The organism is Ferrovibrio sp. GW821-FHT12D07 (assembly GCF_058807275.1).
Genome location: NZ_JBXAQN010000002.1, coordinates 388,224 through 445,894 on the forward strand (window position 1 = coordinate 388,224; position 57,671 = coordinate 445,894).

Consider the following 57,671-nt stretch of genomic DNA (forward strand, 5'->3'; position numbering starts at 1 on the left):
TGGCTGCGGCCTTGATCAGCGCCTTGATCACGGCATCGGAGACCGCGCCCTTAGCGTAATCCGACAGCACCAGCACGGCGCAGTCCTTCAGCGCGGTGGTAGCGGCCTTGATCAGTGCATCAATGGCTTCGTCCGACGGCGCGGCCCGGCTTTCGCGGTCGACGCGCAAAAGCTGCTGGCGGCTGCCGATATAACGGGTCTTCTCGATGGTGCGACGGGTCTCGTCCACCACCAGCTGGGCAAGGATATTGGGTTCCAGCGCCAGCGCCTCGTTGAGCTGGTCGGCGGCGACGTCATCGCCCACCAGGCCGAACAGCGACACCTGCGCGCCGAGCGCGGCGATATTGCGGGCGACGTTGCCGGCGCCGCCAGGCATGGCGATCTCGCGCTCGGCCTGCATCACCGGGATCGGCGCTTCGGGCGAGATGCGCTCCACTCCGCCATAGACGAAGCGGTCGAGCATCACATCGCCCACCACCAGCACCCGGGCAGCAGAGAAATCGGCGAGATCGGCAGACAGGTCAGACATGGCTTTTTCGTACACCGGACAGGGGCTTAACGCCAGTCCCGTACTTCCGGAACAGGGCCTGTCAGGTCTGGAGCAGCCGCCGGTCCGGCCCTTCCAGCACCAGGGCGGTCAGGCGGCCGGTGGTATAGGCCCCGGTATCGACGCCAATGCGGTTCTCGCACCATTCCACCTCATGCACGATGGTATGGCCGTGCACCACGATCATGCCGTGGTCGATCACCGAATCGAGGAACAGGTCGCGGATCCAGATCATGTGTTCCCGGCTCTGGCGATCCAGCGGCAGGCCCGGCTTGATTCCGGCATGGACGAACAGGTAGTCGCCGAACTGCGCCTGCTCGGCCAGCCCCATCAGGAACTGCTTGTGGTGGCGCGGCATCGCCCCCATCAGGGCGCGCTGGGTGAACAGCAGCTCGTCGAAAGAGGCCGGAATCTTGACCTTGTAGCTCTGCAGGGTCGCGTCGCCGCCATTGGTCAGCCACAGCGAGGCACCATAGGGCGCATCGAGGAACTGCAGCAGCATGTCCTCGTGGTTGCCCAGCAGTGCGATGCTTTCGACATTGGGAAGGCGCTGTCGGCAGAGCCGCTCGATTACACCGGCGGAATCCGGCCCGCGATCGACATAATCGCCGAGATAGACGATGACGGATTTCTCTGGCGCCGTCCTGAGATCGGCTTCGATCAGGCCGTGCAGCTGGTCCAACAGGTCAGCGCGGCCATGGATGTCGCCGATGGCATAGACGCGCAAGCCCGGCGGAAGGCTGGCTTGCCCGATGAACATGGGAGCCGCCTATTGCGGCGAGCGTTTGGCGAGGATGCGCTGCAGGGTGCGGCGATGCATCTTCAGCCGGCGCGCGGTTTCCGAGACGTTGCGGTCGCAGAGCTCGAAGACACGCTGGATATGCTCCCAGCGCACACGCTCGGCCGACATCGGTTCGTCCGGCGGCGGCGGATGCGCGGCATTGCCGACGCGCAGCGCGCGGTCGACATCGTCGGCATCGGCCGGCTTGGGCAGATAATCGGCCGCACCCGCCTTCACGGCAGCGACAGCGGTGGCGATGTTTCCATAGCCGGTCAGCATCACCACGCGGGCATCCTGACGCGCCAGACGGATGGCGCTGACCACATCAAGGCCATTGCCGTCACCCAGTTTCAGATCGACCACGGCATAGGCCGGCGGCTTGGCGCGCGCCATCTGGATGCCGGTCGCGACGCTGTCGGCGGTCTGCACCTGATAGCCGCGCTTTTCCATCGCGCGCGCCAGCCGCATCCGCAGCGGTTCATCGTCATCGACGATCAGAAGGGTCATCTCGGTCATGGCGACTCACTGTAGCCCGGCCGGCGTTTCAGGCAAAGCATTACGCCGGGCGGTTCACCGTCTCGCGTGGCCAGACAACCGTGACCTGGGTGCCGCCGCCGGGCCGGTTGGCAAAGGCCACCGACGCGCCGCTGCGGCGCAACAGGTTCATGGCGATGAATACACCCAGCCCCATGCCACCGCTGTCGGGCCGGCTTGTCACATAGGGTTCGCCCAGCGCCGACAGGATGTCGACATTCAAGCCCGGTCCGTCATCGAGAATCCGCAAGCGGATCGTTCTGTCGTCCCAGCCGATCTCGGCCGCGACACTGTGCCGCGCGAATTCCATCGCATTCTGCAGAAGGTTACTGAGGCCGTGGATGATCTCGGGCCGGCGTGGCAGGTTCGGTGCGCTACCCTCGCTGACCAGCGTTACCGAGAACTGGATCGCCTCGCGCCTCCAGGGCTGCGCCGCCATTTCGATCAGGTTGGCGATGCCCAGATCGGAGAAGGCTTCCGGATCGGAAGTATCCGACGGCCGGCGCGACAGCCGTGCCAGAATGTCGCGGCAGCGCTCGACCTGACTCTGAAGCAGTGCGACATCCTCGGTCAGCGGATTGTCGGGCGGCAGCTCGCGCGCCATCTCCTTTACCACCACGGCGATGGTGCCCAGCGGCGAACCCAGTTCATGCGCTGCCGCCGCAGCCAGACCGCCAAGTGCGGAAACCTGCTGCTCGCGCGCCAGCGCCATCTGTGTGGCGGCCAAAGCATCGGACATGCGGCGGGCTTCTTCCGCGACCTGCCAGGCATAGGCGGCGATGAACAGCGTGCCCAGTACGAGGGCGATGAGATTGCCCCATTGCAGCAGTTTGGGCTGCAGCACCTCATGCGGATCACCCCAGGGCAGCGGAAAGTGATGCACCGTCATGATCACGGTGATCACGAAGGCCAGCACGCCGAGAATGACGGTGGAGCGCAGCGTCAGGATGGTGGCCGAGACGGTGACTGGCACCAAGATCAGCACGGTGAAGGGATTGTCGATGCCGCCGGTGAGATAGAGCAGGATGCCGAGCTGCACCAGGTCGAAGGCGAGATAGCCGGCGGCGCCGGCGGCGCTCAGGCGCTTCGCGGTCGGATAGATAATGAAAAGAACGATATTGAGCAGCGCCGAGACGGCAACCACCGCCAGCGAGGCCAACAGCGGCAGTTTGAAGCCAAGACCGAAATGCACAAACAGGATGGCCAGCAGCTGGCCGATGATGGCGATCCAGCGCAGCAGCACGAGTGTCTGCAGGCGCACCCGGCCGGCAAACTCGTCCACCTGCCCCACATGCGGTCCCAGCCGGTCGCGCAGCGTCTCCAGCAGGGCCGCCATGGCTATCTCATATCCTCGTGCCAGGTGCGGCCATCACGCTCGATCAGGCCGCTGGCGGCCGAAGGCCCCCAACTGCCGGCGGTATAGCTTTTCGGCCGGTCTGCCTGCGCCTGCCAGCCGGCGAGCATCGGCTCGACCCAGCGCCAGGCGGCTTCGACCTCGTCGCTGCGCATGAACAGCATCGGGTTGCCGCGCACCACATCCATCAGCAGGCGCTCGTAGGCGTCGGGCTGCCGGCCGTGGAAGGCCTCGGCGAAACTCAGGTTCAGCGGCGCGGTGCGCAGCCGCATGCCGCCTGGCCCCGGCACCTTGGTCATCATATGCAGCGAGATGCCTTCATCGGGCTGCAGCCGGATCACCAGACGGTTTGGCGCGACGTCGCGCGTGGCGCCGGGGAAGATCAGATGCGGGACAGGGCGGAACTGCACGACGATTTCGGAATGCCGCACCGGCAGACGTTTGCCCGTGCGCAGGTAAAACGGCACGCCGGCCCAGCGCCAGGTCTCGACCTCGGCCTTCACCACGACGAAGGTTTCGGTGCCGCTCGCATGCCCGACCTCGTCGTCATAGGCCGGCACGGCGGCGCCATCGACGGCGCCGCGCGCATACTGGCCACGCACGGTCTTCTCGGCGATGTCGCGTTCGGCAATCGGGCGCAGCGCCTCCAGCACCTTCAGCTTCTCGTCGCGCACCGCATCAGCGTTGAAGGCATTCGGTGGCTCCATCGCCACCAGGCACAGAAGCTGCAGCAGATGGTTCTGCACCATGTCGCGCAGCGCGCCGGCATGGTCGTAGTAATCCGCCCGGCCCTCGACGCCGATCTTCTCGGCCACCGTCACCTGCACGTGGTCGATCACGCCGCGATGCCAGACCGGTTCGAACAGCGCATTGGCAAAGCGCAGCGCCATCAGGTTCTGCACCGTCTCCTTGCCGAGATAATGATCGATGCGGAAGACACGGTTCTCGGCAAAGACGGCGGCGACGGCAGAATTGATCGCGCGTGCCGAGGCGAGGTCCTGCCCGATCGGCTTTTCCAGAACCACACGGGCCTCGGGCCGGTTCAGCCCAGCCTTGGCCAGATGCGTGCAGATGGTGCCGAAGAAACGCGGCGCCATGGCGAGATAGAAGACCAGCACACGGTCACTGTCGCCGTTCAGCAGCTTTTTCAGCGACTGATAATCCTCAGCCCTGTCCGCATCCAGCGCCAGATAGCGGAAGCGCGCCAGGAAACGCTCGGCCAGCGCGACGTCGAAATCGTCGCCGGCGACATGCTGCTTCAGGCCGTCCAGCGCCGCCTTGCGGTAGTCGTCATCGCTCATGCCGGCGCGCGCCACGGCGATCAGCCGCACATCCTCGTTCAACTGCCCGGCCACATCGCGGTGATAAAGCGCCGGCAGCAGCTTGCGCAGCGCCAGATCGCCGGTGGCGCCGAAAATGACGAGATCGAAGGAAAAACTGCCGCTCGGATTCGGATTTGTCATGGGATTACCGTGACATCCCCGCTACGGGTAATCAATCCTGCCGGTTAGTCTTCGAGAAAATGCGGCTCGGGCTTCTCGCGCAGACCCTCGAAATGCACCACGGCCGGCTCCGGGCCCAGCGCCACCGGCTGGCCGTTGCGGAACGCCCATTCGCCGCGGTCGCAATCCGCAGCCGTGACGTAGCCGTTGATATAGAGGCGGCGATCCTGCCCGGAGACATTCGGGCCTGAACCATGCACCAGATAGGGTGACCACAGCGCCAGGTCGCCGGGCTCGAGCAGCAGATCGACCACGCTGGCCGGATCGAGGCCGGCAGCCAGCAGCGCGTCGTCCTGCAGGCTCTGCTGCAGGATCGGGCCGTCACCGCCCAGGCCGAGATCGCCGCGCGTATGGCTGCCCGGGATGATGCGCATGGCGCCGCTTTGGTTGGTATGCGCGTCGATGGCCAGCCCGGTCTGGATATAAGAAGTCGCCAGATTGCGGAAGGCGCTGGCCGGACGACGGAAGCGGCTGTCCTGGTGATAAGCGAAATCGGCTTTCACTGCGCCCGGCGGCTTCCAGTGCATCTGGTTGATGATCTGCTTGAGGTCGCGACCGATCAGCGGGTCCAGCACCGTGACGAAACGCGGGTCCAGCCGCACGGCGTCCAGCGCCACATCTTCCCAGCTCGGCCACTGCACCATGCGCAGGATGCGGCCCAGATTGGGATCTTCGCCCATCCGGTACATCAGGTTGCCATGACGCCAGCTGCGGCCCCGTTCCAGGCCGCGGGCCCGGATTCGGTCGAAAGCGGCGGCGATCTGCGCCACCTCCCCGGGGGTGAACAGGCCCCGGATGACCGCATAGCCCTTCCGGAGGTAGTCGTGACGCAAGATGGCGGCGTCCGGCACGGGAATGCCGCCCTGACTCTTAAGGATTATCGGCGGCTTTTCGGGTGCATTCATCTGTGGATAACTCCGATTCGGCCCCGTCTAGCTAAGGGCTTAGCACAGGCATTTCCATAGATTCTTGTGGATGATTGTAAGAGTCCGGTTGACCCCAAACCGATTTTGTCGCCTTTACTCCATCTAGCGGCCAATGCCAAGAACGGGGGCTAAATATGGTGTGGACAGACGAGAAGGTTAAGCTTCTGGTGCAACACTGGGAAGCTGGCCAGTCGATCACGCAGATCGGCAAGCAGCTCGGGATGACCCGCAATGCCGTGGTGGGCAAGGCCCATCGCATCGGTCTGGCCAAGCGGGCCTCGCCGATCATGCGCTCGGACAAGCCGGCCCAGCCGCGCCAGTCCTCCGGGAGCGGATCATCGGGTGGCGGTGGCGGCGAAGCCGTGCATCACCGGGTTTCAACCCCTCGCGCGCCGGCTCAGCCGCGCAGCGAAGACGGCTCGGGCCCTGCCCAGTCGTCCTCGGGCGGGCATGCCGGCCAACCGCAACTGACTGCCGCCCTGTTGGCAGCGTTGACGCCGTCGAGCGGTCCGCGCTGCAAGTGGCCGATCGGCGACCCGAAGACCACGGATTTCGATTTCTGCGCCCATGTGTCGCTGCCCGGTAAGCCTTACTGTGCTTCGCATTGCGCGCAGGCCTACACGAACTGGAACCCGGAGAGCGCCGTCGAAGCGGTGAAGGCGATCAACGCCGCCTGATCTGACAAAACGTCCCGGTTTTCTGAAAAGCCCGGTCGCGAAAGCGGCCGGGCTTTTTCCTTGTCTGCAGTTCGCTGACGCCGTCAGCTCAGCAGCGCCGTCAGCTTCTGCGCCAGGTCCTGCGAGCGGTAGGGCTTGCTCAGCATCGCATCCGGATCGTGATCCAGATTGTCGGGGAAGACTGCGCCCGGGAAGCCGGATGTGAACAGCACCTTCAGGCCGGGCCGGCGTTTGCGCGCCTCGCGGGCCAGATCGTAGCCGCTCATGCCGCCGGGCATGATGATGTCGGTGAACAGCAGGTCGATCGGCGTGCCCGCGTCTATATGGCGCATCGCCTCGCCGGCATTCATCGCCTCGATGGTCTTGTAGCCCAACTTTTTCAGATGCATCAGCGCGACATTGCGGATGCCGTCATTGTCTTCCACCACCAGGATGGTGTGGATTTTCTGTTCGGCCAGCCGGCGGCCGTGATCCTCGGCCACTGTCTGCTCGGCTTCCTTGACGCCGCCATAGCGCGGCAGATAGAGCCGCATGGTCGTGCCATGCCCCAACTCACTATAGACCTTGATATGGCCGCCCGACTGCTTGAGGAAGCCGAACACCATGCTGAGGCCCAGGCCGCTGCCGCGCCCCATCTCCTTGGTGGTGAAGAACGGCTCGAAGATGCGTTCGATCACGGCCGGCGGAATGCCAGACCCGGTATCGGTGATCGAGACCGCGACATAATCGCCGGGCTCGGTGCCGGGGTTAATTTGCGTATAGGCGTCATCCAGCGTCACATTGGCGGTTTCGATGATCAGACGGCCACCGCCTGGCATGGCGTCGCGCGCGTTCACGGCCAGATTGGCCACGGCCGATTCCAGATTGGCTGCATCGATAAAGACCGGCCAGACATCGGCGGCCGGCAGCAGCCGCACCTCGATATCCTGCCCCAGTGTCCGCTGTAGCAGCGGCGTGAAGCGCCGCAGCAGTTCATTCGCATCGACACGACGCGGTGCCAGCGGCTGCTGGCGCGCGAAAGCCAGCAGCCGCTTGGTTAGCTCGGCGCCGCTGTTGGCGGCATGCAGCGCGTCATGCACGAACTTGCGGCCCTCGGGATCCAGTCCCGGCTGGTCAGCCAGCAGGTCGAGGCAGCCGACCACGATGGCGAGGATGTTGTTGAAGTCATGCGCGATGCCGCCGGTGAGCTGGCCCACGGCATCCAGCCGCTGCAGGTGGCGGATGCGCTCCTCGATGGCCAGCCGCTCGGTCATGTCGCGGCCGATGAAGAAATGCTGCTCAGTCTCCTCCGACCAGACGCCGGTCCAGACCAGCAGGACCGGGTGGCCCTTCTTGTGAATGTAGCGACACTGGAAATTGCGCATCAGCTTGCCTTTGCGGGCGGCGCGCATTTCCTCGCGCGTGCTGTCGAGATCATCGGGATGGATGAAGCCGATGGCGCTCTGCCCCACCATATCCTCGGGGGCGCGATCCAGGATGGTCTGCACGCTGGGACTGACACGGACGAACTCGCCGACCTTGTTCACCACCAGGATGAGGTCGAGCGAGGTTTCGAACAGGCGTTGATTGATCGTGTTGATCCGCTCCGGATCAATTCCCGGCAGGCTGGCTGGCGCTGGTGCGACTGAGTGATCCGCCATAACGAGCGTCTCTCCGGCGCATGCCACAAGGCACACGGTTCTATGCACCCAGCCTCGCCTTCGGGGCCCTCAGGGTCAAGTGAATTTGACAGCAGGATTGCGCCTGCGTCTGCGAAAAAGTCTCAGAAACCGCGCCGTTTTGGCAGCGGCCACCGGCCCAGCAGCCCCGACACCGGCCCGGGCAGCAACAGCCACGGGATCGCCTCGCCCCAGACCGGCAACCCGCAATGCAAAAATGGCCGGGCAGTTTCCCAGCCCGGCCATTCAGAAGATTTAAGCGGCTGAGTAGTCAGTCGCCCTGGATCAGTCGCTGAGCGCTGCAAACCGGCGCTGATGGTGGTCAGCATTGCCAAACGTCGTATCGATCATCATCAGGCGCTTGAAGTAATGGCCGACATTCAGTTCGTCGGTCATGCCCATGCCGCCATGCACCTGCACAGCCTGCTGGCCCACCCATTTGCCCGAGCGGCCGATCTGCACCTTCGCCGCCGCAGCAGCCTTGGCGCGTTCCTTCGGCTCAGCATTGGCCTTCAGGCTGGCGAGCAGCGCCAGCGAGCGCGAGCTTTCCACCTGCATCATCATGTCGACCAGGCGATGCTGGATCACCTGGAACTCACCGATGGCGCGACCAAACTGCTTGCGCTGCTTCACATAGGCCAGCGTCGTCTCGTGCAGCGCAGCCATCGCGCCCACAGCCTCGGCCGCCATGTAAGAGATCGCCTGATCCATCACCGCTTCCACAGCCGCCAGAGCCTTGGCCGGATCGCCCAGCACGGCCTTGACCGGCGCATGATCGAAACGGATGTCGCTCGCGCGCTTGTTGTCCACCGTACGGTAATCCTGCCGCACCACGCCCGCGCCGCTCGCCTCTACGACAAAGAGCCCAAGGCCCTGCGCATCGTCGCGCTTCCCGGCGGTGCGCGCCAGCACGATGATGTAGTCAGCACTGGCGGCGTCCTGCACGACAATCTTCTTGCCATCCAGCGTCCAGCTATCGGCGCTTTTCCTGGCCTGGGTCTCGACCTCGTTCAGCGCGTAGCGCGCGCCATGCTCGGCAAAAGCAAAGGCCCACTTGGCCTTGCCTTCCACAATGGCCGGCAGCCAGTCGTTCTTCTGCTTGTCGTCGCCGGCCGCCTGGATCAGCCCGGCACCGAGGATCACGGTGGAGAAATACGGCTCGGCCACCAGATGCCGGCCGAAGCGCTCGGCCAGCAGCGCCACATCGACAGCCGTGCCGCCCATGCCGCCGAAGTCTTCACCCACCGGGATGGAGAGCCAGCCCAGTTCGGCCATGGTCTTCCAGTTGGTCTGGTCATAGCCCAGATCGGTCTTCACCAGCTTGCGCCAGCGCTCGAAGTCATACTTGTCCTGCAGCCAGCTTTCGACGCTGTCGGCCAGCAGGGTCTGTTCCTCGGACAATTGGAAATCCATGTGACGTTCTCTTCTTTCTTCTCTTCAGTCTGCGTGATCAGAGGCCCAGCACCATCTTGGCGATGATGTTGCGCTGAATTTCGTTGCTGCCGCCGTAAATCGTGGTGGCGCGGTAATACAGGTAACTTTCCATACGCCCTTGGGCGTAGTCGGGCCCGACCGGCGGCTGGTTCGAGCCGTCAGGGCGGTGCTCGTAGGGGGCTGCGTAATAGCCCAGCGCCTCACAGGCCAGCTCGGTGATGGTCTGCTGAATTTCCGAGCCGCGGATTTTCAGCATGCTCACTTCCGGCCCCACACCCTTGCCGGCATTCTCGGCGGCGAGTACGCGCAGATTGGAATATTCCAGCGCCAGCAGGTCGATCTCGATGGCGGCGACCTTGCTGCGGAAGCTTTCATCCTGCAGCAGCGGCGCGCCGTATGATTGCTCGGCGCGGGCGATGTCCTTCAGGCGCTTGAGTCGCTGCTTCGAGGTCGCGACCTCGGCGATGCCGGTACGCTCGTTACCCAGCAGGAATTTGGCATAGGTCCAGCCCTTGCCTTCCTTGCCGACGAGATTGGCCTTGGGCACGCGCACGTTGTCGAGGAACACCTCGTTGACGCTATGGCCCTCGTCGATGGAGATGATCGGTCGCACCTGCACGCCGGGATCGGTCATGTCGATCAGCAGGAAGGAAATACCTTCCTGCGCCTTGGCCTCGAAATCAGTGCGCACCAGGCAGAACATCATGTTGGCGTGATGCGCCTGAGTGGTCCAGATCTTATGGCCGTTGACGATATAGTGGTCGCCATCGCTCTCGGCCTTGGTGCGCAAGGATGCGAGGTCGGAACCCGAGCCCGGCTCGGAATACCCCTGGCACCACCAGTCTTCCATCGAGAGGATGCGCGGCAGATACTTTTTCTTCTGCTCGTCGGTGCCAAACGTGTAAATCACCGGCCCGACCATGGCATGGCCGAACGGCACCAGGGGCGGCGCATCGGCGGCAGCGCATTCTTCATCGAAGATGTAGCGCTGCACCGGCGACCAGCCTGGCCCGCCATGCTCTTTCGGCCAAAGCGGCGCCGACCAGCCGCGGGCAGCGAGAATCTTGTGCCAGGTGATGAAATCGTCCTTGGCCAGGTGAATCTGACGCCGCGCCTTCTCGGCCAGCGCCGGCGGCAGGTTGTCGCGAACAAAGCTGCGCACCTCCTCGCGGAATGCGCGCTCCGAAGCCGTGAATTCGAGATCCATGGCGGTTTCTCTCCCTTGTCGGACAAAGGGTAAGACCGCTGGAGGCGGCAGGCAAGCGCGTGACGCTAGGGAAGCCCGTCCGAAAGGATTGCAATCGTGTGATTCGCTTGCTCAATTCGCGGGGTAACGTAAAGGAACCGCGATTATGACTTTCGATCCCGCCTCCGAGGGCTGGAAGCAGCGCTCCGGCCAGGGCCCGTTCACCCGCGAGGTCGGCCCGATCTGGGTGCGGCGCGAGGCTGACAATTCCTCTGCTTACGGCCTGTTGGCCGAGGAGCGGCATACGAATTCCCGCGGCGTGGTGCATGGCGGCATGCTGATGACCTTCGCCGACCATACGCTCGGCTGGGTGGTGTGGGACCTGGTTGAGCGCAAGGGCTGCGCCACCGTCTCGCTGAACAATCAGTTCGTCGCCGCCGTGAAGCCGGGCGATTTCGTGATTATGCGAAGCCGGCTGGTGCGCCAGACCCGCAGCCTGATCTTCATCCAGGGCACCGCCTCTGTGGGCGAGAAGGTCGTGTTGACCTCCGAAGGCATCTGGAAGGTGCTGGGCGTCGACTGATTATCGCCGCTTCTGCACCAGTTTCTTCGCCGGCAGCATGTCGTCGAACTTGGCCGGCCGCTTTTCCATGTTGGCGGTAATCGCCTCCATCAGGTCTGGCGTCAGGAACATGCCGGCCTGCCAGACCTGCATGTAGTTCAGCGCATCGGCCGTGCTGTGGTCGCGGGTATAGTTCAGCATTTCCTTGGTGCCGTGAATGGCCAGCGGCGACTTGGCCGCAATGGTCTTCGCGATCTCCATTACCGCCGCCAGCATCGCGTCCTGGCTGCCGAACACGGCATTGACCAGACCAGACGCCTTGGCCTCCTCGGCTGTCAGCCGTCGCCCGGTATAGGCCAGCTCGCGAACCAGCCCCGACGGGATCAGATGCGGCAGGCGCTGCAGGGTGCCGACATCGGCGGTCATGCCGATATTGATCTCCTGGATACAGAACCAGGCATCCGCGGTGCAGTAGCGCATGTCGCAGGCCGAGATCAGGTCGACGCCACCCCCGACGCAGCCGCCTTGAATGGCAACCAGCACCGGTACGCGACACCGGTCGATGACCGCGAAGCTTTCCTGCAGTTCCGCCACGGTGCGACGCATCTGTTCGCCCACCCGGCCGCGGTCGCCCTTCATCATCTCACCAGTGATCGGCGCGAAGGCCGACAGGTCGAGCCCGCCGGTGAAGGTTTTGCCGGTGGAGGCGATCACCACGGCGCGAATCTCGGGCCGGTCCTCGATCTCGGTGAAGACATCCACCATCTCCTGCCAGAAAGGCAGGATCATCGCATTGGCTTTTTCGGGGCGATTGAACACGATCGTCGCCACATGGTCGGCCACGCTGAAATCGAAGGTCTTGTAGCTCATCGGTTCCTCCTGAAGCCCTGCCGTAACGTCAAGGCTGGTCTGCTGCGGTCTGCGCCGCTAGAGTCAGGGAAAGATTAAACGGAGGAAGCATGCCGATTGTCTATGAGGAACTGCTGGCGCTCGACATTCCGGCCCGCGAGGTGACCTACACCGACCGCGAGACCATGCTCTATGCGCTCAGCACTGGCATGGGCCAGGATCCGATGGACCTGGACGAACTGCCCTTCGTGTTTGAAAAGAACCTGCGCACCCTGCCCAGCCTCGCCACCGTGGTGACCTGGGACGACAGCTGGACGCCGCGTACCGGCCTCAACTACGTGAAAGTCGTGCATGGCGAGCAGCGCATCACCATCCACAAGCCGATGCCATCGGCTGCGCGCGTCAAATCGAAAATCCGCATCAGGGATGTATTCGACAAGGGCGCCGGCAAGGGTGCCATCATGCTGGTGGAGAACGCCCTGAGCGACGCCGCCACCGGCGAGAAGCTCGCCACACTACTGTCGACGACCTTTGCGCGCGGTGACGGCGGATTCGGTGGCCCGGCGCGCAAACCTGAGGACCTGCCGCCACCTCCGCACAAGATTCCGGACCGCGAACCTGACCTCGGCGTGACGCTGAAGACCCAGCCCAACCAGGCGCTGTTCTACCGCTTATGCGGCGACCGCAACCCGCTGCATGCCGAACCGGCCTTTGCCGATGCGGCCGGCTTCCCACGTCCGATCCTGCATGGCCTGTGCACCTATGGCATCGCCGTGCGGGCCGTCGTGAAGGCCGCCTGCGACCATGACCCGTCGCGGATCGCCGACATCAATGCGCGCTTCACCGCGCCAGTATTCCCGGGCGAGACCATCCACACGGAAATCTGGCGCGACGGCAACATCGTGTCGTTCCGCGCCCGGCTGGTCGAACGCGACGTCGTGGTGCTGGATCACGGACGGGTGGAGTTGCGCGGCTAGAAGCGTTTGCGCTTGAAGTCTGTCGGATTGCGGTGGTCGCCGGGCAGGTCGGGCTCATCCAGACGCAATGGCTCCAGCTTCGGCTCGGCCTCGGGCCGGCCGAACAGGTAGCCCTGGCCGTAGTCGATGCCGAAATCGAGCAGAAGGCGCGCCTGATCCTCGGTTTCCACCATCTCAGCCACCGTGCCGATGCGCAGCTCCTTGCAGAGCCAGACCATGCCCTTGAGGATGGCCTGGTCACGCGGCGACCCTTGAGTCTGCAGCGCCTTCACATACGTGCCGTCGATCTTGACATAATCAACCTCCAGCGCCTGCAGGTACGGGAAAGAGGCAGCGCCCGCACCGAAATCGTCGAGACAGACGGAATGGCCGTCCTCGCGCAGCTGCCGCACCGCATTGGCGGCATGCACCAGATTGGTGATCTGGGTCGATTCCGTGATCTCGAAGATCAGGTGCTTGCGCAGGGCCGGCTCGGCCGTGGTGATTTCACGCAGCGCCGCCATGAAGACCGCGCTTTCCAGGCTGTGACCTGAGAGATTGACCGCGATATCCAGTACGTCACCCTGCTTGCGGCGATCTGACAGCATGGTGACGACGCGCTGCACGACGGCCAGGTCGAATTCGCCGATGAGGTGGACGCCCTCGGCCAGACGGATGGTTTCGAACGGCGAGCCACCGTCCTCGAAGCGCGACAGCGCCTCGTAATGATGCAGGGTGCGGGTGGTGAGCCGCACGATCGGCTGGAATACCAGCTGGAACTGCCGGCCGGAAACAGCCGAGCGCAACGCCTGCACGCGCGCCACTGTCCGTTGCAGCAAGGCCTTCAGGCTGTCTTCGGTGGATTGCAGCGTGAAACCGGCGGCGCCATCGCTGGCGAAACGATCCACCGCAAAGGCCATGGCGCTGACGGCGTCCTCATCGCTCATGCCCTTGGCATGCAGATCGAGAGTCGCCCCATGAATATCGACATCGCCTGTATCGCCGCCCGACTGCCGCACCAGGTCGCGCACCTGTTCGGCCACGGCGTCCTGATCCAGCGGTGAGGCGTGCAGGATGCCATATTTGCCATCGTCGATCCGGCTCGCGGTATCGCCACCCATCGAGCGGGCGCGCATCAGTGCATCGACATCGTCGACCAGGGCATGGCTGCCCTCGCCCAGCGTCTCAGTAAGAGCTTTCAGGCCCACAATCTCGATCAGCGTGAGTTTGACTTCGGAGCCCAGCTCGCGGGCGAGCTTGAGCCGCTCGCCGGCGCGGACCTCGAATTCCTCGGCATCGAGCAGACTGGCCTGATAATCGCGCTTGTTCTGCAGGGCCGCCTCGGCGAGCGGCAACCGCGCGTTGGACAGCGTCAGGTAATACCGACCTTCCTGACGCGGCAGACAGCAGCCGCCCAGCACGCAGACCGGGCCGATGCTGCCATCAAAGCGCAGCAGCTGCACCGTGACCGGATCGATACGGCCGCCGACAGCCAGGCCGCCCAGCAGGTTCATCACGAAATGGCGGTCAACATCCGCAACCAGTGCAGAAAAGCTGTGACCCAGCAGGGCGTCGGCCTCGCAGCCCGCCATCAGGCGGGCAGCACCAGAGGCGAAACCGATCTTGCCGTCCGCCCCCACTTCCAGCATCAGGTCGGCAGCCGAGAAGGCAAAAGCGACGAAACGATCGCGCTCCGCCCGCATATCCTTGGCGCCGCCCATTCTGGCCTCATACTGGGAATAACCGCCCCTGAGTGTGCCAGTGGGCGTGCCGCGGTGCAACCCTGCCTCCGGAATGGTCAGATGAAGTGAATAAAGCTGACGTTGCGCCACGTTGCGCCGATCCCGGCTGCTTCCTAGAATAGGGGTATCAATCTGGTCCAACGTGGCCGGACCGAATGTCTGGGGAGGTAAGCAAAGCAATGACTGCACCGTTCTGGGAAAAATCCTATCCGACCGGCGTCACCTGGGCGCAGAATTTCCAGGCCCGCCCGATCTGGACATTACTCGACGATGCGGTGGCCCGCTTCGCGCCGCAGCCATTCCTCAACTTCATGGGCAAGGGCTACACCTACGCTGCGATCTCCGATCTGGTCGATCGCGCGGCCAAGGGCTTCCAGCAACTCGGCGTCGGGCCGGGCGTGCATGTCGGCCTGTTCCTGCCCAACACACCGCATTATGTGATCTGCTTCTTCGCCATCCTGAAGGCCGGCGGCCGGGTGGTGAATTACAGTCCGCTCGATGCCGAGCGTGAGCTGCGCTACAAGATCGAGGACAGCCAGACCGACATCATGGTCACGCTGGACCTGAAGGCGCTCTACACCAATATCGGCAAGATGGTTGGCACCACCCGCCTGAAGAAGGTGGTGATCGGTCGCCTGCCCGATGTGCTGCCCTTCCCCAAGAACCTGCTGTTCCCGCTGGCCAAGGGCAAGGAAATCGCCCAGGTGCCAAAGGACGACAAGCACATCCGCTTTGCCGAGCTGATCGCCAATGACGGCCGCTATACCCCACATCCGGTGAAGGATCCGGCCGAGGAAGTGGCGATCCTGCAGTATACCGGCGGCACTACCGGCCAGCCCAAGGGCGCAATGCTGACGCATGGCAACATCACCGCCACGGTGCACATGTATGCCAGCTGGACTGACGGCAACCCCCTGCTGCAGATGGACGAAGGCAAGGAACGCTGCCTGATGGTCCTGCCGATGTTCCATATCTATGGCCTGAGCGCGGTGCTGCTGCGCATGCTGACCATCGGTGCGGAATTCATCCTGCATCCGCGCTTCGAGTTGAAGGCGGTGATCGAGGATTTGCACAAGAAGAAGATCAGCATCTTCCCCGGCGTGCCCACCATGTACGCCGCCATCGTCAACCTGCCCAACATCAAGGACTATGATCTCTCGGCGCTGAAGTTCTGCGCCTCGGGCGGCGCACCGCTGCCCGTGGAAGTGCAGGACAAGTTCGAGGATATCACCGGCCACAAGATGATCGAAGGCTGGGGCATGACCGAGACCTCGCCTGCCGGCACCCAGACCGTCTATGGTGGCAAACGCAAGCGCGGCTCGTGCGGCCTGCCTCTGCCGGGCGTGACCATCGAGATCGTCGATGTGGAAGACCCGCTGAAGCTCAAGGGCGTCAATGAAACCGGTGAAATCTGCATCACTGGTCCCAATGTGATGAAAGGCTACTGGAACAAGCCTGAAGCCACGGCGGAAGCCTTCGCCGGCGGCCGCTTCCATACCGGCGACGTCGGCTACATGGACGAGGAAGGGTATATCTTCATCGTCGACCGCAAGAAGGACATGATCCTGTCGGGCGGCTTCAACGTCTATCCGCGCAATATCGAGGAAGCGATCTACGAACATCCCTCAGTCGAGGAATGCACCGTGATCGGCATCCCCGACCAGTATCGTGGCCAGTCGGCCAAGGCCTTCATCAAGCTGAAGCCCAACAGCCAGCCAATCACCTTCGACCAGCTCAAGGACTTCCTGAAAGACAAGTTGGGCAAGCATGAAATGCCGGTGGGCATGGAAATCCGTGAGGCCCTGCCCAAGACTCTGATCGGCAAGCTCTCCAAGAAGGAGCTGGTCGAGGAAGAAAAGAAAAAGGCCGAAGCAAAGGCCTGACCGGCCCCCGGTCCGGAATAGAAAAGCCCCGCAGCTTTGTTGCTGCGGGGCTTTTTTCTTTGGCCGTTTTGCGGCGGCTTATTCGGCGGCGCGCGCAGCATCCTCCAGCGACGCATCCCAGGTCTTCAGCGCCTGCGCTACCGGCTGCACACGGGCGCGGTCGGCGGCGTTCAGGCCGGTCAGCAGCGGCAGCATCGGCCCCATATCGGCCGCGCCTGACAGCGTGACGGCGTCATGCAGCGTGCGGATCGGACTGATGCTGTCGCGCAGGTCTTCCAACGGGATGAAGGCTTCGCGCAGCCGCTCGGCCGTCGCCCAGTCCTGGCGGTGGATCGCGCGCAAAATCGCCATCGAACCGCGCGGCGCGATGCAGACGGAACCAGATGTGAAGCCACCCAGGCCGAACTGGCGCAGATGCGTGATCGCGGGCCGCTCGCCGATGCCACTGATTACCAGCTTCGGATCGACGTGATCAAGCAGGCGCTTCAGGTAGTCGTCCTGTGCCGGATCAGGGCGTACGGTACCGTATTTGACGGCGCAGACTGCCCCCTCCTTCACCAGCCGACCCGCCGCATCGGGCGCGATGTAGTTGTCGGATTTGATGTAGAGGATGACCGGCTTGCCCATGGTGACGGCAGCACGGCGCAGACCGATCTCGATGCCCTCCGAGGTCGCCGGAAAGGTCATCGGCAGCGCCATCGCGGTCGGCACCTTCGAGCCGCGTAGAATCTTCGCCTGATCGATCAATTTGCCGTAATCGGGGCCGAAGGACGGGATCAGCCAGGTGTCCGGCCCCACCGCATCGATCAGGAAATCCAGCATCTCGGCATATTCGCCAACCGGCAGATTATAGAGGTTGGCATTGCCGCCATACATCAGGCTGCGAATGCCTCCGGCCTCCATATGAGCGATCAGCTGCCGATTCGCATCTTCATTGAGGGTCAGGTCGGCGTACCGGGCCAGCGGCGGCACTGCAAAGACCGATTTGGCCAGATCGGCCGAAACCACGGGCGTCGTTTTCATTATGTTTGCTCCGACTGGGCGTTCCCCTTACTAATAGCTAGAGTAATCATCTTCTGTATCCTGCTGCAAAGCGAAATGTCGCTTCCTGATCCCGCCGCCATTGCCGCCAAGGCCCATCTGTTGCCCATGCTGCGCGCAGCGATGCGCGCTATTGATGCCGGCCAGTTCGAGCAGGCCGAGCCCTTCCTCGATACCTTGTTGGCCCAGGAGCCGGATTTCGCCGACGCCATACACATGAAGGGCTACATCGCCCTGCAGCGTGGGCAACTGGAAACCGCACGTGCGCTGGTCGAGCGCGCCATCGAGATCGACTTCCATTTCGAAAACTATCACCTGACGCTTGGCCATATCCTGCTGGCGGCCGGCGAGCGCGATGCTGCAAAGCACAGCTTTGGTACAGCCATTGTTCTGAACCAGGCCATGCCCGCCCCCTATATCGGCTTGGGTCACATCTTCCTGGCTGAGGGTGAGATCGACAGCGCCATCGGGGCAATGGTCACCGCCTTCAAGGCGGATCGCAAGAACGCCGAGACCAACTACATGCTTGGCTACGCCCTGATGGCCAAGGGCAATTCAAAGCAAGCCATGGTCCACCTGGGTCGCGCCCACGAAATGGCGCCCGACAATCCCCGCTACAAGATCGCCTTTGCCCGTTCACTGCGCGACCTTCGGCTGAAGCATCCTGATCAGAAACTGATTACCGCTGCGCTGTCGCTGCTGGGTGCGCCTGGCATCGAACCGCGTGATCTGGCGCCACTGCTCGAAAGCGCGATCCGCCGCGACACGGTATTCACTGCGTTCGACGTCATCGACGACCTGCCGCCGAAAAATATCGCCAGCATGCTGGGTCAGGCCGATTGCCTCGATCCACTGCAGACTCCTGCCCTGGCCGAATGGCTGGAGCATGGGCTGGTCTGCGACCCACTGATCGAGCGCCGGCTGATCGCACTGCGCCGCGGCTTGCTGGTCATGGCACTCAAGCTGCCGGATATCCTGCCGCGCTATAACCGCCTGCTCGGCCTGATGGCCGTCCGCGCGTTCCAGAGCGAATACCTCGATGCCTTCGACCCGACGGAGCTGCCAATCCTCGATACATTGAGCAGCCAGCTTGACCAGGCCGATCCGGCCGAGGCGGCTTCGCTCTTCGCTGTCTATGCGTTGTATCGCCCGCTTTACCAGCGCCAGGATGCGGAACGGCTGGCCCAAGCTGCATGGCCGCCGGAGTTTGCCGACCTGAAGCGCCAGCAGCTCGACGAACCGCTGACAGAACGGCGCATTGCGCCCACGCTCCCCACGCTGGTGCCGATCGAGGATCGCACCAGCGTCGCCGTACAGCAGATGTACGAGGAAAGCCCCTTCCCGCGCTGGCACCAACCCGTGCTTGGCACGCCGCTCAGCGTGCCGATGCGAGTGCGGTCGGCACTGCCGTTCCAGACCATCACGACAGGCGGAACCGACCAGCCAGACGTGCTGATCGCCGGCTGCGGCACCGGCCTGCATGCGATCCTGGCCGCCACCAGCTATAACAATGCGCGGGTGCTGGCGATCGACCTGAGCCGCAGCAGCCTGTCCTACGCCAAACGCAAGGCAGACGAACTGGGCATCAGCAATATCGAGTTCGCCCAGGCTGACATCCTGAAGCTGGGCGGCATTGGCCGCACATTCGATGTGATCGAAAGCTTTGGCGTGTTGCATCACCTGCGCGAACCGGCCGCGGGCCTGGCCCAGTTGGTCAGCCTGCTGAAACCCGATGGCTATATGATGCTCGGGCTGTACAGTGAACTAGGCCGTCGTGATGTGGTCACGGCACGCAATCTGATCGCCAAGCACAGCTATGGCGACAGCCCCGATGAGGTTCGCCGCTTCCGCGCCGATCTGCCAAACCTGAATGCCAAGCTGTCGCGCCGCCTCGGCGTGTCGAGCGCTTATTATGCGCTCAGCGATTTGCGCGACCTCGTATTTCATCGTCAGGAGCATCGCTACACACCCCAGCAACTGCAGCAGCTTGTCGATGGGGCCGGTCTGGAATTTCTGGGCTTCGAGTTCACCTCGCCCCAGGCGCTCACCGGCTATCGCAGCCGCTTCCCCGACGATCCCAAGGCAATCAACCTCGACCACTGGGCAGCGGTCGAGGTTGAAAACCCGGATCTGTTCGCGAACTGCTACCGCTTCTGGGTCCGCCGGAAAGGCTGATCCTCAGCTGCGGCCGACATGGGCGCGAAAGCGCTTGGCCAGATCGCGCGATGCCTTGGTCAGCAGGCCCTGATCAACGCCAACGGCGACGAAAGTGAAACCGGCATCAAGATAACGTTTCGCGTCATCCTCGTTCGGCGCCAGGATGCCGGCCGGCATGCCGGCGTCCTGGCACAGCTTCAACGCCCGCATGATCTCGGCCTGCGCTTCGGGATGCGCCGCATTGCCCAGATGGCCCAGGCTGGCCGACAGGTCGGCCGGACCGATGAAGATGCCGTCGACGCCGTCGACCGCCGCGATTTCCGGAATCCGACCAACCGCCTCCTTGGTTTCCACCTGCAGGATGACACCGATCTCGCTATCGGCCCTGGCGTGATAGTTCTCCACCAGGCCATACCGATTGGCGCGCTGCGAGCCGGACACGCCGCGCACGCCCCGGGGCGGATAGCGGGTGGCGGCAATGGCCTTTTTGGCCTCCTCGACATTCTGCACAAAGGGCAGAATCAGGTTCGGTGACCCGATATCCAGATAACGCTTGATCTTCACCGTGTCGTTCCAGTCCGGGCGGACCACCGGGCTGCAGGTATTGGCGTCGATCTGCATAGCCTGCAGCTGCTGCAGCACCATGGGCACCTCGTTGGGCGAGTGCTCGGTATCCAGCACAACCCAGTCGAAACCGGCCGTGGCCAGGATTTCCGCCACGATATTGCTGCACAACGAACACCACAGGCCGATCTGGGGGCGCTTCTCCTTGAGGGCGCGCTTGAACGTATTGACGGGCAGTTGCATGACTGGCCCTTCCTCCCTTGAAATCTTTAGACGGACGGTCTTACAACAATGAATAAATCGGCCCGTTACAAGCTAAATCTGAGATAAATTTGCCACCGTGACGGCGACGACATGCAGGAGGGACCATGGCGCAGCTTTCAACCACCGTTCAGGGACATAGCGGCGCGGCGGGCGCGGATCTGTCGGGCAGCAACGAGTATCTCACCTTCGCCATCGACGCTCAGAATTTCGGCATCGACATCCTGAGTGTGCGCGAGATTCGCGCCTGGACCGAAGTGACCAACCTGCCGAACACACCTGAGTTCGTGCGCGGCATCATCAACCTGCGCGGCGCCGTGGTCCCGATCTATGATCTGCGCGTCCGCTTTGGCGGTGGCCGCACCGTCCCAACCAGTATGCATGTGGTGATCGTGGTTGTGGCCAGCACCGGCACCTTCGGTCTGCTGGTCGATTCTGTATCCGACATCCTGTCGATCAACACGCGCGAATTGCAGGCCGTGCCGCAAACCGACATGAGCGCCGACCATCGTTTCCTCAGTGCGCTGGTGGCGCGCGAGGAACGCATGGTTTCGATCATTGATCTCGATCATCTGGTCAATCAGGCGACTGCGACCGAGATGCAACAGATCGCCAACCGACAGGACACTAAGGCCGGTGACGCCACAACCTCATAGTTGCAGATTTGCGTTTGCAAATATGATTCGGCGCCTGCCGGCTTAAATCTTGATAACCTTAAGGCCTTTATGAGGCCGGCTTCTTCAACTCCGGCTACCCTTCTGGGGTTATAGCGACCGCAAAATGTGGATTGCTTCAGGGGGGGGGGGGGAAGACTTATGCCGACTCTATCCATTCGCACCACACTGGGCCTGATCATTGGCGTCCTCGGACTGATGCTGATCGCCATCAGCGTGACGGGCGTGATCGCAGCGCTTGACCGCAACCGGGCCGCACAGCGCGTCGCGACGCTGGCGCCGATCAGCCAGGCCTTCTTCACCAGCCTGCAGCAGCACCGCCTCGAGCGCGGCAACATCCTGATCTCCTTCCGTGCCGACGCACCGGTCTCCAAGGAAACCGCCGACAACATCGTGCTGTATCGCGATAGCGCAAAGACTGCGTACAACACCGGTTACGCCATGCTGTCAGCGCTTCCCAGCCAGACTGGTGCGGGACCAGTCCAGGCGAGGCTGAAATCCGCGCATGATGCCGTGGAAGCCCTGCGTGCGAACATGATGACTGCCATCGGCCAGCCCAAGGCCCAGCGCAATGCACAGGCCGCACAGGACTGGACGCGTGTGACCCAGGGCTATCTCGATGCCGTGGAGGCTGCGTCCGATTTCCTGGAATCGTCGCTGCAGCTTGTCGACCCGACGGTTGATCAGTTGCTGAGCGCCAAGCAGAACGCCTGGACGATCCGCAATTTCGCGGGTTCGATGGTCCTGCGCATCCTGACTACCATGTCCGGCGGCCAGACCTGGACGATCACCGAGGTGGCAGCACATGCCGACGATTCCGGCCGCGCCGCGACTGCCTGGGGCATTGTCAGCAGTATCGCAGCACGCAGCGAAACGCCCGCAGCCCTGCGGGATACCGTGAATACGGCGAAAACTTTCTTCAGCGGCCCCATTGCCGACGAGCGTCAGGTGATCGTGAAGGCCTTCACCGCCGGGCAGCTCTCGCCGGTCGAGCAGACGAAATACCAGCCGACCGTGACCGAGAGCCTGAACATGCTGAACGCCATCGCCAACACGGCGCTGGCCGAGCTGATCAAGCGCGCAGACAGCCAGGTGACCGACACGCAGCGGAGTCTGGTCCTGAACGGCCTGATGCTGGCGATCGCCGTCGCCGTTGCCGTGATCGGCCTCCTGATCGTGCAATGGCGCGTCAGCGGCCCGATCAACCGCATGACCGGCGCGATGCAGGGTCTGGCCAGCGGCAACCTTCAGACCGAAATTCCTTATACCGACCGCGGTGCCGAGATCGGCCAGATGGCCAAGGCCGTGCAGGTATTCAAGGAAAGCATGATCGCCCGCGCCGATGCCGAGGAGGATGTCACGCAGCAGCGCGAAGAATCCGAGAAGCGTCGTATCGAACGCGAGACCCGCGAAAAGGCTGCCGGCGACGAGATCGCCGCCCTGGTCAACAAGGTGGCGGGCGGCGATCTGAGCAGCCGCATCGCCGAGGCCGGCAAGGAAGGGTTCTTCCTCTCGACCAGCCAGGAACTAAACCGTCTTACCGGCATGCTGCAGGCGATCACCGACGAACTCGCCGGCTCGATGGGCGGCATGGCCGGCGGCGACCTGACCCGCACTGTGAAGGGCGACTATCAGGGCGTGTTCGGCCAGATCAAGACCGGTGTCAACAGCATGGCCGAGCGCATGCGCGACTTCGCCCAGCGTCTGGCGGAGAATGCAGAAGCCGTGAAATCGGCATCGTCGGAAATCTCGTCCGGCAGCCAGGATCTCGCCACCCGCACGGAAAGTCAGGCGGCCTCGATCGAAGAGACCGCGGCGTCCATGCACGAGATCACGGCGACCGTGAAGCAGAATGCCGATAACGCCCAGGCCGCCAACCAGCTGGCCACCGCGGCGCGCGACACCGCCGAAAAGGGCGGCAGCGTGGTGGCGGATGCAGTCACGGCCGTCAGCCGCATCGAAGGCAGCGCGCAGAAGATTTCCGACATCGTCGGGCTCATTGACGAGATCGCTTTCCAGACCAACCTGCTGGCACTCAACGCTTCAGTCGAAGCGGCGCGTGCAGGTGAAGCCGGCAAGGGCTTTGCCGTCGTGGCGCAGGAAGTGCGCGCCCTGGCGCAGCGCTCAGCCAATGCATCGAAGGACATCAAGGCGCTGATCGCGGACTCGAATGCCCAGGTGAAGACTGGCGCTGCCCTGGTCAACCAGACCGGCAGCTCGCTCACCGACATCGTTTCGGCGATCAAGAAGGTGTCGGACATCGTGGCGGAGATCGCGGCCGCCAGCCGCGAACAGGCCACCGGCCTTGATCAGATCAACACCGCCGTGGGCCAGATGGACGAAATGACCCAGCGCAACGGGGCGCTGGTGGAAGAGACCTCGGCCTCGGCCCAGGCCTTGGCCAACCAGGCCTCCGAGCTGGCTCAGCTGGTCGGTTTCTTCAAGCTGCGCGGCTGATTCCGGGCGACTCCGGCCGGCGGCTTATGTCGCCCGCCGGAGCACTCCTGGATAAATCCCGCCAGAGTTGGAATTTCTGCACGATTCCAGCGGCTTTCCGCAGGTCGGCAGCATGGGTTGACGGGGGCAGGTTTGCCCGGCATGGTCGCGCCCGATTTTGCTGCTTTTATCGCGGGATTTTGACCACATGCTGCAGGCCGCCACCGTCTTTCCCCGTCACTCGGCTCCGGTGAGCCATGCCGACATGGCCAACGCCATCCGCGCGCTGTCCATGGACGCCGTGCAGCAGGCCAATTCGGGCCATCCCGGCATGCCGATGGGCATGGCCGATGTCGCCACCGTGCTATTCAGCCGCTTCCTGAAATTCGACCCGCAGAACCCGACCTGGCCCGACCGCGACCGTTTTGTGCTGTCGGCCGGCCATGGCTCGATGCTGATTTATTCGCTGCTGCATCTAACCGGCTATGCCGACATGACGCTGGCCGAACTGAAGAACTTCCGCCAGCTCGGCGCGCGTACCGCCGGTCATCCGGAATTCGGCCATGCCGCCGGCATCGAGACCACCACCGGCCCGCTCGGCCAAGGCATCGCCACCGCCGTGGGCATGGCGTTGGCCGAACGTGCGCTGGCCGCGCAGTTCAGCGACAAGCTGGTTGGCCACTACACCTATGTGATCGCCGGTGACGGTTGTCTGATGGAAGGCATCAGCCACGAAGCGATCTCGATGGCCGGCCATCTGAAACTGAACAAGCTGATCGTGCTCTGGGACGACAACGAGATTTCCATCGACGGCCCGACCAGCCTCTCGGTCTCCGACGACCAGCTCAAGCGCTTCCAGGCCAGCAACTGGAACACCATCGCGGTCGATGGCCATAACGCCGATGCCGTGGCCGCCGCCATCGCCGCCGCGCAGAAGAGCGACAAGCCGAGCCTGATCGCCTGCCGCACCGTGATCGGGTATGGCGCGCCGACCAAGGCGGGCACGGCTGCCACCCATGGTTCGCCGCTGGGCGGCGACGAGATCAAGGGCGCACGCGAAAAGCTCGGTTGGCCGCATGCGCCTTTCGAGATTCCCGATGCGATCCTGAAGGCCTGGCGCGCCGTAGGCGCTGCCGGCGCCGCGAAATTCGCCGACTGGAGCAAGCTGCTTTCCGCCCTGCCGGCCGACCAGCGCGCCGAATGGGACCGCCGCTTCAAGGGCGAGCTGCCGGCTGCGCTGAACCAGACCATCGTGGATTACAAGGCGAAGCTGAGCGCCGAGAAGCCGAAATGGGCGACCCGCAAGTCGTCGCAGATGGCGCTGGAAGTGATCAATCCGGTGGTGCCGGAAACGCTGGGCGGTTCGGCTGACCTCACCGGCTCGAACAACACCAAGACCGCGGCTCTCGCACCAATAAAGCCCGGTGATTTCAGCGGCCGCTACATCTATTACGGCGTGCGTGAACATGGCATGGCCGCGGCGATGAATGGCATCGCCCTGCATGGCGGCTTCATTCCCTACGGTGGCACCTTCCTGGTCTTCACCGACTATTGCCGCCCGTCCATCCGTCTCTCGGCCCTGATGCACCAGCGTGTCGTCTATGTGATGACGCATGACTCCATCGGCCTGGGCGAAGACGGCCCGACCCATCAGCCGGTCGAACATATCGCCTCGCTACGCGCCATCCCCAACCTGCTGGTACTGCGTCCGGCTGATGCGGTGGAAACCGCCGAAGCCTGGCAGGTCGCCCTGCAGAGCAAGGATCGTCCGACCGTTCTGGCCCTGACCCGTCAGGACCTGCCCACGGTGCGCAACACCCATACGGCCGACAATCTGGTCGCCAGGGGCGGCTATGAACTGGCCGCCGCAGACGGCACTGCCAAGGTGACGCTGCTCGCCACCGGTTCGGAAGTCGCCATCGCGATGACCGCGCGCGATCTGCTGCAGAAGGATGGCATCCCGACCCGCGTGGTCTCGATGCCCAGCTTCGAGCTGTTCGACGCACAGGATCCCGCCTACCAGGACAAGGTGCTCGGCCCCAATACGGTGCGCGTCGCCGTGGAAGCCGGCGTGCGTCAGGGCTGGGACAAGTATCTCGGCATCAAGGGCGGCTTCGTCGGCATGAGCAGCTTCGGCGCCTCGGGTCCGATCGACCAGCTTTACAAGCATTTCGGCATCACGGCCGAGGCTGTGGCTGCGGCGGCCAAGCAGCGTCTCTGAAAGGCTTCTGCACCGGCATTTCCGGGCCCAGTTTTCCCGTTCCGGCCGCCGTCAATGGTGGCCGGATGAGCGGCTGCATGCTATAGCAGCCGGCATAACTCCTTGATCGGGACGGATTTCCGGTGACCTCGCCTGCCACATCTGATGCTAGCCCCAAGGGTCCCGCCAGCAGCAGCCAGCTGTTGCGCCGACTGCTGGCCGAGCAGGTGCGGCCGCATCTGGGGTCGCTCGCCCTCGCCCTGATCAGCATGATCGTGGTGGCCGCCATGACGGCCGCCACCGCTTGGCTGCTGAAGCCGGCGATCGACCAGGTCTTCACCCAGCGCGATCCCTACTGGACCCTGATGATCCCGGTGGCCGTGGTGATCGTCGTGATCATCAAGGGCGTTGCCACCTATTTCGAAGGCACGCTGATGACCAGCTTCGGCGAAAAGGTCATCGCCGATACCCAAATCCGGCTTTACAGCCACCTGATCCATGCCGACCTTGCCTGGCTGCATGACATGCATTCGGGCAAGCTGATCTCCAGCTTCCTGTTCGACGCCACCCTGTTGCGCGAGGCGGTCACCAAGGCGCTGACCGGCATGGTGAAGGACTCCTTGAGCCTGATCTTCCTGACCGGCGTGATGTTCAGCATGAACTGGCAGTTCGCGCTGATCGTCTGCGTCATCTTCCCCTTCGTGGGCTTGAGTACCCGCCGTCTGGGCAAGAAGGCGCGTAAGAATTCCGCACGCGGCCAGCAGGAAACCGGCAAGCTGACCACGATCCTGAGCGAAACCTTCGAAGGCGCGCGCATGGTCAAGGCCTATGGCATGGAGCAGCGCGAAATCGAACGCGCCCGCGCCTCGGTCGATACCCGCCTCAGTCACCTGATGAAAGTGGTCCGGGCCCGCGCCGCGGCCAGCCCGACCACAGAAGCGCTGGGCGGCATCGCCGTCGCCGTGATCATCTATATCGGCGGCACCAGCGAAACGCTGACTCTGGGCACGCTGACCGCCTTTATCTATGCCGCACTGACGGCCTATCAGCCGCTCAAGTCGCTGGCCAACTTCCAGACCGCGATGCAGGAAGGCCTGGCCGCCGCCGAACGCATTTTCACTATTCTCGACATCAAGCCGAAGATCGCCGAACGCGACGATGCCAAGCCACTGGTCGTTGCCGGCGGTGAAATCCGTCTGGATAACGTGTCCTTCCGTTATGGCGAAGACCACACCGCTCTGAACAAGATTTCGCTGCTGGTGCCGCCGGGCAAGAAAGCCGCGCTGGTTGGCGCATCGGGTGCCGGCAAGTCGACACTGCTCAATCTGGTGCCGCGTTTCTACGACGCCACCGAAGGCCGCGTACTGGTCGACGGGCAGGATGTGCGGGACGTGACGCTGGCCTCGATCCGCCACGGCATCGCCCTGGTCAGTCAGGAGCTGACCCTGTTCGACGATACCATCCGCGCCAACATCGCCTATGGCCGCCCCGATGCCAGTCAGGTCGACATTGAATCGGCTGCTCGCCATGCGGCAGCGCATGATTTCATCATGGCCCTGCCGCAGGACTATGACACCCTGGTCGGCGAGAATGGCGTGAAGCTGTCGGGCGGCCAGCGCCAGCGCGTCGCCATCGCACGCGCCATGCTGCGCAACGCGCCGATCCTGCTGCTGGACGAAGCCACCAGTGCGCTGGATACGGAATCCGAGCGCCTGATTCAAACCGCCCTGAGCGAACTCATGCGCGGCCGCACCACACTGGTGATTGCCCATCGCCTGTCCACCGTGATCGATGCCGATGTGATCTTCGTGCTGGATCACGGCCATCTGGTTGAACAGGGCACGCATGCCGAATTGCTGGCACGCAACGGCTTCTATGCCCGCCTCTATGCAACCCAGTTCGCCGTTGAGGCTGCCGTATAACCATGACTGGGTTGTGGAAGCGCATCCAGCGGAGCAAGCCGGCGGTTCGGTTCGCGGCGGATGCCATCGCATTCTATGTGCGATTTGTGCACAGGACGTCGCGCTGGGTCACCCGCGGTGCCGAACACCCGAACGGCTATTGGGCAGACAACAAACCTTTCGTCCTCGCCTTCTGGCATGGCCGGCTGCTGATGATCCCGCCGGTCTGGCGCCGCGACCGTGCGATGCACATGCTGACGTCCCAGCATCGCGATGGTGAGCTGATCGCCCGCGCCATGGATCCCTTCGGGATTGGCACCGTACGCGGCTCAGGCGCCAAGGCCGGCAAGAAGGACAAGGGTGGCATGGCCGCCCTGCGCGTGATGGTGCGCCAGCTCAAGCTCAACGAGTATGCCGGCTTCACCCCCGACGGCCCGCGTGGACCGCGGATGCGAGCCGGTTCAGGAGTCGTGGCCGCCGCCCGCCTGGCCAAGGTGCCGATCATCCCTGTTACCTATGCCGTCACGCGCTGCCGCGTGATAAACTCATGGGACCGCTTCATCCTGCCATGGCCGTTCAACCGCGGCATTTACCTCTGGGGCGAACCGATCGACGTGCATAGCGACGAGAGCGAAACGCTGGAACAGGCTACCCTGCGGGTCGAAGCCGTGATGAATGCCATGTGCGCCGAGGTTGATCGCTATTGCGGTCATGAGCCCATCGCGCCGGCTCCGCCGGCTGTTCCCCATGGCTAAACGCGCCCCGGGCTTCTGGCAGGCCGGCGCCAGTTCCCGCCTGCCGTCGCTATTGCAGCCGCTCTCAGCCCTCTACGGCGTCGGCAACCGCCTGCACCAACGCATCGCCGGCGCCCAGGAAATCGGCCGTCCGGTCATCTCTATCGGCAACCTGGTGGCCGGCGGTGCCGGCAAAACTCCCACCGCCATCACCCTGGCCGGCCGCCTAAAGGCATTGGGCCAGCAGCCCCATATCGTCAGCCGTGGCTATGGCGGCCGCCAAGCCGGCCCTGTGCGGGTTGATCCCGCCCGTCACAGCGCCGCCGATGTCGGCGACGAGGCACTGCTGCTGGCCGTCGTCGCCCCGACCTGGGTGGGCCGGGACCGTCCGGCCGCTGCTCGCGCGGCCGTGGCAGCCGGGGCAACCTGCATCCTGGCCGATGACGCCCATCAGACCTATGCGCTTGCCCGGCAGGTGAGCCTGCTGGTGGTGGATGGCGGTTATGGCTTCGGGAATGGCCGGCTGCTGCCCGCCGGGCCCCTGCGCGAATCCCTGGAAGATGGCATCGGCCGCAGCGACGCCATCGTGCTGATCGGCGACAAGACCGTGGCCCTGCCCGATTTTGGCCGCCGGCCAGTCTTTACGGCCAACCTGGAACCCAATCCGGCCGATGTCATACGGCTGCGCGAGCGCCGTGTGCTGGCCTTTGCCGGCATCGGGCGACCGGAGAAGTTTTTCACCTCGCTGCAACAACTGGGTGCCACAATCGTGAAGGTGGAAAGTTTTCCCGACCACGCGCCCTACAGCGAGGATACTGTCATGCGCCTGGTTGAGACCGCGCATCGCCTGAATGCAGTTCCCGTCACCACGATCAAGGATCTGGTGCGTCTGCCAGCCTCGACGCGGCAGATGGTGGATACCCTGCGCGTCAATCTGGTCTTCGTCGCCCCCGACAAGGTCGATGCTTTCTTCACGGACAAGCTGCGTCGTGTTTGATCGCGCCGAACCGCATGAGTATGTTGCCTATTGGGGTGCCCGTCTGGCGCTGGCGATGTTTGGCGCCTTGTCACTGGAACAGGCCTCGGCCTTCGGCGGCTGGATCGGCCGCACACTCGGTCCGCATTTCCCGGTCCATCGCAAAGCCGTGCGTAACCTGCAGGCCGCCATGCCTGGACTCGATGCCCAGCAGCAGAAGGCCGTTCTCATCGGTATGTGGGATAACCTGGGTCGCGTGCTGGCCGAATACGCGCATCTGCCGAAGATCGGCGCCGATATTGCGGCCGCCAACGGCCGCGTGGAGATCGTCGGGCTTGAGCATATCGAGGCCATCCGCAGCAGTGACAAGCCAACGATCTTCTTCTCTGCGCATTACGGAAACTGGGAATTGCTGGGACTGACCGCCGCACACCACGGTCTGCCGCTGGTACAGGTCTACCGCGCCGCCAACAACCCGTTGACCGAAGAACTGCTGCAAAGCCTGCGCGCGCCGCTGGGCGGCAGGCATGTCCCCAAGGGCATCAAGGCCGCCCGCGAAATCCTGCGCACCCTGAAGGACAACGACCGCGTCGCCATGCTGGTCGACCAGAAGATGGCGAATGGCATTGCCGTGCCGTTCTTTGGCCGCGATGCAATGACAGCGCCGGCCCTGGCCGAGTTCGCCCTGCGCATGGATTGCCCGATGGTGCCGGCTTATGTCGAGCGCCTGGATGGCACGCGATTCCGCGTTACAATCGAACCACCGATGTGGCCGGAAAAGAGCGGCGATGCCGGGCAGAATGTCTACAACGCCATGCTGCAGGTGAATGCAAAGATCGAAGGCTGGATCCGCAAGAACCCGGACCACTGGTTCTGGGTTCACAACCGCTGGCCAAAGTGAATTAAGGCTTCGGCGACAACAGCCGCTGCGGATCGAGCCGCACGTCGAACCAGTTCAGACGCCAGTCCAGATGTGGCCCCGTCGCCCGTCCTGTCGCCCCCACGGTGCCGATCTGCTGCCCCTGTTTCACACGCTGCCCCACCTTCACGGTGACAGTCTGCAGATGCGAATAGGCGCCATTGATTCCCATGCCGTGATCGATGATCACGGTGCCGCCGGTGTAATAGATATCCTTCTCGGCCAGCGTCACCTCGCCGTCCGTCGTTGCCACCACCGGACTGCCGGCGGGCGCTGCGATATCGAGGCCGTAATGCGGCGCACGCGGCTCACCATTCAGGATGCGCTGGCTGCCATAGACGCCCGAGATCGGGCCTTGCGCGGGCCAGACCCAGCCCTGCATGAAATCCTGCACCGGCGAGTTGCGCTGACGCACGGCGGCGATCTGCGCATTCTCGCGCTTGATGCGCTCCAGCAGCGCAGCCGGCGGGGTCACCTGCGCCGGCGGCAGACCATCAATGCGCTGGATGTCATAGGTCTGCGGCGCGATCTTCAGGGTAAGGGTCTCGCTCTGGCCGCCGGCATGACGGATGGTAAGCTTTGCCTGCGCCGGCTCATCGCGACCGAAACCGAAAACAAAGCGGCCGTCCTTCGCGATGGGCACCGGCCGCTCGCCCAGCGTCACCTGGATACCCGGCTGCGCAACACCGATCACCATGCCGCCCTGACTGAAGTCACCCTTCCAGGTCAGACCCGATGGCGCATCATTGGCCGCAGCCGAGCCACCCAGCAGAAACAGCAGGACAGCCAGCCAGCGCATCATGCGCGCTTCACCGGATCGGTCATCATGCCCTGCGTCGCCACCACGCTGTCGGCATAGGCCTCCTGGCGGTCGACATTCCAGTAGCGCAGCCGCTCCAGCGGAATGCGCTGCCCGGTGACGGCGCAGGTGACATAGGAGCCCGGAAAAACAATATCGAAGGCGCCATGGCGGTAATGCACCCGGGCTTCGGTTTCGCGCGGCAGCGACGGGGTCTGCATCAGAACAGCTCTTCCTGTTTTTTGGCAGGGACGGCTGGCGCCTCTACCGGACGGCTGCGGCGCGGTACAGGCGGAGCAGCACCTTCACCCTCGATCCGCGCCTGCCGGCGACCATCCTGCATCTCGATGATGACGGCAATTCCCGCCGTCATCGCAGCGGCTGCATTCAGGGCGCGGCCGTCCTCGCCATAGACAACAGCAAAGCCACGCGCGAGTACATTCTTGTAGGACAGGCTGTCGAGCAGCTTGGACGGCTGGGTCAGGCGCTGCACGGCATCGGCCTGACGCCGCCGGATGGCACGCAGCAGCCGCGCATCGGCCTCGGCCAGACGGCGGCGGTACTCTGCCGCCTCGCGCCGGAGCAGGGCCGGCCGCAACTTCGCCATCATGGTTTCCATGCGCGACCGCTGTGCGGCGACGCCGACGCGGAGCGCATGCCGCAGCCGATCCGACAGATCGTCGAAACGCTGCCGCGCCATGTCGAGCTGCTCGCGCGGACCGCGCAGGCCGCGGCCCAGTGCATCCAGATGCTGACGCTTCTCGCGCGCCATGCGCGCCATGCCGCGCCGCATGCGTTCATCGAAGCCCGCGATTGTATTGACCAGATCGATCCGCACCGGCACGGCGATTTCGGCGGCCGCCGTCGGCGTCGGCGCGCGGCGATCGGAAGCGAAATCGATCAGCGTAGTATCGGTTTCATGACCGACCGCCGAGATCAGCGGAATATCGGAAGCGGCGGCGGCACGCACCACCACTTCCTCGTTGAAGGCCATCAGATCCTCCAGGCTGCCGCCGCCGCGCGCCACGATCAGCAGATCGGGCCTGGGAACAGCGCCGCCTTCAGGCAAGGCATTGAAACCGCGGATCGCCTTGGCGACCTGTTCGGCCGCGCCTTCGCCCTGCACCAGCACCGGCCAGACCAGCACATGGGTCGGAAAGCGGTCGGCGAGACGATGCAGGATGTCGCGGATCACTGCGCCGGTGGGCGAGGTCACCACGCCGATCACGCGCGGCAGATAGGGCAGCGGGCGCTTGCGTTCGGGCGCGAACAGACCCTCGGCGGCGAGCTTCTGCTTGCGCTGCTCCAGCAGCGCCATCAGCGCGCCGAGGCCGGCGAGTTCCATGCGCTCGACCACCATCTGGTATTTGGAACGGCCGGGATAACTGGTCAGCTTGCCCGAGCAGATGATCTCCATCCCATCCTCAGGCTTGACCCCAAGACGAGCGGCGCTGCCCTTCCAGCACACCCCGTCCAGGACCGAATCGGCATCCTTGAGCGAGAAATAGAGATGGCCTGAGGCGGCCCGCTTGAAACCGGAAATCTCGCCCCGGACCCGGACCCAGCCGAAGCCTTCCTCGATGCTGCGTTTCAGGCGCATCGAGAGCTCGGTCACCGTGTATTCGGGCACATTTCCCGGGGTCGCCGGGGCACCCGTATTTTCGTCGAATTCACTCATCCGGGAGGCCTTGCGTCTGCTTCCCCCATGATACAAACATTGCCGCCATTCCTCCAGTCGCCCAAGACGTCCCAGGGGACCCTATGAACCTTCTCGTTATCGGAAATGGCGGGCGTGAGCATGCCCTGTGCTGGGCTCTCTCCGCCTCCCCGCTGGTCAACAAGCTGATCTGCGCGCCCGGCAACGCCGGCATCGCCCAGGTCGCCCGCCTCGCCCCCGTCGATCCGCTGGACCGCGACGCGGTGCTGAAGCTTTGCCGTGACGAGCATATCGATTTCGTTGTGGTCGGCCCGGAAGCCCCGCTGGTGATTGGCCTGGTCGACTATCTGGAAGCCGCCGGATTTGCCTGCTTCGGACCGACCGCCGCCGCGGCCCGGCTGGAAGGCTCGAAAGGCTTCACCAAGGATATCTGCGCCAAATATGGCATTCCCACCGCCGCCTATGGCCGCTTCAAGGATGCCGCATCCTCCGAAGCCTTCATCCGCAAGCAGGGCGCGCCGATCGTGGTGAAGGCTGATGGCCTCGCCGCCGGCAAGGGCGTCACCGTGGCGATGACGCTGGACGAAGCGCTGGAAGCGAATACTGCGCTGTTCGCCGTACCTGGCGCCGAAGTGGTGATCGAGGAATTCCTGGAAGGTGAGGAAGTCAGCTTCTTCGCGCTGGTCGACGGCAAGAACGCGTTGGCGCTGGCCTCGGCCCAGGATCACAAACGCGTGGGCGACGGCGACACCGGCCCGAATACCGGCGGCATGGGCGCCTATTCGCCCGCCCCCGTGCTGACGCCGGCCCTGCAACAGGAGGTGATGCAGCGGATCATCCTCCCCACCGTCGATGCCATGATCAAGGAAGGTGCCCCCTTCAAGGGCGTGCTGTTCGCCGGCCTGATGATCACCAAGACCGGGCCTCAGCTGATCGAATACAATACTCGCTTCGGCGACCCTGAATGCCAGACGCTGATGCTGCGCCTGAAATCTGACCTGCTGCCGGCGCTGATGGCGTCGCGCGACGGCGTGCTGAAGGATTTCGACCTGCGCTGGAAGGACGAGACCGCGCTCTGCGTCGTGATGGCCGGGGAAGGCTATCCGGGCGAGCCGCGCAAAGGAACTGTCATCGAAGGTCTTGATGCCGCTACGGCCGAGGCGGAAACCAGTGTCTTCCATGCCGGTACCGTGGCACGCGCCGATGGCGCGATTCTCGCCAATGGCGGCCGCGTACTGGGCGTCTGCGGCGTGGGCAAGACCATCGGCGCCGCGCAGGCTCGCGCCTATGCCGCCGTGGACCGCATCCGCTGGCCCGAGGGCTTCTGCCGCAGGGACATCGGCTGGCGGGCCATCGCCCGCGAGAAGAACTGACCGCAGACCAACAATAACAACAGCATCTGCCCGGGTTTCATAGGCGGTTGCATCCCCCTGTCCCGCTTGTCTATCGTAGGACCCGAGCGCGCGTATCGACGCTCCAAAGACAAGAGGAAACAGGTATGAGCGATCAGGACCGCTTCGTCGGCACCATGCCGGTGCAGGAGCGCCACAAGTTCGATGAAGGCGCGCTGGAAACCTGGCTGAAGGCGAATGTGGCTGACTATCGCGGTCCGCTCACGATCCACCAATTCAAGGGTGGCCAGTCGAACCCTACCTTCATGCTGATCACGCCGGCAAAGAAATACGTGCTGCGTCGCAAGCCGCCGGGCAAGCTGCTGCCATCCGCCCATGCCGTCGACCGCGAATATCGCGTGATCACCGCACTGGGCCAGACCGATGTGCCGGTCGCCCGTACCTATGGCCTGTGCGAAGACGACAGCGTGATCGGCACAGCCTTCTATGTGATGGACTGCGTCGAGGGCCGCATCTTCTGGGACCAGCGACTGCCCGAGCAGACTCGCGAGGAACGCGCCGGCATTTTCGATGCGATGAACCGCACCATCGCCGCCCTCCACAAGGTCGATTACAACGCCATCGGGCTGGGTGATTACGGCAAGCCCAGCGATTATTTTGCCCGCCAGATCGCGCGTTGGAGCAAGCAATACAAGGCGTCCGAGACGGAATCCATTCCGGCCATGGATAGTCTGATCGAATGGCTGCCCGCGAATATTCCGCCCGGCGAAGAGACCAGCATCGTCCATGGCGACTACCGCATGGACAACATGATCTTCCATCCGACCGAACCGCGCGTGATCGCGGTACTGGACTGGGAGCTGTCGACGCTGGGCCATCCGCTCGGCGATTTCAGCTACCACCTGATGTCCTGGCGTCTGGCGCCGGAAACCTTCCGCGGTGTTGCCGGCATCGATTTCGCCGGGCTGGGGATTCCGACTGAACAGGAATATCTCGCCGCCTACTGCAAGCGCACGGGCCGCGACAGCATTCCACATCTCGACTTCTACATGGCCTATAACATGTTCCGGATTGCCGGTATCCTGCAGGGCATCATGGGACGAGTGAAAGACGGCACTGCCGCCAGCCAGCATGCGATCGAATCCGGCAAACGCGCCCGGCCGATTGCCGAACAGGCATGGGCGCTGGTGCAGAGGATGACGGGGAGCAAATAGGGCATGGCGACAGCCGACCTTACCCCCGTACAACCGCAACACCGGTTCGACGAGGCTAGGTTGGCGGCCTACATCGCCAAACATCTGCCCGCGTTCAAGGCGCCGCTGACCGTTCAGCAGTTCAAGGGGGCGGCCGTCAATCCCGCCTTCATGCTGCACAGCCCCGGCCGCAACGCCATCCTGCGCAAACGCCTGCAGCCTCGTAAAGGCTCCACCCTCGCCGCCTCCATCGAGCGCGATTTCAGTCTGCTGAAGGGCCTGCATGCCTCCGGCATGCCGATTGGCGCGCCACTGCATGTCTGCACCGATGACAAGGTGATCGGCACGCCCTTCTATCTTCTGGACTATGTGCCCGGCCGACATTTCCGCGATCCGAACCTGCCCGGCATGGACGCCAAGCAGCGCCAGGCGCATTACGAGGCGATGGCCGACACACTGGCCCGCGTGCATGCCCTGCTGCCTGCCCAGACCGGCCTGCCGGCCAATGGCAGCGGAATGGACTATCTGACCCGCCAGGTTGCCGCCCTCATCGAGCAGTACCGCACCAACCAGACCGAAGAGATCAGCGCCATGGAACGGCTGCTGGCCTGGATGCCCGATCATGTGCCGGCCGACAACATCACCAGCCTGATGCATGGCAACTTCCGTCTCGACAGCCTGACCTTCCATCCCAGCGAGCCGCGTGTGGTGGCGATCCATGACTGGGACCTGGCGCTGATCGGCCATCCGCTGGCCGATCTGGCAATCAACTGCATGCCCTGGCGTGTCACCATTCCAGGTATGGGCAGCCTGCAGGGCATCGACTTCATGGAAACCGGCATTCCGGGCGAACCCGATTACATCGCCGCCTATTGCCGATGCAGCGCGCGCCAGGACATCCCGCACTGGAATTTCTATGTGGCCTTCGCGCTGATGCGCGTCGCCGTGACCGCGCAGGGCATTATCAAGCGCAACCAAGGTAAGCCCGGAACGGAAACCGTGACGAAAGCCTATGTCGCGCTGATGCGATCTGTCTCCAACCAGGCCTGGACGCTGGTGGATGGCGATGAGGAATAGCCACGGCGCAGAATAGAAAAGGGCGCCCCGCTTCCGGGGCGCCCTTTTCCTTACCAATGGATGCCTTACATCCAGAACGGCGGGACGCCGTAATAGTCATGAACCTTGCGGCCCCAGCTCTCGTCTTCCCAGTTCAGCCGTTCATCGGTGCCGTAGTTCGGCGCGCCTTCCAGCTTCTTCTTGTCCAGGTTGACGACATAGCCGCCCTGCTTGTTGTCATACTTCAGCATGCTCCAGGGCAGCGGATGATGCCGATCACCGATTCCCAGAAAACCGCCAAAGGACATATCGGCATAGGCGACCTTACCGGTCGTCTTGTCGATCATGACGTTGTTGATCGATCCCAGCTTGTCGCCGGACGGATTGTAGACGGTGGTACCTTCGACCTTGTCGGCCGAGATGAGGCGGTCAGCCATGGTGTTTCCTCCATCGTAAAACTGCCAAAAAATCGAACCGGGACAGGCAGTTCGTCCCGTATGACAGGGTAACGGAAGCTCAGGTGGAGGGTTCCGGGCGAGCATGGGCTTTTATGACCGCAGCCGCGTTTGTTTCAGCCACAGAGCGGTCGCATAAAATCTAGGGAACCTTGTAACCGGTCCGTCATTTGGCATGGGAGCAATGCAGTCGTCAGCGGCGGCTGCCAGAGGCAGGAAATCGGGCCGTTTTGGCCGATCAGTCTGGGGCGCCAGCGGGCACGTCGCCGCGGCGAGTGGGAATGGAAAAGCGCGACAAGGACCTGATTGAAGCATCCAATGCCGGCACCATGAGTTCGGCCCCGTCGGACTATGCCGACGACTTCACTTCCGAGAAGGTGCAAACTCCCGAAAGCCGCCATTTCAATGAGTGGCTCGATCGTGCCCTGCCGCTGCTCCAGCGACAGCTCGCCGATCTCGGGATCATCAATATCACAGCTGCAAAAGCCGACTCAAAGCACTGATAACTCACAGGATTTTCTGAGTTTTCAGGCTTTTTTGGTCCCAGCTTTATCACAGCATGTCCCAGCCTTGTCGCTGGCTGCAAATCGCCCCGGCGACCATCCTCTGTGTCAGAGACGACCCACTGTTAAGCCAGTCATTTCTGTACACACATAAGAGGACGATCCCCATGACCGACAATATTCACGGCCTCCTGCTGGATACCCTCCCCTCCCTCAAAGCCTTTTCCATCATGCTGACCCGCGATCGCCAGTGGGCTGAAGACCTGACCCAGGAAACCGCGCTGCGTGTTCTGGCGAAGTCCGAGCAATTTCAGCCGGGCACCAATTTCAAGGCCTGGGCCTTCACCATCATGCGCCATCAGCATATCGACCAGGCCCGCCGCCGCCGCCGCGAAGCCACCACCTTTGGCGACAACACCGCCATCGAGAACCTGATGGCCGTCAAGGCGCCGCAGGAAGACAGCCTGGTGCTGGGCGAGCTGATGACCGCCATCGGCAAGCTGAACAAGGCCCAGCGCGAAACGCTGGTCCTGGTGGTCGGTAACGGCCTGTCCTACGAGGAAGCCGCCAAGGTCTGCGGTTGCCCGATCGGCACCATCCGCAGCCGCCTCGCCCGCGCCCGCCAGGAGCTGGAGCGCATGATGATGGGCGAAGAGACTGAGCCCCGCTCTGCCGACAGCACCCGCGAGGAGCGTCTGGCCGAACTGCACCACTAAGTGCTATCCTACAAACACGAATGGCGGCAGGAGCAATCCTGCCGCCATTTTTGTGTCGGCTATTCCCGTAAAGTCGTTCAGCCTTCCAGGCCGCGGAACGCCCGCAGCGCGAAATCGGCAGCGCGACCGAAGATCGCCGCCTTCCAGGCCGGTGTATCGGTGTAGAAGGCGTCACGGATTTTCTGCTTCAGGGCCGGCGCCAACGGACTGTTCTTGTCACCGCGTGCATGCAGCCAGTGATCGCCGCGCAGCGCATCCGTCACCAACTGCCAGGGCTGGGTGCCGTATTCAAGCGCGATGGTCGTCACCTCGATCGATTTCGGCAGCGCCAGGAAAGCTTCCGGCACCGTGCCGGTGACGCGCGCCGAGGTCGAGCTGCCGTCATTCGGGTTGGTCACTTCCGGGCCGAACACGGTGCGGGCGCGATCATAAAGGCTCTTGTCATCCGGGCCGACATAGATCGGCTCGCCATAGCCCGTGGGCCCGAGACCGGTATGGAAATCGATGCTGATCAGACGCTTCGTGCCGACAGGCACATGCTCTTTGAGAATCCGCCGGAAGGTGTCATTCGACCAGGTCGGTTTCTGACCGCCGAAGAACAGGCCGTCCGGGCGTGAATACTGACCGCCCGACATCGCGGACTGGAAAGCGAAGGCACCATGCTTCTGCTGGTAGGCGAGGATCGCCTGATCAGCGGCGGCGCGGCCTTGACCTTCCCAGTGCGGCGGCAGCAGCAGGTCATGCACCTCTTCATAGGCCGTATTGACCGGCAGCGGCTTGCTGAAATCCTGGAAGTTGCGGTTCAGGTCGACATTGTCTTCCGTCACACGCCGGATATGGGCGAAGCCATAGGGATTGATCGCATGGATCATCACCGCCCTGGTCTTCGCCGGCATGGCGTCGAACAGCTTGTCCCTGAAATGACCGATCTGCGCACCGGAGCCGCAAAACCCTTCGGCGCCATGCGTGCCGGAGATGGTGAGATACACGCCCTGTGCGTCGGCCGGACCGAGGCAGGCCACATCCGTGGTCAGCGTCTCGCCATTCGGACCCTTGGCATTGGGATTTTCGTAGGTCGTCAGGGTTGCCCCCACCGCCTTCGCCTCGGCCCGGAACTTGTCGCGGGCCTCGGCATAGGTGGCGGAGAAGTAGGACTCAACAGTCATGGGGAGGCTCTTGATTTTGTGGTCGTCAGATAGGGTTAGTTCCAGCGCTCCAGCTCGAGACGGCCGATCTGGTTGCGATGCACTTCATCCGGACCGTCGGCAAAGCGCAGGGTGCGAGCCTGCGCATAAGCCGAAGCCAGGCCGAAATCGTTGGACACACCCGCCGCGCCATGCACCTGCATGGCCCAGTCGATCACCTGACAGGCCATAATCGGCGCCGCCACCTTGATCATGGCGATTTCCTTGCGGGCCGCCTTGTTGCCCACGGTGTCCATCTTCCAGGCCGCATGCAACGTCAGGAAGCGAGCCTGGTCGATCATGATGCGGGCATCAGCGATACGCTCCAGCGTCACCGTCTGGTCCGCCACCGGCTTGCCGAAGGCGACACGGCTCTTGGCGCGCTTGCACATCTTCTCCAGCGCGCGCTCGGCCTGGCCGATCAGACGCATGCAGTGATGGATACGGCCCGGGCCGAGACGACCCTGCGCGATCTCGAAACCGCGGCCCTCACCCAGCAGCATGTTGGATGCCGGCACGCGGACATTCTCGAAGGTGACTTCGCCATGGCCATGCGGTGCATCGTCATAGCCAAAGACCGGCAGCATGCGCAGCACCTTGACGCCTAGCGCATCGCGCGGCACCAGGATCATCGACTGCTGCAGATACTTGTTCGGATTCTTGGAATCCGACTTGCCCATGAAGATCAGAATCTTGCAGCGCGGATCACCGATGCCCGAGGTCCACCACTTGCGGCCGTTGATCACATAGGAGTCGCCGTCCTTGCGGATTTCGGACTCGATATTGGTGGCGTCAGACGAGGCAACCGCCGGCTCGGTCATCGCGAAGGCCGAGCGAATCTTGCCGGCCAGCAGCGGCTCCAGCCACTCCTTCTTGTGTTCTTCGGTGCCGTAACGCTCCAGCACTTCCATATTGCCGGTATCGGGCGCCGAGCAGTTGAACACTTCAGGCGCCCAATGCACGCGGCCCATGATCTCGCAGAGCGTGGCATATTCGTGGTTCTTGAGGCCGGCGCCGCGCTTGCTCTCAGGCAGGAACAGGTTCCACAGGCCCTGCGCCTTCGCCTTTTCCTTCAGCTCTTCCACCACGGCGGTCGGCTGCCAGCGGTCGCCCTTGTCCACTTCCTCATGGAAGCGGTGCTCGTTCGGATACACATGGTCGTCCATGAAGCGGGCGACACGGTCCTGCAGGTCTTTCACCTTGTCAGAGAATTCGAAGTCCATTGTTTCCATCCCATTTGATAGTGAACCGATAGCGGTAGGCCGAGGAGTGTATGCCTCGTCGGCGGCTCCGGCTAGGGACTAGCGGCGGGTGGAAAAAAAGCTGCGCAACAGTGCCGCGGCCTCGGTCTCGGCGATGCCGCCGTAGATGTCGGGTCGATGATGACAGGTGGGCTGCGCGAAGAAGCGCGCGCCATGCGCCACGCCGCCGCCCTTGGGGTCCTCGGCGCCGTAATACAGCCGCCGCAGCCGGGCAAAGCTGATCGCGCCGGCGCACATGGTGCAGGGCTCCAGGGTGACGTAGAGGTCGCAACCGCTTAACCGCTCCGCCCCCAGAATCGCAGCGGCCCGCCGGATCGCCAGGACCTCGGCATGGGCAGTGGGGTCGTTCAGCGCCCGGGTCTCGTTGCCGGCCCGGGAAACCAATGCGCCAGTGGTCCCATCGACGATCACCGCACCGATCGGCACTTCGCCGCGAGCCTCCGCGGCCCGGGCTTCCTCCAAGGCGATGTCCATGGGGCTGGACGGGCTCAGGGGCTGGCTCATGGGCCGGAGCCTGCTGGAGCGGCCCTCTCTCGTCAAGCAAGCCACCCCTACTCAAGCAGGCCGAGGCGGCCTATAAAGCCTTATGACCAAGCCCAAATCCGCCCAGTCATCCCTCCGGGGCCCGCTGATCGGCATCACCCTCGATTCGGAAGAGCCCGGCGGCTATTCGAAATTCCCCTGGTATGCCCTGCGGCAGAATTACTGCTCGGCGGTGACCGCCACCGGCGGCGTACCACTGGTGTTGCCCCATGAGCCCGAGGCCGTGGACAGCTATCTCGACCTGCTGGATGGCCTGATCGTCACCGGCGGGAATTTCGACGTCGACCCGGCCCTGTTCGGCGCCGCCACCCGGCATGACACGGTCAAGCTGAAGGGCGCGCGCACCCAGTTCGAATGGGCCATCACCAAGGGCATGCTGGATCGTGACAAGCCGGTCTTCGGCATCTGCGGCGGCCAGCAGCTGCTGAACGTGGTGTTGGGCGGCACGCTGATCCAGCACATCCCCGACAGCGTCAAAGAACCGCTGCCCCATGAACAGCCCAATCCGCGTGACCAGGCCGGCCATCCGGTGAAAGTCAGCGCCGATACCCTGCTGCGCCGGATCGTCGGCACCGATGAACTGCCGGTCAACTCGGCGCATCACCAGGCCGTCGAAAAGGTTGCGCCCGGCGCAATCTGCGACGCCATCGCGCCCGATGGCGTGATCGAGGGCATCGAGCATCCGGGCTATCGCTTCTGCCTCGGCGTGCAATGGCATCCGGAATTTTTCATCAGCGACGGCGATCGCAAATTGTTCAGCGCCTTCATCGAGGCCTGCCGCCAATGAGTGACGAAGTCGAAACCGACAAGGGCGAACGCATTGCCAAGCGACTGGCGCGCGCCGGCATCTGCTCGCGCCGCGACGCCGAGCGCTGGATCGCCGAAGGGCGCGTCAGCGTCAACGGCAAGAAGCTCGATACGCCGGCCTTTCTGGTCACTGACAGCGACGAGATCCGTGTCGATGGCAAGCCGCTGGCCGGGCCGGAGAAAACCCGACTGTGGCTCTATCACAAGCCGCGCGGCCTGATGACCACGCACAAGGACCCGCAGGGTCGCCCCACCGTGTTCGAGAACCTGCCACCGGGCCTGCCGCGCGTGATCTCGGTCGGCCGCCTCGATTTCAATTCCGAAGGTCTGCTGCTACTCACCAATGACGGTGAGCTGGCGCGGCGGTTGGAACTGCCGACCACCGGCTGGTTGCGGCGCTATCGCGTGCGCGTCAACGGCCTGCCGCACAAGCAGCATCTGGCTGAACTGCAGGAGGGCGTCACCATCGAGGGCGTCACCTACGGCGCGATCACCGCCAACGTCGAGCGCAGCCAGGGTGACAACGCCTGGCTGGTTGTCGGTCTGCGCGAGGGCAAGAATCGCGAGGTGCGCCGCGTGATGGAGCATCTGGGGCATCAGGTCAGCCGCCTGATCCGCACTGCCTACGGCCCCTTCCAGCTCGGCACCATCGAGCCCGGCAAGGTCAAGGAAGTGCCCGGCAAGGTCCTGAAAGAGCAGCTTGGCGGCGCCAACAAGGAAGCGCGGCCCGTGCTGAAGGCTGCGCCCAAGAAGAAAGCCTGACATGCGGGTGGTTGGCGGCACGCATCGCGGCCGTCCGCTGGCGGCGCCACCCGAGCGCACCACACGGCCGACCACGGACCGGGTACGCGAATCCCTGTTCAACATTTTGGCCCATTCGCCGTTGCTGCTGAATGCCGCCGGAGAAACGCGCGTGGGAGGCGGCATTATGCTGGATGCCTTCGCCGGTAGCGGGGCACTCAGCTTCGAAGCACTGTCGCGCGGAGCGCAGCGGGCCTTCCTATTCGAAAGCGACGTGGAAGCCCGCCGCGTGATCCTGCGCAACGCGCAGACGCTGAAACTCGATGCCCAGGTCACACTGCGTGGCAATGACGTGCTCAATCCGGGCCCGGCAATGGCAGCGGCCGACCTGGTTTTCCTCGACCCGCCCTATCGCACCGATCTGGGCAGCCGCGCGCTGCAAGCACTGAGTGCGACCGGCTGGCTGAAGCCCGATGCGCTGGCGGTGGTGGAAAGCGCCAAGGACGAAGCGCCCTTCCCGGTTCTGGAGGGCTTCACACTGATCGACAGCCGCCAGCAGGGACCGGCGCGCCTGACATTTCTGCTGCGCGGCTGAGCCTCACCACATCGACGCTTTGGCGCGCTCCGGCCATTCGCGGTCATAGACCTCGCCACCCACCCGACCCTTGCTGAGATCGGCCAGGATCTCGCCGGCCGTCGGCAGGCTTTTCGGGTCGACATACAGGGCGGGATTCCACAGCTCCGAGCGGATCAATGCCCGGGCGCATTGGAAATACACGGCATCGACCTTCAGCACGATCACCGAGCGCGGCGGCTTTCCATCCATCTTGAAGCTATCCAGCAGTGCCGGATCGGTATCCAGATGGCCACGGCCGTTGATGCGAAGCGTATTGCCAACACCGGGAATCATGAACAGCAGGCCGACGCGCGGATCACGGACGATATTGCGCAAGCTATCGACGCGATTGTTGCCCCGGCGATCCGGCATCATCAGCGTCTTGTCATCATGGATGCGGACAAAACCGGCACGATCGCCGCGCGGCGAGCAGTCCAGACCTTCCGGACCGGATGTCGCCAGCGCCACATAAGGCGAGGCCTCGATATATTGCCGATAGACTGGCGCGATGTAATCGATTTCCTTGGCAGTCGATGCCTCGGTCGGCACGCCATACAGCGTCTCGAGGTCTTCGACGGTCTTTATGATGGTCATGATGGCATCCCGGGCTAGAGCGGTGGATGACGGATGCCGTTTTCTGCCACGGGATTTCTGGAAATGCCACCGATCATCGCAACGGTGATCGGGAAAAGATCAATGGCACCGGCACTATAGTGCACAATGCGTCAACCGACGCGATCGGGATTCAGTCTTTTCAGAAGATCGAAATGCCGCGACACGCCTAGCTTGCGATACAGGCCACGCTGCTGGGTCCGGATGGTATGGACACTGAGGCCGGTCTGGCGCGCCACTTCTTTCGGCGGCAGACCATCAACAAGATAACGCGCCAGTCGCGCCTCTGCAGCCGTCAGTTGATAGGTCTGAATATGATCAACCAACCCACCGCTCTCATCCGCCTCCGGATCGAGAATACGTAAAGCGGCAACGATGGCGTTCTGTTCCGTAAAGCGATTCTGCACCACGACCGGCACAATCTGGATCGTATAGGGTGCGCGACCGGATGGCCGACTGATGGAAGCGTTGGTTTTGATCGGCAGTGCGGTGGTGAGACCCGAGCAGGCAATCGCATTACCGATCAGTTTCTCGATCGAAACAGTGCTTTCCCACCCTCCGGCCACGATCCGGCCAGCCTTGTAGTACAATCCGTCCATTGCCGCAAAAATTTGGCGGGCCGTATCGTTCATCATCACGATGGTGCCATCGCTGTCGAAATAGATGACGCCCGCCACCTGTTCATCGCCATGGAACAGCGTGCGCTCTAACGGCGCATAAACCTGCGAGAAAGCATCCCGCATGCGATAGGAAGTTGCGAGATGGGGCAACACCCGATTCAGCGCAGCGACCTGCGTAGGCATGAAAGGTTCAGCTTCGGCAGACCGGTAGAATCGCGCATACCCGACCCAGCCTGCTTCATGATAAAAGCCGCCGATCATGATGTGCTGCCAGCTCACATCCTCGCGCCACTCGCGAATATAAGCGCCGACCTCAGGGCTAACCGGCTCGGATGGTTGGCTGCCGCAGAAAGACTGGTTGATATTCTCCGGCTGCAACAACGGCGCAAAAAACGGATCCAGCTTCCAGTAGTGTTTGTCGTAGCTACTGATGAGGGCGTAGTTGTCGGAATCGGGATGGATACCGTGAACATACCGGAAGGCCAGCTTGCCATGATCAACATGGCGCATGGCCAGACACGCACCCTCTGCGCCCAACTGACGGGTCAAGGACGCGAGCCCACGCTGCAACAGAGCGTCGTCGCGCAAGAAGCCCAGATAAAACGGTTCGACAAGCTTTGAAAGCGTGTCGATATCCAAGGCGCTGGATATCATTTCTATGAATTCCGGCCGTATGTCACATCCGGGCGTTCTGCACCGGACTTAAGGTGTATGCAGCTTATATTAACCATACGGGCCCGGGAATACTCCCAACAGGCTAACCATCAACAACATTCCTGTGATCAGTCCTGCGTGCCGTAGGCAACAACCTCGCGGAAGACCCGATCAAGGGCCTCGCCCTGGGCGCATAGCAACTCATCTTCCAGATCGACCAATCGGCGCGCCTGCTTGAGTGCTTTGAAATATTCCGCGCGCGCGACCATGACACCCAGGTTGAGGATGAAGGGCCCGAAGCTCGGCGCTGCCTCGGCAAAAGCCATGCAGGCGGCCTTGAAACGCGGGTAATACGCCGCGAATTGATCTTCGTGCAGATAAATCTGCTGGCAGAGATAATAGATGGTCTTGCCGGCGGTATCGGCTTCGTCCTCGGTGAGGCTGTCCCGCTGGCGCAGGAACGTGGCCTTGCTTTCGAGGATGATCCCTGACGATTTGGTCAGGTGCATCACGGTGTTGTTAAGGACGAATTTCTCGCCGGCCTTGATGTCGATGCGTAGTGGCATTTTGCTAGAACGGAGGGCAGCTGCTGATCAACTGCCCTCCGCCTCCTGTTCTAGGATTGAAGGGCTGGGCTTAATCCGCGACTTAGCGGAACAGGCTCAGCATGGTGTTGGGCTGCTGGTTGGCGATCGACAGCGCCTGGATGTTCAGCTGCTGGCGAACCTGCAGGGCCTGCAGATTGGCGCTTTCCGCCGCGACATCCGCGTCGACCAGTGCGCCGAGACCTTTCTTCGCCGCATCGACCAGGTCGTCGGTGAAGTTCTTCTGCAGGGTAATCGCGCGCCCAGAGGCCGCGATCGACGCCATGGCGTTGTTCACCGCGGTTTCCAGGGTCGTCAGTCCGGTGTTGGCAGTGGTAAAGGTAGCGCCAGAACCGGCAACAGCAGGGATAGCATCGAAGACACCGATAGCGGCTTCGATATCCACGGCCGTCAGCGTCAGAGTGCCGCCTGCCGTGTCGGCCACGAAGCTGGCGCTGGCGCCGCCGGTGTTGATCAGGTTCTTGCCGTTGAAGTTGGCCTGATCCGCATAGGAGGTCATGGTGGTGACCAGATTCTGCACGTCCGCATTGTAGATCGCGCGCTGTTCCGTGCTGATGCTGTCGCTGCCGAGCAGGGCAAGCTTGGCGCGGATTTCACCGATGGTATCGGAAATGCCCTTCAGCGCCGCATTGGTCACCTGGGCAAGGCCTTCACCGCCGGCCAGAGACGTCTGCACCGAAGCCTTGGCCTTGATGTCGCCGCGGATACCCTGGGCAACCGAGAAGACGGCGGCGTCATCCTGCGCATCGGCCACCCGGAAGCCGGTCTGAACGCGCTTGGACGTGACATCGAGGTCTTTGTTGACGCCGCGCAGCGACGAGAGGGCGATAATGGCGCCGACGTTGGTATTTACGGAATTACCCATGGTGATTTCCTTTCTGGAGTTTCACAGGGCTCTGTCTGAGCCCACGCCCCGGTGATCGGGACGCCTCCGTTATCCGCACTTTGGAGATGCGGAAAAATCGCCATGCTTGAGTATCTGTGTATGCCTTTAATACCGAAGCCTGCTTAACCCACAGAGGGTAATTAGGACAAACGGCAAAGCGCACCGGCGTTTCGATCAAAAGCCGCGGCGTGATTTAAGAGTTTTGCAATAAACGAAACGTCAGCGCCGGCCGAAGAGTTTCTCGATATCGGCGAGCTTCAGCTCGACATAGGTCGGGCGACCATGATTGCACTGCCCCGAATGCGGGGTCGCTTCCATCTGACGCAGCAACGCGTTCATCTCGTCCAGCGTCAGGCGACGCCCAGCCCTCACGCTGCCGTGACAGGCCATGGTCCCGCAGACCTCTTCCAGCTTTTCCTTCAGCGGCAGCACGGAATCATATTCGGCGATGGCATCGGCCAGATCCCGGACCAGGTTCTGCACGGCAACGTCGCCCAGCAGCGCCGGCACCTCGCGCACCACGACGGCGCCCGTGCCGAAACCTTCCAGTACCAGCCCCAATTCACCGAGCTCGGCGGCGCGCGACGACAGCCGGGTGGCTTCGGCTTCGCTCAGCTCGACCACCTCAGGCAGCAGCAGCGCCTGCCGCGGCACGCGGCCGGCTTCCAGATTGACCTTCATCCGTTCGTAGACCAGACGTTCGTGCGCGGCATGCTGGTCAACCACCACAATGCCGTCAGACGTCTGCGCCACGATATAGGTCTCATGCACCTGGGCGCGCGCCGCGCCCAACGGATAGGCCTGCAACTGCACCGGCGAAACAGCAGCGGCCTCATCACCACGGGCGCCGGGCTGCAGGCCGTCATCCGCAGCCGGCTGCGTCATGCCATCACGCGAGAAGTCGCCCTGTGGCGCGTTATACAGCGCCGCTGCCTCGGCCAGACCAGGTACGGAACTGGGGCGCAGATTGTCATAGCCGCGCCAGCGCGAATTGTTGCCGAACGGCAGCACAGGGGTCGGCGCACCCTGCGGACGCAGGGCACCCAGGGCAGCCTGCGATACTGTTGTGCTGGCGCGATGGCCGGCCTCGGCCAACGCATGGCGCAGCGCACCGACGATCAACCCTCGCACCAGCCCGGGGTCGCGGAACCGCACTTCGGCCTTGGCCGGGTGCACGTTGACATCGACCTGCTCGGCCGGCACCTCAAGGAACAGCGCCACCACCGGATGACGGTCATGGCTGAGGAAATCGGCATAGGCGCCCTTCACGGCGCCGACAAACAGCTTGTCCCGCACCGGGCGGCCGTTGACGAAAAGATACTGATGCTGGGCATTGCCGCGATTATAGGTCGGCAGACCGGCATGACCGGTCAGCTTGATGCCTTCGCGTTCGGCTTCGATCTGCACCGCATTGTCGGCGAAGTCGCGCCCTAGGATCTGTTCCAGCCGGCCCAGGCGACGAGCGAACAGTTCGCCCTGCACGGCATCAGCGCGGAAACTGGTGCGGCCATCCTGTTGCAGGGTGAAAGCGATGCCGGCATGGGCCATCGCCAGGCGTTTCACGATCTCCTGCACGGCCAGGTCTTCGGCGCGGTCGGATTTTAGGAATTTCAGGCGCGCCGGCACGGCATAGAACAGGTCGCGCACTTCGATGCGCGTGCCGGGACCGGCAGCAGCCGGCTTCGGATTGCTGACCGCCCCACCCTCGACTTCGATGGCCCAGGCACTGTCATTGTCCACCGGGCGCGACACGATATTCAGCCGTGCCACTGCACCGATGGAGGGCAGCGCTTCACCACGAAAGCCGAGCCAGCGGATATCCAGCAGGTCATCGCCCGGCAGCTTGGAGGTCGCATGGCGCTCCACAGCGACCGGCAGCTCGTCACGCCCCATGCCCTTGCCGTCATCGCTGATACTGATCAGCGTGCGGCCACCGGCTGCGGTCGCGACATCGATCCGCTTTGCACCGGCATCGATGGCATTCTCCATCAGCTCCTTCACGGCGGAGGCCGGCCGTTCGACCACCTCGCCGGCGGCAATGCGGTTGACCAGGGTTTCCGGCAGGCGGCGAATGGTCATCGTCAGCCTCCCAGACCAGCCGGCTGACCGACAACGACAACCAGATAGTCATCGCGCGCAAAAAGACGCTGCGCCACGCGGCGGATGTCATCCTGTGTCACGGCGCGGATCAGGTTCGGATACGCGTCAATGTAGTCGGCCGGCAGGCCGGTATTCTGGATCGCCACCAACATGCCGGCAATGGCGGCATTGGACGACAGTCGCAACGGGAAAGACCCGGTCATGAAGGATTTCGCGGCCTCCAGTTCGGCATCGGTGATGCCATCCTTGGCCACGCGGGCCAGTTCGGCACGCACCAGCTTCAGGGCCTCGCCCACCTGCGCATTGCTGGTGGCCAGCGAACCGGCAACCAGCGAGGTCGCCTTGTAGGGTGCGAGCTGCGTGCTGACCGAATAGACCAGGCCGCGTTTTTCGCGCACCTCTTCAAACAGTCGCGAGGCCATGCCGCCGGCACCGACCACTTGGTTCAGCACGGTGGCCGCATACCAATCGGCATCTTCCCGCGCGATGCCCGGCGCGCCGAAGATCACGATGCTTTGCGGATTGGGAAACGGGATCACCACCGGCGCAGCCGCAGTCTGCGGCACCACCGGCGGCGGCAGCACGACCTGCGGCTCGGCCGGCAGAGTCCCGAAGCTGGCATCGACCAGACGCATCAGATCCGCGGCCGAGATGTCGCCTACCGCGCCGATCACCAGATTGCGCCGGGCCAACAGGGCCTGCGTAAAGCCGGCCAGCTGCGGCTTGCCGATCTGCTCCAGACTTTCGGTCGTGGCCGAGGAGCGCCGGCCATAGGCGTGGCTACCATAGGCGAGTTGAGCAAAGCGCTCACCGGCCAGCGCATTGGGATTCTGCCGGCTGCGTTCATAGGCGACCCGCGCCTGTGCCTTCACACGGCCAAGCGGTTCCTCATCGAAGCGCGGCGCCGTCATCGCCAGCTTGAGCAGCTCGAAGGCGCGGTCGCGATGCTGGATCAGGCTACGCAGGCTGACGCTGGTGTAGTCGCGGTCGGCGCTGAAATCGATGCTGATAGCCTTTTCCTGCATCGCCACCTGATAGGCATCGGCATCGAGGGTGCCCGCACCTTCGGTGAGCAGACCCATGGCCAGATTGGCCAACCCCTCCTGCCCGACCGGATCACTGGACGACCCGCCGCGCCAGGAAGCCTGCAGTGCCAGCATCGGGATCGCCGGCTCGCGCACCAGCCAGACGGTGATGCCCATCGGCGTCTTGAGCTGCTCGATCTTCGGACCGGCCCAGGCCGTCGCCGACAGAGTCAGCGCAAGAATGACGGCCAAATTGCGCAGTGATGCCAGCATCGCCATCACCCCTCAGCTTTGCTGCTTGGGCAGCAGATGGCCGGTCACCGACCGGCGGATGTCGAATACATATTTCGCCGCCGCCAGCACCTGCTCACGCGTCACGGCATCAACCAGCTTCGGCCAGGCCTCGACATCTTCCACTGTCAGGCCGGTGGTCAGCGCAACCCCGAACACACGGGCTGCACCCGAAAGGCTGTCGCGGGCGTAGACGGTTTCCGCCTGCATGCCGGTCTTGGCAAGCTGCATCTCGTCCGCCGTCACGCCATCAGCCAGCACCGCGGCGATCACGCCATCCAGCGCCGCCTCCACGTCTTCCAGCTTGCGGCCGTTTTTCGGCGACGCGCTGAAGCCGAAGGTCGACTGGTCCAGCGACAGGGCGGAATACCACGACCCGGCCGACACCGCCGGGCCATCGCCCTGCACCAGTGCCTTGTGCAGGCGACCGGTGGGCGCATTGAGGATTTCGGACAGCACCGCCAGCGGCACAGCATGCTGCTTTTCACCGGCCGTGCGGCTGGGCGCCAGATAGCTGCGGCGCATGCTGGGCTGCGACACGCGCGGATCGCTCATGCTGAGGCGACGCGCGGCCAGCTGGTTTGGCTCCTGCGGGCGGAAGCGCGCCGGCACCGGGCGCATCGGGATCAGGCCGTAGTATTTCTCGGCCAGACGCTTGAGCTCCGGCAACGTCACATCACCGGCCACGATCAGGATCGCGTTGTTGGGGGCATAATGGGTGCGATAGAAAGTCATCGCGTCATCCAGGGTCAGCCGCAGGATTTCCTGCGGCCAGCCGATCACCGGACGGCCATAGGGATGACTCAGATACTGAGCCGCATCGAGCTGCTCGCCGAATAATGCACCGGGGCTGTTGTCGGTACGGCTGAGGCGTTCCTCCATCACGACTTGCAGTTCCGGCTTGGCATCGGCCTCACGCGGCTGCAGCTGGCTCATGCGCTCGGATTCCATGCGCATCACCAGTTCGAGGCGATCCTTGGCGATGGTCTGGAAGTAACCGGTGTAATCCGACGAGGTGAAGGCATTGTCGCGCCCGCCCTCCCGCGAGACGATCTTGGAGAATTCGCCAGGCGGCACACCGGGCGTGCCCTTGAACATCAGATGCTCGAGATAATGCGCCACGCCCGACACGCCGGGCTGTTCATCGGCGGCGCCGACGCGATACCACACCATGTGATGAACGATGGGCGCGCGGTGATCCTCGATCAGAATCACCTGCATGCCGTTTTCCAGCATGAACTGGCTCGGGCGGAAAACCTGGGCCCGGCTGTCGCCGCCCCATCCTGCACTACCGGCAATCAGCGCGGCGGACAGGGCAACGATCAGTCGATGCAGCAACGGAAGTCTCCGTTCAGAAAATACCCTCGAGCGGGCCGCGCTCACGGCGCTTGATCACTGGTACATCGCCAGAGGTCACCGGTTTGCCGGTGGCGGCGTTCTCACGCAGACGCTGGGTTTCCTTGGTCGGATCCAGGGCTACGCCCGGCTGCGGCGCGGGCTGCCAGAACATCAGGCGATCGACCAGGTTACGGTCGCGTTCGGCCAGCTGGGTGAATTCGTCGTTCACCTTGCGGCGAATATCGGGGTCTGCATTGCTGGCGCGGGCCTGTTGCAGCAGGACCGCCTCTCCGGGCGAACGCGGCTGCTGGGCACCGGCGGCGCGGTTCAGCGGGGTGAGCTGGCCGGCGGCATCCGTGCTGGTGCCCGACAGAGCGGCGGCGGCGCGATCGCGCGCCTGCACTTCATTGGGGCGCGGGGCGCCCGGCTCGGGCGGACGCAGGCCGAATTCCGGCGGCAGCACGAGTGGCGCCTTGGTGACCACAACGAATTCGTCCGGGCTTTTCTTGTTGAGGCCGAGCGCATCGCGGGTGCTGCTGCAGCCGGCGAGAACGACGGGCAGCGCCAGGACAGCCACGATCATGGATACACGGGCTATCGACGGGCACCGGCCGGCCTTGTTCGGTCGGGTCATGACGGACGATCCTTCTCAAATTCGGAGCCGGGATTTTACCTCTGCCGCCACCCCCCGCACAAGGGCGGCCGAAGCCCGGCATATGGCGGAAAACCGCCCGATCACGCCTCCGCGACGATCCGGACCGGGAGGCGAATCGTCGCCACCGTGCCCTCGTCCTCGCGGCTGTCGATCTCCAGCGTACCGCCATGCAATTCAACGAATTTCCGGCTGATCGCCAACCCCAGACCAGTGCCCTCGCTGCGGCGGCGCACATTGGGGTCGCCCTGCCAGAAGGGCTCGAAAATCCGCGACAGGTCTTCCGGACGGATACCGACGCCGGTATCGCGCACGGTAATCACCACATTGCCATCGCCATCCCGGCCGCCACCCAGTTCGACCTGGCCGCCCGAAGGCGTGAACTTGATGGCATTGGACAGCAGGTTCAGCATCACCTGCTTGATCGCGCGCGCATCGATCTGCAACGGCGGCAGCGTATCAGGGAAACTGTCGACCAGTTCAATATCGGCTTCCTGCGCGCGGCCTTTCACGATGGTCAGGCAGTCGCCGATCACACTGGGCAGGAAACATTCCTCCAGCGACAGCTCGTACCGGCCGGCCTCGATCTTCGACATGTCGAGAATATCGTTGATGACATGCAGCAGATGCCGCGCGCTCATCACGATGTCTTCTGCGTAATCGAAATAGCGGTCGGAATTGGCGCCCCACATGCGCAGCGTGATCACCTCGGCAAAACCGATGATGGCGTTCAGCGGCGTGCGCAGTTCATGGCTCATATTGGCCAGGAATTCCGACTTAGCCCGGTTCGCCGCGATGGCATGCTCGCGCTCGCGGGCATAAGACGAGGCTAGACGCTCCATATCCTCTGCCTGCAGGCGCAGGCGGCTGTTGGCTTCGTCCAGCGCCTTTTCCGCCTGTTTGCGCTCGCTGATGTCCAGCGTGATCGACAGGATGCCATTGGGCTGACCGGTGCGATCGTGCAGTGGCACCTTGTTTTCCAACATGGTGAGCTGACGACCATCGGACAACCGCACGCTGCGCTCGCGATTCAACACGGCGCGACCGGTACTCAGAACACTCTCCTCCATCGCGCGGCCGAAAGTCATGAAATCCTCACGATCTTCGGGCGCGATACCAACCAGCGGCAGATCGTCGATCCGGTGGCCGACAATCTGTTCCGGCGTCATGGCAAAGGTTTCCGCGACCTGACGATTGATCAGCACATAACGGCCTTCGGTATCCTTCACGCTGATCGGCGCCGGTGTCGCGTCCAGCACGGTGCGCAACAATTCGCGGCTGCGCTCCACCTCGGCCAGATAATCGGCACCGGCATGCAGGATCGCGTTGACGCGCGCGGCCAGCAGGCCGAACTCATCATTCTGGTGGTTCTTCGGCACGATGATCCGGGTCTCTTCCGGCCGGCGCGGATCGGCATTCTCGATTTGCGCCACCAGATTGAGCAGCGGCCGCGTCAACGTGAAATAGAACATCACCGCCAGGATCACGGCGAGAATGAAATTGCGCACGAAACCGGTCAGGATCACCACCCAGGTCTTGCCCAGGATGCTGCGCGCCAGCAGCGTGCCGTCGACCGCGACCCGCATTTCACCAACCAGATCCTGATCCCGCGGGCCATACAGCGGCCGGGTCAGCACCTCATCGCCGCTGGGCAGCAGTGCGGCAAGCCCGCTGGGCGGCGTGACGCTGTGCGCGCGCTCCTGCATGGCCATGCGACGGCCATAGTTGTCATAGATTTCGGCGCGCCAGATCGGCTGATACAATAACAGGCCGCTGACCACGCGCGCCGCCAGCTGTTCATCCAGCGCATAGGCGGCCTGGGAAGCCGCGTCGTTCAGCATGTCCATCACCTGGGCGACGGTGGATTCACGCTGGTTCACTTCGTTGCGGATATCGAGCGCGAGCTGGAAGATGCTGGAGAGAAAACCCAGCACCAGCACAGCGATGACCGTCGCTTTGACCTGCTTGGCGGAAAGCTGATGGCGGACCGGGGCATGCGGACGGGATTGCGTCATGTCCGACCTGCCCCGGTCTGGGTCAGGAAGCGCATCCCCGGCTTGAGACATCCGCCCATTGGCCGGAGTCCGGGCTTATTGTCGTGATTCTCCGCCCGGTTGCACCGGACGGACAGCATCGGTGCCCGAAGCATCCTGCCTCTCTGGAACTAGCCCCCGGAGAGGATGCTGCCACCATTCCGCGGGCGGCGCAACGAATCGCCGCGATATATACTTAAAGTAGCGAATCCGGGCCGCCCACTTATCGATCGGCGCGGCGCTCCGCCTGGGGCAAAAAGCCGTCGAGCAGCAGCATACAAACGCCGATCACGATGGCGCTGTCGGCCACGTTGAAGGCCGGCCAATGCCAGCCAAAGGCGTGAAAATCGAGGAAGTCAAAGACAGCCCCGAACCGTAACCGGTCGATGATGTTGCCCACGGCCCCACCAATAATCACTCCCAGGGCCAGCCCGACCAAGCGCTGCTCCGCCCGCCACAACCAAACCAGCAGCCAGACCATGACCGCCGCCGCGACGCCGATCAGCGTCCAGCTCCGCAGTGCACTGTCTTCCTGGAACAGGCCGAAGCTGACGCCAGTATTCCAGACCATGACCAGATTGAAGAATGGCAGAACCGGAATGCCGGCCGGGTTCTGCTGCATCAGGTCGAGGAAATAAATCTTGCTGAGCTGGTCGGCGACCAGCACCAGCACGGCGGCAACAAGACCGAGACGCCACATCAGGCCGGCACCGCGTCTGCGCAGCGCTTGCACAGGTCATCATGACCCGCCACATGCCCCACTTCCGGCAGCACCTGCCAGCAGCGCTCGCATTTCAGGCCCGAGGCCTGCTGCGGCACGACGGCCACGCCCTTGGCATCGTCGCTGCGGAAGGCATCGGCCGGGCCGTCGCCTTCCTTCACGGTGATGGCCGAGGTGATGCAGATTTCGGCGAAATCCAGACCATCCAGAGCCGCGATGTCTTCCGCCGTCGCATAGACGGTCGGATGCGCCTGCAGGCTGGCGCCAATGCGCTTTTCCGCACGCTCGATCTCCAGCGCGCCAGTCACGGCGCGACGCACGCGCCGTACGCGCTCCCACTTCGCGCCCAGTTCGGGATTCGACCATTCGGCCGGCACCGTGGGGAACAGCTCTCGATGCACGCTGCCGTCTTCGCTCGGGTAGCGCGTCAGCCAGGCCTCTTCCGCCGTAAAGCTGATGAAGGGCGCCAGCCATTTCACCAGGCAATCAAACAGGCGATCGAGCACGGTACGGGCGGCACGGCGGCGAATGCTGGTCGGCGCGTCACAATAGAGCGCGTCCTTGCGGATATCGAAATAGAAGCCCGACAGATCGACGGCGCAGAAATTATACAGCGCCACATACATGCGGTGGAAATCGTAAGCCTCGCAGCTTTCGCGCACCACCTTGTCCAGCTCGGCCAGACGATGCAGCACCCACCGCTCCAGCTCGGGCATCTGCGCATGCGGCAAGCGTTCGGATTCCTGGAAACCGGCGAGATTGCCTAGCAGGTAGCGCAGCGTGTTGCGCAGGCGGCGATAGGCATCCGACTGCGCCTGGATGATCGTCTTGCCGACGCTCAGGTCATCGGAATAATCCGACGACACCACCCACAGGCGCAGAATGTCGGCGCCCGACTGCTTGATCACGTCCTGCGGCTCGGTGGTGTTCCCGAGCGACTTGGACATCTTGCGGCCCTTCTCGTCCAGCGTGAAGCCATGCGTCAGCACGGCGTCATAGGGCGCGCGGCCACGGGTGCCACAGCTTTCCAGCAGCGAGGAATGAAACCAGCCGCGATGCTGATCCGAGCCTTCCAGATACAGCGAGGCCGGCCATTTTAGGTCGGGGCGCTGTTCCAGCACGAAGCTGTGCGTCGAGCCGGAATCGAACCAGACATCCAGAATGTCGGTCACCATCTTCCAGTCGGACGGTGTGTACTTGTTGCCCAGGAAGTCGGCCGGCTGCGCGGTGAACCAGGCATCAGCGCCGCCCTTCAGGCAGGCTTCCACGATGCGCTCGTTGACTTCGGGGTCCTTCAGCAGCTCGCCGGTTTCCTTGTTCTCGAACACAGCGATCGGCACGCCCCAGGCACGCTGGCGACTGATCACCCAGTCCGGACGCTGCTCGATCATCGCATAGAGACGGTTGCGGCCCTGCGGCGGATAGAACTCGGTCGCGTCGATGGCGGCCAGCGCCTTCTTGCGCAGGTCGTTGGTGGTCATCGAGATGAACCACTGCGGCGTGTTGCGGAAGATCAGCGGCGCCTTGGAACGCCAGGAATGCGGATACTGATGGCGCAGGCGCCCCTTGCCGAGCAGGCCATTGGCCTCGATCAGCGTGGCGATCACGCGGCCATTGGCATCGCCTTCCTTGCCGGCATCGTCCAGCACACGGGCGGGCTTGTCGCCGCCGAAGATCGGTACATGGCGGAAATAGCTGCCATCGGCGTCCACCGTGTGCGGTACCTCGATGCCATTGGCACTGCCAAGATTGTAGTCGTCCGCGCCATGGCCCGGCGCGATATGCACGAAACCGGTGCCCGCATCCAGCGTGACGAAGTCGCCGAACAGCACCGGCACATCATACTCATAGCCACGACCACGCAGCGGATGGGCACAGATGGTACCGGCCAGATCGGTGCCCTTCAGGGTCGCCAGCACGGTGCTGCCTTCGATGGCGCAGGCCTTGCTCACGCTCTCGATCAGGTCTTTCGCCACGATCACTTCGTCGCCCACCTTGGCCAGCGTCTTCTCGCCCACCGCATCGACGCGCAGGCGCACATACTCGGCGTCCTTTGCGGCCGCGATGGCGCGATTGCCCGGCATGGTCCAGGGCGTGGTGGTCCAGATCACGACGGACGCGCCCTCGGCAGCCTTCGCAGCGGTCTTCACCACCGGGAATTTCACGAAGATGGTCGACGAGGTATGTTCGTGATACTCGACTTCCGCTTCGGCCAGCGCGGTGCGCTCGACAATCGACCACATCACGGGCTTCGAGCCCTTGAACAGGCCGCCGTTCATCAGGAACTTCTGGATTTCGCGCACGATCTGCGCCTCGGCAGCGAAGCTCATGGTCGTGTAGGGCTTCTTCCAGTCGCCTATCACGCCCAGGCGCTTGAATTCCTCGCGCTGCACGCCGATCCAGTGATCGGCGAAATCGCGGCATTCCTTGCGGAATTCGTCGATCGGCACGTCGTCCTTGTTCTTGCCGGCGGCGCGATACTTCTCCTCGATCTTCCATTCGATCGGCAGGCCATGGCAGTCCCAGCCCGGCACGTAATTCGCGTCGAAACCCATCATCTGCCGCGACCGGTTGATGACGTCCTTCAGAATCTTGTTCAGCGCATGGCCGATATGCAGGTTGCCGTTCGCATAGGGCGGGCCGTCATGCAGCACGAACTGCTCGCGGCCCTTGGAGTCCTGGCGGAGCTGCTCGTAGAGGCCGAGCTTTTCCCAGCGGGCGAGGATTTCCGGCTCCTTGGCCGGCAGGCCGGCCTTCATCGGAAACTCGGTGGTGGGCAGGAAAACGGTCGGACGA

At 63.4% G+C, this 57,671-nt stretch carries 51 protein-coding genes (2 of these 51 cut by a window edge); 20 read left to right on the forward strand and 31 right to left on the reverse strand.

The features are described from left to right. From hldE to AC1RRE_RS13735, 6 genes are all read right to left on the reverse strand, one after another. Positions 1-529, reverse strand: partial view of a bifunctional D-glycero-beta-D-manno-heptose-7-phosphate kinase/D-glycero-beta-D-manno-heptose 1-phosphate adenylyltransferase HldE gene (hldE, locus tag AC1RRE_RS13710; RefSeq protein WP_492981744.1) — the start only. The gene continues 926 nt to the left of window position 1, outside the view; only the first 529 of its 1,455 coding nucleotides appear in the window; the start codon lies at positions 527-529; the stop codon falls past the left edge of the window. 61 nt (positions 530-590) lie between these two features. After that, complete coding sequence (locus AC1RRE_RS13715) at positions 591-1,307, reverse strand: metallophosphoesterase family protein (RefSeq protein WP_492981745.1); 717 nt, start codon at positions 1,305-1,307, stop codon at positions 591-593. Positions 1,308-1,316: 9 nt separating this feature from the next. After that, the gene (locus tag AC1RRE_RS13720) at positions 1,317-1,844 is read right to left on the reverse strand and encodes an ActR/PrrA/RegA family redox response regulator transcription factor (protein ID WP_492981746.1); all 528 of its coding nucleotides are present in this window, start codon (positions 1,842-1,844) and stop codon (positions 1,317-1,319) included. Positions 1,845-1,884: 40 nt separating this feature from the next. Continuing rightward, a complete protein-coding gene (locus AC1RRE_RS13725) occupies positions 1,885-3,198 on the reverse strand; it encodes an ActS/PrrB/RegB family redox-sensitive histidine kinase (protein ID WP_492981747.1) in 1,314 nt (437 codons plus the stop codon). A 2-nt stretch (positions 3,199-3,200) separates the two neighbouring features. Further along, positions 3,201-4,679: a glucose-6-phosphate dehydrogenase gene (gene zwf, locus AC1RRE_RS13730; RefSeq protein ID WP_492981748.1), complete on the reverse strand. Its 1,479-nt coding sequence runs from the start codon at positions 4,677-4,679 to the stop codon at positions 3,201-3,203. 44 nt (positions 4,680-4,723) lie between these two features. Further along, positions 4,724-5,623: a phytanoyl-CoA dioxygenase family protein gene (locus AC1RRE_RS13735; protein ID WP_492981749.1), complete on the reverse strand. Its 900-nt coding sequence runs from the start codon at positions 5,621-5,623 to the stop codon at positions 4,724-4,726. A gap of 155 nt (positions 5,624-5,778) precedes the next feature. Here AC1RRE_RS13735 and AC1RRE_RS13740 point away from each other — a divergent pair, with 155 nt between their 5' ends. Then, positions 5,779-6,321, forward strand: a complete 543-nt coding sequence (locus tag AC1RRE_RS13740) for a GcrA family cell cycle regulator (RefSeq protein WP_492981750.1) — start codon at positions 5,779-5,781, stop codon at positions 6,319-6,321. A gap of 83 nt (positions 6,322-6,404) precedes the next feature. On the opposite strand, the gene AC1RRE_RS13745 is transcribed toward AC1RRE_RS13740, so the two are convergent. The 3 genes from AC1RRE_RS13745 to AC1RRE_RS13755 form a co-directional block, all read right to left on the reverse strand. Further along, positions 6,405-7,961 (reverse strand): hybrid sensor histidine kinase/response regulator, encoded by a 1,557-nt coding sequence (locus AC1RRE_RS13745; RefSeq protein ID WP_492981751.1) that lies wholly within the window; start codon positions 7,959-7,961, stop codon positions 6,405-6,407. 303 nt (positions 7,962-8,264) lie between these two features. Next, complete coding sequence (locus AC1RRE_RS13750; RefSeq protein ID WP_492981752.1) at positions 8,265-9,392, reverse strand: acyl-CoA dehydrogenase family protein; 1,128 nt, start codon at positions 9,390-9,392, stop codon at positions 8,265-8,267. A 37-nt stretch (positions 9,393-9,429) separates the two neighbouring features. Then, on the reverse strand, positions 9,430-10,620 hold the full coding sequence (locus AC1RRE_RS13755) for an acyl-CoA dehydrogenase family protein (protein WP_492981753.1): 1,191 nt from the start codon (positions 10,618-10,620) through the stop codon (positions 9,430-9,432). A gap of 145 nt (positions 10,621-10,765) precedes the next feature. On the opposite strand from AC1RRE_RS13755, the gene AC1RRE_RS13760 reads away from it, so the two are divergent. Beyond that, entirely contained in the window at positions 10,766-11,182 is a 417-nt protein-coding gene (locus AC1RRE_RS13760) for a PaaI family thioesterase (protein WP_492981754.1), read from the forward strand. Here the strand turns inward: AC1RRE_RS13760 and AC1RRE_RS13765 are convergent, their stop codons facing one another. Beyond that, a complete protein-coding gene (locus AC1RRE_RS13765) occupies positions 11,183-12,031 on the reverse strand; it encodes a crotonase/enoyl-CoA hydratase family protein (protein WP_492981755.1) in 849 nt (282 codons plus the stop codon). Positions 12,032-12,120: 89 nt separating this feature from the next. Between AC1RRE_RS13765 and AC1RRE_RS13770 the strand changes: the two genes are divergently transcribed. Further along, positions 12,121-12,987, forward strand: coding sequence for a MaoC/PaaZ C-terminal domain-containing protein (locus AC1RRE_RS13770; RefSeq protein WP_492981756.1), 867 nt, complete (start codon positions 12,121-12,123; stop codon positions 12,985-12,987). Here the strand turns inward: AC1RRE_RS13770 and AC1RRE_RS13775 are convergent. Beyond that, positions 12,984-14,687: an EAL domain-containing protein gene (locus AC1RRE_RS13775; protein WP_492981757.1), complete on the reverse strand. Its 1,704-nt coding sequence runs from the start codon at positions 14,685-14,687 to the stop codon at positions 12,984-12,986. The two genes, AC1RRE_RS13770 and AC1RRE_RS13775, sit on opposite strands and share 4 nt — an antisense overlap. A 200-nt stretch (positions 14,688-14,887) precedes the next feature. Between AC1RRE_RS13775 and AC1RRE_RS13780 the strand changes: the two genes are divergently transcribed. After that, positions 14,888-16,591 (forward strand): long-chain-fatty-acid--CoA ligase, encoded by a 1,704-nt coding sequence (locus AC1RRE_RS13780; RefSeq protein ID WP_492981758.1) that lies wholly within the window; start codon positions 14,888-14,890, stop codon positions 16,589-16,591. A gap of 78 nt (positions 16,592-16,669) precedes the next feature. Here AC1RRE_RS13780 and AC1RRE_RS13785 read toward each other — a convergent pair whose 3' ends face one another. After that, the gene (locus tag AC1RRE_RS13785; protein WP_492981759.1) at positions 16,670-17,614 is read right to left on the reverse strand and encodes a dihydrodipicolinate synthase family protein; all 945 of its coding nucleotides are present in this window, start codon (positions 17,612-17,614) and stop codon (positions 16,670-16,672) included. A gap of 75 nt (positions 17,615-17,689) precedes the next feature. Here AC1RRE_RS13785 and AC1RRE_RS13790 point away from each other — a divergent pair, with 75 nt between their 5' ends. Next, positions 17,690-19,807: a methyltransferase domain-containing protein gene (locus AC1RRE_RS13790; RefSeq protein ID WP_492981760.1), complete on the forward strand. Its 2,118-nt coding sequence runs from the start codon at positions 17,690-17,692 to the stop codon at positions 19,805-19,807. A 3-nt stretch (positions 19,808-19,810) separates the two neighbouring features. On the opposite strand, the gene AC1RRE_RS13795 is transcribed toward AC1RRE_RS13790, so the two are convergent. After that, complete coding sequence (locus AC1RRE_RS13795) at positions 19,811-20,596, reverse strand: HpcH/HpaI aldolase family protein (protein ID WP_492981761.1); 786 nt, start codon at positions 20,594-20,596, stop codon at positions 19,811-19,813. Between the two features lie 125 nt (positions 20,597-20,721). Here AC1RRE_RS13795 and AC1RRE_RS13800 point away from each other — a divergent pair, with 125 nt between their 5' ends. The 7 genes from AC1RRE_RS13800 (at position 20,722) to AC1RRE_RS13830 (ending at position 30,436) form a co-directional block, all read left to right on the forward strand. Next, positions 20,722-21,270 (forward strand): chemotaxis protein CheW, encoded by a 549-nt coding sequence (locus AC1RRE_RS13800; protein WP_492981762.1) that lies wholly within the window; start codon positions 20,722-20,724, stop codon positions 21,268-21,270. Positions 21,271-21,429: 159 nt separating this feature from the next. Further along, positions 21,430-23,745, forward strand: a complete 2,316-nt coding sequence (locus AC1RRE_RS13805; RefSeq protein ID WP_492981763.1) for a methyl-accepting chemotaxis protein — start codon at positions 21,430-21,432, stop codon at positions 23,743-23,745. Positions 23,746-23,932: 187 nt separating this feature from the next. Further along, a complete protein-coding gene (gene tkt / locus AC1RRE_RS13810; RefSeq protein WP_492981764.1) occupies positions 23,933-25,945 on the forward strand; it encodes a transketolase in 2,013 nt (670 codons plus the stop codon). 122 nt (positions 25,946-26,067) lie between these two features. Continuing rightward, on the forward strand, positions 26,068-27,846 hold the full coding sequence (locus AC1RRE_RS13815; RefSeq protein ID WP_492981765.1) for an ABC transporter ATP-binding protein: 1,779 nt from the start codon (positions 26,068-26,070) through the stop codon (positions 27,844-27,846). Positions 27,847-27,848: 2 nt separating this feature from the next. Beyond that, positions 27,849-28,580 carry a lysophospholipid acyltransferase family protein gene (locus AC1RRE_RS13820; protein WP_492981766.1) on the forward strand — a complete coding sequence of 244 codons (732 nt, stop codon included), beginning with the start codon at positions 27,849-27,851 and terminating at the stop codon, positions 28,578-28,580. Continuing rightward, entirely contained in the window at positions 28,573-29,556 is a 984-nt protein-coding gene (lpxK, locus tag AC1RRE_RS13825; RefSeq protein WP_492981767.1) for a tetraacyldisaccharide 4'-kinase, read from the forward strand. The genes AC1RRE_RS13820 and lpxK overlap by 8 nt, the downstream gene beginning before the upstream one ends. Continuing rightward, positions 29,549-30,436, forward strand: a complete 888-nt coding sequence (locus tag AC1RRE_RS13830) for a lysophospholipid acyltransferase family protein (RefSeq protein WP_492981768.1) — start codon at positions 29,549-29,551, stop codon at positions 30,434-30,436. The genes lpxK and AC1RRE_RS13830 overlap by 8 nt, the downstream gene beginning before the upstream one ends. Position 30,437: 1 nt before the next feature. Here the strand turns inward: AC1RRE_RS13830 and AC1RRE_RS13835 are convergent, their stop codons facing one another. From AC1RRE_RS13835 to xseA, 3 genes are read right to left on the reverse strand one after another with little or no spacing between them, the layout of a single operon-like run. Beyond that, entirely contained in the window at positions 30,438-31,256 is an 819-nt protein-coding gene (locus AC1RRE_RS13835) for a M23 family metallopeptidase (RefSeq protein WP_492981769.1), read from the reverse strand. Continuing rightward, complete coding sequence (locus tag AC1RRE_RS13840) at positions 31,253-31,474, reverse strand: DUF2093 domain-containing protein (protein ID WP_492981770.1); 222 nt, start codon at positions 31,472-31,474, stop codon at positions 31,253-31,255. Before AC1RRE_RS13840 ends, AC1RRE_RS13835 begins: the two co-directional genes overlap by 4 nt. After that, positions 31,474-32,931 carry an exodeoxyribonuclease VII large subunit gene (xseA, locus tag AC1RRE_RS13845; protein ID WP_492981771.1) on the reverse strand — a complete coding sequence of 486 codons (1,458 nt, stop codon included), beginning with the start codon at positions 32,929-32,931 and terminating at the stop codon, positions 31,474-31,476. Before xseA ends, AC1RRE_RS13840 begins: the two co-directional genes overlap by 1 nt. Positions 32,932-33,014: 83 nt before the next feature. On the opposite strand from xseA, the gene purD reads away from it, so the two are divergent. The 3 genes from purD to AC1RRE_RS13860 all read left to right on the forward strand — a co-directional run bounded on the left by purD (position 33,015) and on the right by AC1RRE_RS13860 (position 36,532). After that, positions 33,015-34,283: a phosphoribosylamine--glycine ligase gene (gene purD, locus AC1RRE_RS13850; RefSeq protein WP_492981772.1), complete on the forward strand. Its 1,269-nt coding sequence runs from the start codon at positions 33,015-33,017 to the stop codon at positions 34,281-34,283. 125 nt (positions 34,284-34,408) lie between these two features. After that, positions 34,409-35,476, forward strand: a complete 1,068-nt coding sequence (locus AC1RRE_RS13855; RefSeq protein ID WP_492981773.1) for a phosphotransferase — start codon at positions 34,409-34,411, stop codon at positions 35,474-35,476. Between the two features lie 3 nt (positions 35,477-35,479). After that, positions 35,480-36,532, forward strand: coding sequence for a phosphotransferase family protein (locus AC1RRE_RS13860; RefSeq protein ID WP_492981774.1), 1,053 nt, complete (start codon positions 35,480-35,482; stop codon positions 36,530-36,532). Positions 36,533-36,597: 65 nt separating this feature from the next. On the opposite strand, the gene AC1RRE_RS13865 is transcribed toward AC1RRE_RS13860, so the two are convergent. Further along, positions 36,598-36,948: a PRC-barrel domain-containing protein gene (locus AC1RRE_RS13865; RefSeq protein WP_492981775.1), complete on the reverse strand. Its 351-nt coding sequence runs from the start codon at positions 36,946-36,948 to the stop codon at positions 36,598-36,600. Positions 36,949-37,247: 299 nt separating this feature from the next. On the opposite strand from AC1RRE_RS13865, the gene AC1RRE_RS13870 reads away from it, so the two are divergent. Both AC1RRE_RS13870 and AC1RRE_RS13875 read left to right on the forward strand, forming a co-directional pair. After that, a complete protein-coding gene (locus AC1RRE_RS13870; protein ID WP_492981776.1) occupies positions 37,248-37,469 on the forward strand; it encodes a hypothetical protein in 222 nt (73 codons plus the stop codon). Positions 37,470-37,636: 167 nt separating this feature from the next. Continuing rightward, positions 37,637-38,185 (forward strand): sigma-70 family RNA polymerase sigma factor, encoded by a 549-nt coding sequence (locus AC1RRE_RS13875; protein ID WP_492981777.1) that lies wholly within the window; start codon positions 37,637-37,639, stop codon positions 38,183-38,185. A 77-nt stretch (positions 38,186-38,262) separates the two neighbouring features. Here AC1RRE_RS13875 and AC1RRE_RS13880 read toward each other — a convergent pair whose 3' ends face one another. From AC1RRE_RS13880 to AC1RRE_RS13890, 3 genes are all read right to left on the reverse strand, one after another. Continuing rightward, positions 38,263-39,351 carry a M14 family metallopeptidase gene (locus AC1RRE_RS13880; RefSeq protein WP_492981778.1) on the reverse strand — a complete coding sequence of 363 codons (1,089 nt, stop codon included), beginning with the start codon at positions 39,349-39,351 and terminating at the stop codon, positions 38,263-38,265. A 35-nt stretch (positions 39,352-39,386) separates the two neighbouring features. Then, the gene (locus AC1RRE_RS13885; RefSeq protein ID WP_492981779.1) at positions 39,387-40,592 is read right to left on the reverse strand and encodes an acyl-CoA dehydrogenase family protein; all 1,206 of its coding nucleotides are present in this window, start codon (positions 40,590-40,592) and stop codon (positions 39,387-39,389) included. 78 nt (positions 40,593-40,670) lie between these two features. After that, positions 40,671-41,135, reverse strand: coding sequence for a nucleoside deaminase (locus tag AC1RRE_RS13890; RefSeq protein ID WP_492981780.1), 465 nt, complete (start codon positions 41,133-41,135; stop codon positions 40,671-40,673). A gap of 82 nt (positions 41,136-41,217) precedes the next feature. Here AC1RRE_RS13890 and AC1RRE_RS13895 point away from each other — a divergent pair, with 82 nt between their 5' ends. The 3 genes from AC1RRE_RS13895 to rsmD are packed head-to-tail and all read left to right on the forward strand — an operon-like array spanning position 41,218 to position 43,317. Further along, on the forward strand, positions 41,218-41,961 hold the full coding sequence (locus AC1RRE_RS13895) for a gamma-glutamyl-gamma-aminobutyrate hydrolase family protein (RefSeq protein ID WP_492981781.1): 744 nt from the start codon (positions 41,218-41,220) through the stop codon (positions 41,959-41,961). Further along, a complete protein-coding gene (locus tag AC1RRE_RS13900) occupies positions 41,958-42,743 on the forward strand; it encodes a pseudouridine synthase (RefSeq protein ID WP_492981782.1) in 786 nt (261 codons plus the stop codon). The genes AC1RRE_RS13895 and AC1RRE_RS13900 overlap by 4 nt, the downstream gene beginning before the upstream one ends. Before the next feature lies 1 nt (position 42,744). Next, a complete protein-coding gene (gene rsmD, locus AC1RRE_RS13905; protein ID WP_492981783.1) occupies positions 42,745-43,317 on the forward strand; it encodes a 16S rRNA (guanine(966)-N(2))-methyltransferase RsmD in 573 nt (190 codons plus the stop codon). A gap of 3 nt (positions 43,318-43,320) precedes the next feature. Here rsmD and AC1RRE_RS13910 read toward each other — a convergent pair whose 3' ends face one another. From AC1RRE_RS13910 to ileS, 11 genes are all read right to left on the reverse strand, one after another. After that, positions 43,321-43,932, reverse strand: a complete 612-nt coding sequence (locus AC1RRE_RS13910; protein ID WP_492981784.1) for a pyridoxamine 5'-phosphate oxidase family protein — start codon at positions 43,930-43,932, stop codon at positions 43,321-43,323. Between the two features lie 131 nt (positions 43,933-44,063). After that, complete coding sequence (locus AC1RRE_RS13915) at positions 44,064-45,209, reverse strand: helix-turn-helix transcriptional regulator (protein ID WP_492981785.1); 1,146 nt, start codon at positions 45,207-45,209, stop codon at positions 44,064-44,066. A gap of 143 nt (positions 45,210-45,352) precedes the next feature. Beyond that, positions 45,353-45,790 (reverse strand): flagellar biosynthesis repressor FlbT, encoded by a 438-nt coding sequence (locus AC1RRE_RS13920; protein ID WP_492981786.1) that lies wholly within the window; start codon positions 45,788-45,790, stop codon positions 45,353-45,355. Between the two features lie 82 nt (positions 45,791-45,872). Further along, positions 45,873-46,694: a flagellin gene (locus tag AC1RRE_RS13925; RefSeq protein ID WP_492981787.1), complete on the reverse strand. Its 822-nt coding sequence runs from the start codon at positions 46,692-46,694 to the stop codon at positions 45,873-45,875. A 240-nt stretch (positions 46,695-46,934) separates the two neighbouring features. Further along, positions 46,935-48,794, reverse strand: a complete 1,860-nt coding sequence (gene mutL / locus AC1RRE_RS13930; RefSeq protein WP_492981788.1) for a DNA mismatch repair endonuclease MutL — start codon at positions 48,792-48,794, stop codon at positions 46,935-46,937. Positions 48,795-48,796: 2 nt separating this feature from the next. Further along, the gene (locus AC1RRE_RS13935; RefSeq protein WP_492981789.1) at positions 48,797-50,113 is read right to left on the reverse strand and encodes a M16 family metallopeptidase; all 1,317 of its coding nucleotides are present in this window, start codon (positions 50,111-50,113) and stop codon (positions 48,797-48,799) included. 12 nt (positions 50,114-50,125) lie between these two features. After that, positions 50,126-51,469: a M16 family metallopeptidase gene (locus AC1RRE_RS13940; protein WP_492981790.1), complete on the reverse strand. Its 1,344-nt coding sequence runs from the start codon at positions 51,467-51,469 to the stop codon at positions 50,126-50,128. Between the two features lie 13 nt (positions 51,470-51,482). Beyond that, complete coding sequence (locus AC1RRE_RS13945; RefSeq protein ID WP_492981791.1) at positions 51,483-52,103, reverse strand: DUF3035 domain-containing protein; 621 nt, start codon at positions 52,101-52,103, stop codon at positions 51,483-51,485. A gap of 101 nt (positions 52,104-52,204) precedes the next feature. Beyond that, positions 52,205-54,136, reverse strand: coding sequence for a PAS domain-containing sensor histidine kinase (locus AC1RRE_RS13950; RefSeq protein WP_492981792.1), 1,932 nt, complete (start codon positions 54,134-54,136; stop codon positions 52,205-52,207). Between the two features lie 241 nt (positions 54,137-54,377). Next, positions 54,378-54,827, reverse strand: a complete 450-nt coding sequence (lspA, locus tag AC1RRE_RS13955) for a signal peptidase II (RefSeq protein WP_492981793.1) — start codon at positions 54,825-54,827, stop codon at positions 54,378-54,380. A 26-nt stretch (positions 54,828-54,853) separates the two neighbouring features. Continuing rightward, positions 54,854-57,671, reverse strand: the 3' portion of a protein-coding gene (ileS, locus tag AC1RRE_RS13960) for an isoleucine--tRNA ligase (protein WP_492981794.1). Its footprint extends 14 nt past the window's final position; 2,818 of the gene's 2,832 nt are visible here — the last part of the coding sequence; its start codon lies beyond the right edge, outside the window; it ends in the stop codon at positions 54,854-54,856.

Coding starts and splice junctions, on each gene's coding strand:
- AC1RRE_RS13715 (WP_492981745.1), bottom strand. CDS start 1,307: ATGTTCATCGGGCAAGCCAGCCTTCCGCCGGGCTTGCGCGTCTATGCC.
- AC1RRE_RS13720 (WP_492981746.1), bottom strand. CDS start 1,844: ATGACCGAGATGACCCTTCTGATCGTCGATGACGATGAACCGCTGCGG.
- AC1RRE_RS13725 (WP_492981747.1), bottom strand. CDS start 3,198: ATGGCGGCCCTGCTGGAGACGCTGCGCGACCGGCTGGGACCGCATGTG.
- zwf (WP_492981748.1), bottom strand. CDS start 4,679: ATGACAAATCCGAATCCGAGCGGCAGTTTTTCCTTCGATCTCGTCATT.
- AC1RRE_RS13735 (WP_492981749.1), bottom strand. CDS start 5,623: ATGAATGCACCCGAAAAGCCGCCGATAATCCTTAAGAGTCAGGGCGGC.
- AC1RRE_RS13740 (WP_492981750.1), top strand. CDS start 5,779: ATGGTGTGGACAGACGAGAAGGTTAAGCTTCTGGTGCAACACTGGGAA.
- AC1RRE_RS13745 (WP_492981751.1), bottom strand. CDS start 7,961: ATGGCGGATCACTCAGTCGCACCAGCGCCAGCCAGCCTGCCGGGAATT.
- AC1RRE_RS13750 (WP_492981752.1), bottom strand. CDS start 9,392: ATGGATTTCCAATTGTCCGAGGAACAGACCCTGCTGGCCGACAGCGTC.
- AC1RRE_RS13755 (WP_492981753.1), bottom strand. CDS start 10,620: ATGGATCTCGAATTCACGGCTTCGGAGCGCGCATTCCGCGAGGAGGTG.
- AC1RRE_RS13760 (WP_492981754.1), top strand. CDS start 10,766: ATGACTTTCGATCCCGCCTCCGAGGGCTGGAAGCAGCGCTCCGGCCAG.
- AC1RRE_RS13765 (WP_492981755.1), bottom strand. CDS start 12,031: ATGAGCTACAAGACCTTCGATTTCAGCGTGGCCGACCATGTGGCGACG.
- AC1RRE_RS13770 (WP_492981756.1), top strand. CDS start 12,121: ATGCCGATTGTCTATGAGGAACTGCTGGCGCTCGACATTCCGGCCCGC.
- AC1RRE_RS13775 (WP_492981757.1), bottom strand. CDS start 14,687: ATGGGCGGCGCCAAGGATATGCGGGCGGAGCGCGATCGTTTCGTCGCT.
- AC1RRE_RS13780 (WP_492981758.1), top strand. CDS start 14,888: ATGACTGCACCGTTCTGGGAAAAATCCTATCCGACCGGCGTCACCTGG.
- AC1RRE_RS13785 (WP_492981759.1), bottom strand. CDS start 17,614: ATGAAAACGACGCCCGTGGTTTCGGCCGATCTGGCCAAATCGGTCTTT.
- AC1RRE_RS13790 (WP_492981760.1), top strand. CDS start 17,690: ATGTCGCTTCCTGATCCCGCCGCCATTGCCGCCAAGGCCCATCTGTTG.
- AC1RRE_RS13795 (WP_492981761.1), bottom strand. CDS start 20,596: ATGCAACTGCCCGTCAATACGTTCAAGCGCGCCCTCAAGGAGAAGCGC.
- AC1RRE_RS13800 (WP_492981762.1), top strand. CDS start 20,722: ATGGCGCAGCTTTCAACCACCGTTCAGGGACATAGCGGCGCGGCGGGC.
- AC1RRE_RS13805 (WP_492981763.1), top strand. CDS start 21,430: ATGCCGACTCTATCCATTCGCACCACACTGGGCCTGATCATTGGCGTC.
- tkt (WP_492981764.1), top strand. CDS start 23,933: ATGCTGCAGGCCGCCACCGTCTTTCCCCGTCACTCGGCTCCGGTGAGC.
- AC1RRE_RS13820 (WP_492981766.1), top strand. CDS start 27,849: ATGACTGGGTTGTGGAAGCGCATCCAGCGGAGCAAGCCGGCGGTTCGG.
- lpxK (WP_492981767.1), top strand. CDS start 28,573: ATGGCTAAACGCGCCCCGGGCTTCTGGCAGGCCGGCGCCAGTTCCCGC.
- AC1RRE_RS13835 (WP_492981769.1), bottom strand. CDS start 31,256: ATGATGCGCTGGCTGGCTGTCCTGCTGTTTCTGCTGGGTGGCTCGGCT.
- AC1RRE_RS13840 (WP_492981770.1), bottom strand. CDS start 31,474: ATGCAGACCCCGTCGCTGCCGCGCGAAACCGAAGCCCGGGTGCATTAC.
- xseA (WP_492981771.1), bottom strand. CDS start 32,931: ATGAGTGAATTCGACGAAAATACGGGTGCCCCGGCGACCCCGGGAAAT.
- purD (WP_492981772.1), top strand. CDS start 33,015: ATGAACCTTCTCGTTATCGGAAATGGCGGGCGTGAGCATGCCCTGTGC.
- AC1RRE_RS13855 (WP_492981773.1), top strand. CDS start 34,409: ATGAGCGATCAGGACCGCTTCGTCGGCACCATGCCGGTGCAGGAGCGC.
- AC1RRE_RS13860 (WP_492981774.1), top strand. CDS start 35,480: ATGGCGACAGCCGACCTTACCCCCGTACAACCGCAACACCGGTTCGAC.
- AC1RRE_RS13865 (WP_492981775.1), bottom strand. CDS start 36,948: ATGGCTGACCGCCTCATCTCGGCCGACAAGGTCGAAGGTACCACCGTC.
- AC1RRE_RS13870 (WP_492981776.1), top strand. CDS start 37,248: ATGGAAAAGCGCGACAAGGACCTGATTGAAGCATCCAATGCCGGCACC.
- AC1RRE_RS13875 (WP_492981777.1), top strand. CDS start 37,637: ATGACCGACAATATTCACGGCCTCCTGCTGGATACCCTCCCCTCCCTC.
- AC1RRE_RS13880 (WP_492981778.1), bottom strand. CDS start 39,351: ATGACTGTTGAGTCCTACTTCTCCGCCACCTATGCCGAGGCCCGCGAC.
- AC1RRE_RS13885 (WP_492981779.1), bottom strand. CDS start 40,592: ATGGACTTCGAATTCTCTGACAAGGTGAAAGACCTGCAGGACCGTGTC.
- AC1RRE_RS13890 (WP_492981780.1), bottom strand. CDS start 41,135: ATGAGCCAGCCCCTGAGCCCGTCCAGCCCCATGGACATCGCCTTGGAG.
- AC1RRE_RS13895 (WP_492981781.1), top strand. CDS start 41,218: ATGACCAAGCCCAAATCCGCCCAGTCATCCCTCCGGGGCCCGCTGATC.
- AC1RRE_RS13900 (WP_492981782.1), top strand. CDS start 41,958: ATGAGTGACGAAGTCGAAACCGACAAGGGCGAACGCATTGCCAAGCGA.
- rsmD (WP_492981783.1), top strand. CDS start 42,745: ATGCGGGTGGTTGGCGGCACGCATCGCGGCCGTCCGCTGGCGGCGCCA.
- AC1RRE_RS13910 (WP_492981784.1), bottom strand. CDS start 43,932: ATGACCATCATAAAGACCGTCGAAGACCTCGAGACGCTGTATGGCGTG.
- AC1RRE_RS13920 (WP_492981786.1), bottom strand. CDS start 45,790: ATGCCACTACGCATCGACATCAAGGCCGGCGAGAAATTCGTCCTTAAC.
- AC1RRE_RS13925 (WP_492981787.1), bottom strand. CDS start 46,694: ATGGGTAATTCCGTAAATACCAACGTCGGCGCCATTATCGCCCTCTCG.
- mutL (WP_492981788.1), bottom strand. CDS start 48,794: ATGACCATTCGCCGCCTGCCGGAAACCCTGGTCAACCGCATTGCCGCC.
- AC1RRE_RS13935 (WP_492981789.1), bottom strand. CDS start 50,113: ATGCTGGCATCACTGCGCAATTTGGCCGTCATTCTTGCGCTGACTCTG.
- AC1RRE_RS13945 (WP_492981791.1), bottom strand. CDS start 52,103: ATGACCCGACCGAACAAGGCCGGCCGGTGCCCGTCGATAGCCCGTGTA.
- AC1RRE_RS13950 (WP_492981792.1), bottom strand. CDS start 54,136: ATGACGCAATCCCGTCCGCATGCCCCGGTCCGCCATCAGCTTTCCGCC.